Raw genomic sequence first — 48,618 nt, 5'->3', positions numbered from 1 at the left:
TCACAAGCATGTGTATATGATCAGGCATCGCATGTGCTTCGATAATTTCTACATCTTTCATATCACATAATCGTCTAAGTATTTTCCCTATGTCTTTTCGAAGTTGTCCATACACAACTTTTCTCCTATACTTAGGAGTAAATATTATATGATACTTACAATTCCATCTTGTATGTGATAAACTTTGGTCGTCTTTAGACATTCAATATGCCCCTTTCTTTTCTAAATAGCGGTTGGTAGCCATTATTTAGTATACAGAAAGGGGCATATTATCGCTAAAGCTACTTCATCCACACGCATAGCGTGTGGTTTATTTGTTTCGCACGTCTACGTGCTCAACCGACTGAAGTCACTAATTAAAAGGCATGCTTCCTGAAACAAAACATCAGGAAGCATGCCTTTTTATGTACCATCTCGATGGTTAATCTGGTTCGTTTTTATCTTTGTTTTTCTTGATCTCTCTATACGCCATATAAATATAATAAGCTGCAAACAGCACTGCTAATACTTGTAAGGCCCAGTTTACTTCTACCATAGTATTTGCGATAACTAAAAATATGAAAAGCATCGCTAATGTGTATATGATTTTTTGTTTGTTTTCATTCATAAAAATACTCCTAACACGATGTATTAGGAGTATTATCTCATATGTTAGCCTTATTCACCAATTGCTGCACTGTCTGCAATTATCGTTACATCAGGATGATTATTTAGAATAGAAGCCGGATTTTCTTCTGAAACTTCACCACTAAGTAGTGCTGATAAGGCTTCTTTCTTATTCTCACCATTGATTAAAATAAGAATTTTTCTCGCTTTCATAATTGACGCTAAGCCCATAGAAAATGCAGCCTTAGGTACATCATCAATATCATCAAAGAACCTCGAATTATCTTCAATCGTTTCTGGTGTTAATTCAACTTTATGTGTTAATGAATCAAATGAAGTGCCTGGTTCATTAAAAGCAATGTGACCATTACGTCCGATACCGAGTAGTTGAATGTCGATACCTTTCTCGTCAATCTTTCTCTCGTAACTTTCAACTTCTGCTGTTTCACTTTCTGCCATACCATTTAATAGATTAATATTTTCTTCCTTAATAGAAACATGATCAAAAAAGTTTTTATGCATATAATATGAATAACTTTGATCATGTGAGGCGTCTAGTCCAACATACTCATCTAAATTAAATGTTGTGATCTGATCTTGATCGACATCACTATCATTAAGTTTTTTAACAAGTGCTTGATACGTACCTTCTGGTGTTGAACCGGTTGCTAAACCGATAACTGGTGCTGACTTAGATTGGATTACATCCATCAAAATACCCGCAGCCTTATCGCTCATTTCTTCATATGAATTTACTTTTAAAACGTCCATAATGCCCTCCTAAGTATCTTGAAGATTTTCTATTAAGATATGAATTGCTTTTGTGATATCTTCTTGAGACCAACTTGCAGACCCAACTGCAATTCCAATTTCATGACTCGGTGGAACATGTACAAAACCTGCTGGAATGTCTAAGCCTTTCTGATTTAAATAATAAAGACTACTATACATTAAATTATTACAGAGATATGTCCCTGCTGAATTAGAAATTGTTGTTGGAATATTTGCATCTAAAAGTGCTTGTTCTAATCGCTTTAAAGGCAATTTAGAGAATAGCCCATCCGCACCATCTTTATAGATTCTTTCTCCGCTTGGTTTAAAACCTGAATTATCCTCACGACCATCTCTCGTATTGATTGCAATACGTTCAAGGTGGATGCTTTTAATACCATTAGCCAGTCCAAGTGAAACAATAGCATCAGGTTCTACATCTTCAATGTCTTTTTCGATTAAACTATTAATCTCACCAAAAACAACAGGATAAATTCTACCGACAATCTTATAACCACCAATTGTTTTACCTTCAAGGCTTTCAACAACAGACTGTGTTGGATTGGTTTTAAACTTTAAAAATGGTTCGTATCCTGTGAGAAGCAAAGTCTTCATAACATCATCCTTACCTAACTAGATTAAAGTCGTAATTAATTAAATTTTAGCATAAAAGCATTTAAACTGTCAGATTTTATTATAAAAACAGATCTATTTTGAAGTCTTATTCTGCCATTTCCTACTACGGATACGTAGGTAAGTGACCATTCTAAGTAGATATTCTAAAGGACCATATCTAAAGTGTTTCATATACCAAGTCGCAAGGATCAACTGAAGTACGTAGAAGAGTGTAAACAAGATAACCGTAAAGATTACAGTATTAGTACCAAACATGCCAATCCCATAGCCGTACATCACGAATGTGCCAAAGATACTTTGTAAGATATACATAGTTAGCGACAGTTTACCGATATTTTTCATACCGGTCATAATGATGTTATTCTCATATCTCTGGTATAAAAGTTTCATTAAGCTCATTAAACCAAACGCTAAAAATAGGCCAAAAACTAGGTTTAAGTTACTTGCTAATGTCTCATCATTTAGCCAGTAAATACTTGATTTCATTATGATACTTACTGGAATAAGCCAAATATATAGTGCACTATTCCAAAATTTTGCGCCATCCTTTTGGAACCAATCAGAACGGGACAGGTTGATACCAAACATAAAGCCAAGTGCTGGCATAAAAAGTCCTAAAATCATGAATAACCCTTTTGAATCCTTGAATTCACTCATCATTTCATTGTAAAAAGGATCTTCCATATTCTCTCTAGCATCGACAATTTCACCGTAAGTTCCAGTCTGATAGACCGTTAGTAATTCAGTCATATATTCATTTGTCTCCGCTTCACTAACCGTTGATGCTTCATCAATTTCACTAGATAGAAAACCACTCCCAAGCATTAACAATAGAATGACGATGATGATGCCGGATATAATTTTATAAAACCAAGAAGGTAAACCTATAAAAATAATGGATACTAACATGGCGAGTCCATATGCTAAAAGAATGTCCCCTTCCCAAATATATGTAGCATGAAGAAAACCAATTACTAAAATGCCAATTGCTCGACATAGAAGTTTAAACCTTTTCCATTTCATTTCCTTATTCTTCATGGATTCAAATAATTTATCCATGGAAAAACCAAACAGTATGGCAAAAATAGGCATGAAACTACCTTCAAATATCACCTTTACAGCCTTAAATAGAAACTCATTAATCGTGTTCAATTCATAAAATTCCATGTGGTCTTTTCCACTTAAACCAAATTGAAAAATAAGTAGATTAGCCATTAAGATTCCATACAAACTGAATCCTCTTATAACATCTGCACTTTCGATTCTTTTCACTTTATAATTCACCTCAAAACCATTGTATCCTTCAGACTTTAAGAGAAATTTAAACTTACCTTAAATGTGTCTTAATTTATTCTATAAAGGTGGTCAAGTAGAGCTTTTATTTTTACAATATAATTGAGGTGTCACTATGACTAATAAAATTTTAATCGTTGAAGACGATAATGATATTTTACAATTGATAACTTTAAGTTTATCGTCTCAAAATATAAATAATGTATACACTGCTAGCCACTTAGAAGAGGCAAAAGACTTAATCTTAAGACACAATTTTCAAGTCTTACTATTAGATTTAAATTTAAAATCAGAAAGTGGCTACCAGTTAATGAAATTCATCAATTTAAATATGACAAAAGTCATTATTGTCACTGCTAAAGATTCTGAAATTGATGTCTATAAAGGCTTTCAACAAGGTGCGATAGATTATGTCAAAAAACCATTTGACCCTATCGAACTTGCCTATAGAGTAAAAGTGCACTTAGAGCCAGTACATCATATGAAATATAAAGACCTAACAGTGGACACGTCGACAGCAGAGGTATTCAAGGCAGACATAAAAATTCATCTAACAACAAGAGAATACGATCTCTTAACCTGTTTTATGACAAACAATAATCAAATACTTACGAAAGAGCAACTCTACCTAAATGTTTGGGGTTATGACAAAGGTGTGGATGATAATACATTGATGGTGCACATTAGAACCTTGCGTAAAAAAATTGAAGATAGTCCAGAACAACCTGAATTAATTCAAACCGTTAGAGGGAAAGGATATATCTTCCGTGGTGATGTTAATGAATAGGCGTTTTGCTTTAATATTTTTAAAGTACATCATTACTTTTCTGATCTTGAGTTTACTTGTTGTGATCATAAGTCTTTTTCTTTTTGGTATAAACGTGAACTCATTGTTCTCTAATAACTCACCGGCTAAGATTGATAACTATGAATTAATTACTGAAATCAATGATGACGATGAAGATGGTTATATACTGTCTGATAATCTTAAATCATCTCTTAAAGAAGAAGGCTATACAGCTTTCATTATCGATGATGAAGCAAATACGATATATCCGAAGAGTAACCGTAATTTAAAATCGCTGATCATCGATAATATTACAACAACAATTGCCATCCCCTATAAAGAAAATGCACACTTTCTAATGATCAATGAGAATGATGACACAAATATCGATATCTCAAATGAAGATGAGGTCGATACTCTAATGCTGATTGATAGTCTGTATACGAAAAACTATAACGATTATAACTATCATATCATTGGTGATGAGCTACAGTTTTTTGAATCAGCAACGACTATGGACTATGCCTATGTTGATGAATTTACAGATACGGATATTACTGTCTTCAAATTAATAGGTATCCTGTTAATCGTTGTGCCTATTTTTATAATTCTCTTGGCAATTATCTTATCCATCATTATGACTCGAAGACTAAGTAAACCTTTGTTCTTCTATGTCGATTGGCTGACCCAACTATCTAATGGATTGTTATATAAACCGAGTGCTTCATATAACAGGAAAAAATCTAAGAAAATCTACAAGGAGCTTGATGAAGCTGTTGATTCTCTAAATGCTCAACTATTAGAAGATCGATTGTACCAAAATCAAATTGATTACTATAGAACGAAGTGGCTAAACCAAATTTCTCATGACTTAAAATCACCCTTAACTTCCATCTATGGCTATTCTAAAGTAATGCCTTATTTTCCAGATGACCAAAAGGAATATATCACTTTAATTTCTGATAAAGCCTTATATATGGAACAGCTGATTGATAGTTTAAATAGCACTTTTAAAGTCGAAACAAGTCAGATGGAACTAGACAAGGAATCCTTTTCACTAGCCCGTGCGCTTAAGGAAATCATTAAAACTGTCGGCTACAAAGATATCAATATAGATAACAATTTAGACGATGATGAATTCTATGGAAATAAGTTGTATGTAGAGCGTATGTTTATCAACCTGATTGAGAACAGCCTGGATCATAATGAAAAAAATCCGATCATTAACATTATTCTAGAAGATAATGAAGAAGGTATCGTCATCACTTATGAAGATAATGGTCAAGGTATAGACCAAAAAGATCTCAGTAAACTGATACAGAGTAAACAAACGACTAAGGAAGATAAAGACCAGCACGGTCTTGGCTTTTCAATTATTATGGATGCTGTAAATTTCCATAATGGCAGCTTTACAGCAGATCCAACTGAACATGGTGTAAAATTCATCATTAATTTCCGCTAAAAGTTTATACACGATAACACACAGTTAAATAGTCACTTTAATTGGCACAAAAATAACTTTTATATTATATACGAGAAACGGCATGTACATACTAAAAATATCTGTGCATGCCGTTTCAAATTTTATTTAGGTAAGAATCAGTCTACTTTTAGTATGGTCATCGTTCCAATATTATTTTCCTAAAAAGTAATAACATTTTAAGGTTTAGGCTGATTTTCTATTAGTTTCAATATTGATTTAAGACCTCTTTCAATTGTCATAAATCTCAATACCTCATCTCTGACAAAAGCAAAAATACTACTCTCATTAAACATCAACTTCGCAAGATTCCTAGAAGCAGATTGAGCTTTTTCAACCCGCGGTCGTTATATTTTTTCATAATTATTTAAGATGTTTTTAAATTATTATTAGATCAAAATCAAATAAATCTTCATATCCTTCAAAAGAAACAGATACTTTATTATTTTTTGATGTAAATCGCTCACTTTCGTATCGTACGTTAACATGCAACCATCATCAGTAAGTACCTCTATCAAGCGTCCACGAGAAATACCTCTGTAGGTACCGTATTTACTCATTAATTCATGTATGGAATTTTTGCGTAAAAGACTGCCTTGATGACTGTAAAAATTAAAGTTATTAATAGAAACACTTTTATTTAAATATGTTTCAGTTACTTTGAGTTCTGAAATTGCATTATCTACCATGGGCATCAAAGCTAACATATAACCAGAACTTTTATTACTTTTATTTCGTTCTATTAATACTGGGTTATTTCCTTGCTTTCTAAGCATTTGTGCCGCAGTTAATCCCGCTATACCTGCACCGACGATTAAGATTTTAAGTTCATCTTTTTTTGCTAACTGATATTGTTGATGGACAGATACATCATGTATCAAAAACTCTCCTCTTTTTATTTAAAATACTGTTACCTGACATATACAAATCTGTACCTACCTATCACTTAATTTCCTTTTTGTTAACATATGTAAACTTGAAAGTGCCACTTAAGTAGACGCTCTTGTACACTTGCCTGAATAATGCCTCAATTGAGAATTAAAAAAGTAAAACATCATATTAAAAAACCACTCACTTCAACCTTCTTTTGTTGAAGTGGGTGGTGTCTATCTATGGAAAAAGTTTTATCTATTCACTTCTCCAGTTTTTCTTTAAAAGTCCCATAATGTGAGAATTTTGGTATTCCCCTTTAGTATAAAAATGTTCTTGTAAGGTGCCTTCAATTTCAAAATTTTGATTTTTATATATGTGGATGGCTTTTTCATTTTCAACATCGACATATAAATATATTTTATGCAAATTTAAAATGTTAAATGCATAGTCTATTGCTTGTTTCATTGCCCTTTTGGCATATCCATTTCCAGCAAATTGTTCATCCACTATAATCTGAATTTCACAATTCCTATGAATAAAGTTTATTTCTACTAATTCTACAATGCCTACCTTCTCATTCTCATCTTCTATGATAAATCTCCTCTCGGATTCATCTAAGATATGCTTCTGGTAAAGCGATTTTAATTCGCCTAATGATTCATATGGTTCTTCAAACCAATATGCCATAGTAGAGTATCTGTTATTCAATGTATGAATAAAGTTTAAGTCAGTTTCTTCTAGTGCTCTTATTTTCATTTTTATTCTCCTTATATAGTCTTAATACTTATTCGTTCTTTGTTAATTAAAGTATAAAATTTGCTTAGTTACTTGTAAATACATGCAAAAAGCTTCTACTCAAAATGTAATTTTTGAGTAGAAGCTTTTTTTAATGCAAGTCTTTTAAATAAGGGAAACTACTTGGGTATTGATAATAGCCATCTAAATCAGAGTTAATTCCTGTTAACAATTCAGTATGGAAGATCGGAATTAATGGTTCTTCATCGATAATAATTTGTTGAGCGTCTTCATACATTTGTAGACGTGTTTCTTCATCTAGCTCAACACGGGCATTATCAAGCAGTTCATCAACTTCTGAGTTAGAGTAACGTGTTCTATTTCCTGCAGCTCCGATATTATCAGAGTGGAACATAGGATATAGACCATAGTCTGCATCTAAGGTTACTGTTCCCCAGCCACCCATGAACATTTCATGGTCACCGTTGGCAGTATATTCCTGATATGCTCCCGCTTCCATCAAGGAAATTTCTAGGTCTATATTTAATTCTTTTAGTACTTCTTGAATATACGTTGCAACATCTTGATGCGTTCTTGAGTTTAGTACAACTTCTGCTGAAAAACCATCTGGATAATCACTTTCTGCAAGATATTCTTTCGCCTGGTCAAGATCATATTCAATTGGGTCTAAGTTTTCACTATAGCCAAAAACAGTTGGGTTTAACGGTGTTTCTGCCACCTCGTGAATACCGACAAGAATATTTTCAATGATTGAGTTTTTATCAATAGCTGAAGCAATCGCAAGTCTCACATTTTCATCATTAAATGGTTCTTTTTCAGTATTAAATCCTAAGTAAGTCATATTCGCACTTGGACGTTGTTGCACTTCACTACCTTCATTAGAATCCACTTGTTCAACATCATTCGGGTCCATCGGATAGATGATGTCTGCTGTACCTGAAGTTAATTCAGCGATTCTTGACTGATCTTCTGGAACTGCTCTAAAAGTGATAGATTCAGGCTTAGCTAAATCTCCCCAATATTCTTCGTTACGAACTAAAGTAATTTCTTCGCCTTCTTTAATATCTTCAAATTTAAAGAAACCTGTGCCTACTGGTGTACGGTTTACTTCTGTTAAAGGATTACCGCCCTCTTCCATTTGAGCATAATCCGCATCAATAACTTCTTTACTAATCATGTGTCCACCTGGATGTGCTAAGTGAGCAGGTAAGGCAGCAAATGGTTGTTTCGTGTGAATTTGAACAGTGTAGTCATCTACAACTTCAACTTCATCAATTTCTGTAAACAAGAAAGATAATGGTGATGCAACTTCCTCATCACGTACACGGTCTAAGTTCGCTTTAACGACTTCTGCATTAAAATCACTACTATCATGGAATTTGATCCCTTCTCTGAGCTTAAATTCCCAAGTTGTATCTGAAATTTGCTCATAACTTTCAGCAAGTCCTGGTTCTAATTCCAAGTCTTGATTCAGTTTTACTAAAGTTTCATAAATGTTTGTCATAACATATAATGAATAGCCATCATTAGCAGCATGTGGGTCTAGAGAGTTTGGTAGCGACATGATACTGAAATCAATCGCTTCTCCAGTAGTCTCTTCACCTTCTCCCTCACCTTCTGTTAATTCCTCGTCAACCTCGCTATCAGATGTACAAGCAGCAAGTACGAGAACAAATAGAGCAATAATTGGTAATATGTACTTTTTCATTCTGACGCCTCCTAATATTAATCCCTATTATTATACTATGATTTTAAAATTTTTGCTATATCAATTTAACGATAAAAACCTTTCACATCTTTTTTGATGTGAAAGGTTTTTTATAATCCCCTAGTCCCAATATCCGTTCTATAGAATAGATCATCACCATGAAAGTCTACTTTTTTGAGATTATCGTAAGCTAAGTTTTTAGCTACTTCTAAATTCTCACCTCTAGCAGTGACCAACAAGACACGTCCACCGTTAGTTTCAAAAATATCATCATCGACTTGTTTTAGACCACTATTAAACACCTGATCATTAAGTTCAGTTGGTATCTTCACCTTTAATCCTTTAGTAGATGATTCAGGATAGCCTTTAGACGCTAAGATAACTCCAAGCATATAATCCTTAGAGAAGTTTAACTGATATTTCTCTTTCGCTTTAACCGCTTCTAGCACTTCAATTAAGTCTGAATCTAATAATGATAAAAGAATTTGAGCCTCTGGATCACCAAAACGTGCATTAAATTCAATGACCTTAATACCATCTTTAGTAATGATAGCGCCAAGGTACATAACACCAAAATACTTCAAACCTTCTTTAACCATCGCATCTGCCATAGGCTGAACAATAGTCTCTACCGCTTCTTCAATCACTGAATCACCCAAGTGATGGACTGGCGCATAGGCACCCATACCGCCTGTGTTAGGACCTTGATCATTATCATAGGCACGTTTATGATCTTGAGCAATAATATCAAAAGGTATAATATAATCTTCGTTGACTAGCACCATCAAACTAAATTCTTCACCTTCTAAAAATTCTTCAATTACGAGTCCTTCTTCTGAAGATTCATCAGAAATGTAGTCAAGCGCTTGAAGTGCCTCATCCATAGTCATAGCAACAAAGACACCTTTACCCGCAGCAAGGCCATCTTTTTTAAGTACTATAGGTGCTCCTTTATGTTCAATGTATGCCCTAGCTTCATCTTTATTATAGAAAACTTGGTAGTCTGCGGTTGGAATATCATATTTCTGCATAATCTTCTTAGCAAATTCCTTAGATGATTCAAGTTGAGCTTCTAATTTTCTTGGTCCAAAAACCTTAACTCCAGCTTCTTCTAAAACATCACTAAGACCAATATTAAGCGGAGCCTCTGGCCCGATAATTGCCCAAGTAATTTCAAGTGCTCTACATTTTTCTGAGATTTTTTCTGTATCAACGTCTGAGATTTCAGGGTAAATTTCAGCATACTGTTTCATACTATCATTCCCTGGGACGGCATGAATTTCATCAACATATTTTGACTCACTTAGCTTTTTTACAAGCGCATGTTCTCTACCGCCACTACCTACTACTAAGACCTTCATAAGACATCTCCTTAATGTTTGAAATGACGCATGCCTGTAAACACCATTGCCATACCATGCTCGTTGCAGAAATCTATGGACTCCTGGTCACGCTTAGAGCCACCTGGTTGTATAATTGCCTTAATCCCATGTTCATAGGCAAGTTCTACTGTATCTGGCATTGGCAAGAAGCCATCACTTGCGAGTACAACTTCTTCATCAGAATCAATTGAACGTTCTGCAGCAATCTTTAAGGCACCTACTCTATTCATCTGGCCTGCACCAATACCGGTTGTTTGTTTAGAATTCGCTAAGACAATTGCATTGGATTTCACATGTTTTGATACTTCCCAAGCAAGTGCCAGAGCTTTTAATTCAGCATTACTCGGTTGTTTTTCAGTCACAAACTCCAACTGACTCATGTCAAGTTTGCCTCGGTCTTTTGATTGCACTAAATATCCACCTGATACACTCACCATTTCTTCGCTTTGAACCTCATCTGTAAAATCCATTTTTAACAATCGAATATTCTTTTTGACTGTTAGTATTTCCATGGCTTCATGAGTATAGTTAGGTGCAATAATCACTTCTAAAAAGACCTTACTTAATTTTTCAGCAGTCTCTTGATCTACAGTTTTGTTCAAGGCAACTATGCCACCAAAGATAGACTGACTATCCGCATCAAAGGCATTTTGAAAGGCCTCCGCTAGATTTTTTCCAGTACCCACCCCACAAGGGTTCATATGCTTGACAGCAACTGCAGCAGGGTCATCAAATTTTCTTACCAAGCTAAGTGCACTATCAGCATCTCTTAAATTGTTATAGCTCAGAGCCTTACCATGTAAAATTTCAGCATTTAACAGTGTATTCTTATCATCACTTGTTTTAACTGAACGTGCAGTTTGATGTGGATTTTCACCATATCTTAAGATGTCTTCATTTTGAGAAAAATGGTTCACAATCGCTTGATCATAGTCATTGGTATGACGAAACACCTTAATCATAAGCGACTTTCTATAAGCTTCATCTAAATTATTATTTTGGATACGTTCAATGACTTCGTCATAATCAAACGGATCAACAACCGTCGTCACATGCTTAAAGTTTTTCGCTGCTGCTCTAAGCATAGTCGGTCCACCAATATCGATATTTTCAATTGCTTCGTCTTCAGTCACGTTAGCTTTCCTAACAGTTTCTTTAAACGGATATAAATTAACAACTACAAGGTCAATTGTCTCGATGTTATTTTCTTTTAGTTCTTCTAGATGCTTCGGATTATCTCGATCTGCCAAGATTCCACCATGAACTGCAGGATGTAAAGTTTTGACACGTCCATCCATGATTTCACTAAAATTAGTTAAGTCACTCACTGATTTAACTTCAATATTAGCATCCAATAAAGTCTGGTAAGTACCACCCGTGGAGTATAATTCATAGCCTTCTTTAACAAGTGATTTGGCAAAATCCTCTATACCTGTTTTATTTGAAACACTAAGTAAGGCTTTCATTCTTAAACGTCTCCTTTAAATAACTTTTTTAAAGTACTCGGATACAAGTCGTATTCAAGCAGATGTATTTTTTCTTCAAATATATCTAAACTGTCATTATCATCTATAATTATTGGCTCTTGAGCAATAATCTCACCAGTATCGACGCCACTATCTACATAATGAATCGTCACACCACTTACTTTCACTCCATAATTATAGGCATCATGAATTGCATTAGCACCCTTGAAAGCCGGCAGTAATGATGGATGAATATTGATTATTTTTCTATCATATTGTTCAACAAATGCTTCCGATAAAATTCTCATGAAACCGGCTAAAATTAAATAATCTGGTTCTTCAACAGTTATGGTTCCTTTTATTTTGTCCTCAAATTCTTCTTTTGATTGGTAGTCTTTTCTATTAATCACATGATATGGAACGTTTAGAAGTTTCGCTCTTTCAATCGCATAAGCATTAGCTTGATCAACAATTAGGCTTGAGACTTCCATGCCAATATCTTTTGATTTCAGGACAAGATTCTCAAAATTTGAACCGCCACCAGAGGCAAATATTACGACGCTTTTAGTCATTGATGACAAGTCCTTCTTGAGACGTAATTTCACCAATCATAGTCGCTTCATAATTTACTTCTTTTAATAAGCTAAGTGTCTCATCAACATCATCTTTATCCACAATCATAATAAAGCCAATGCCCATATTAAATACATTATATGCTTCCTTCTTATCTAAACCAGATATTTCAATTAACCAAGAGATAATTTTTGGTGTTTGAATATCTTTTGTATTAATATCAACACCTAGATGGTCTGGGATTGCTCTTGGGATATTTTCATAGAAGCCGCCACCAGTGATATGGCTCATTGCTTTAATGTTAATTTTATCCTTAACTTTTTTGACTGCTTTCGTGTAAATTCTTGTTGGCTCAATTAATAGGTCCAGCAGCTTATCTCCATCAAGTTCATCATTAACATCAATATTATGATCTACTAAAATCTTTCTGACTAAACTGTAGCCATTCGAATGAATACCGCTTGAAGTTAAACCAATAACCTTATCGCCACTTTTAACAGTCGAACCATCAATATACTGCTCTTTTTCAACAGCACCAACGGCAAAGCCAGCTAAATCATACTCTCCTTTTGCATACATTTCACCCATTTCAGCGGTTTCCCCACCAATCAAGGCGCAATCTGATTGTTTACAGCCTTCTGAAATCCCCTTTACAACTTCAGCAACATGTTCCGGAACCACCTTATTGACGGCAATATAGTCTAGAAAGTAAAGTGGTTCTGCACCAGTCGTAATAATATCGTTGACACACATGGCCACGGCATCTATTCCTATCGTGTCATGACGATTATGATCGATCGCAAGCTTTAATTTCGTGCCTACTCCATCTGTACCTGAAACCAAGACAGGCTGTTGTAAATTCAACGTCGACAAATCAAAGACAGCACCAAAGCCACCGATTCCACCAATGACTTCGGGTCTTAGTGTCTTTCTAACATGTCTTTTCATTTGTTCAACCGCTTCATAACCAGCTTCAATATCTACACCAGCATTTTTATATTGTTTCGACATGATTAAACCCCTTTCTTTTTAGCATCTTTTTCTTGAGGCATTAAACCATCTAAGTTTTCAATCGGGTATTGTCCTGTAAAACAAGCATCACATTGTCCTCTAGATCCGAATTTATAATAGACCTCGTGCATTTTATCGACAGATAAGTAGGTCAGTGAATCAGCACCAATTTCTTCACATACTTCAGTTGTTGACTTCGATGAAGCAATTATTTCCGCATGTGTAGAGACATCAATACCGTAAAAACAAGGATTCTTTAATGGTGGTGATGACACACCCATATGCACCTCTTTTGCACCAGCATCTTTTAAAGCCTTCACAATATACTTACTCGTTGTACCCCGGACAATGGAATCATCGATAACAATGACACGTTTCCCTTCCACAATATCCCTCACTGGTGAAAGCTTCATTCTGACCGCTCGTTCTCGAGCCTCTTGACCTGATGCAATAAAAGTACGACCAACATAACGATTCTTCAAGAGTCCCTGCTCACTCGGTATAGCACTGTAATCACTGAATCCTTTTGCAGCGGCCAAGCTTGAGTCCGGCACACCGATGACGATATCGGCATCCACTGTCATCTCTTTTGCTAAGGCTTCACCGAGTGCTTTACGAATTGTATAGGTTGACGTGCCTCTAAACTCAGAATCTGCACGGGCAAAATAAATATATTCCATGGAACATAAATTCGGATTTTCGTAATCTGAATAACGATCAAAGTCGATGCCCTTATCATTAATAGTAATCAGTTCACCAGGCTCGATATCTCTGATGTAAGTTGCCCCGATTGCACTAAAGGCACAGGTCTCACTCGCAACACAGTATGCCCCGTCGACCTCACCTAACATCAGCGGTCTCACCCCGTGATCATCTAAGGCAACTGTGAGTTCATCCTCATGTAAAATCACGTAGGCAAAGGCCCCTTTTAATTGCTGTAATGCTGTCTTAATTCTCGCCTTTCTAGAAGGACCTTTAGCACGTCTTAAGAGATGGGCGAAAACTTCAGAATCTGAAGATGTCTGAAAGATTGCCCCTTCGTCTTCTAATGCTTTTCTTAGTTGAATAGCATTCACTAGATTTCCGTTATGTGCAAGCCCGAGATCCCCGATATGACTTTTAAAAAGAAAGGGTTGGACGTTGGAAAGTTCACTACCCCCTGTTGTTGCGTAACGGACGTGACCAATAGCACAAGGAAAGTTTCTTAAAGATTCTAATTGGGTCTTAGACAAGGCTTCAGTTAAGAGGCCCATGCCACGAGCACCAAATAGATATTCTTTATTTGAAGCAACGATTCCTGCCCCTTCTTGCCCACGATGCTGAAGACTGTGTAAGGCAATATAAGTCAATTCCGTTGCTTCTTTATGGCCCCAAATTCCAAAAACTCCACATTCTTCATTTAGTCCACGGAGTTCATACATGTCGGGATTGCCCCTTCCCATTCAGCTTTTATTTCTTTTACTTTTTTCTTTATTTCAAAATCTTGTGCGGTAACTTTAAATGTTTCACCCACTAGCCTACCGATTTCAACAGCATCTTCTATATCTAGACCACCTTTAGCAACAACCAGGTAGTTTGATCCACCTTCACTAAAAAGTAAGTCTGGAGGAATATCCATATTCACATCTACACCAAGTTGATAAAAACTTGAAAGTTGTGCGATTTTAGTAATCAAGCCGCCTCGGCCGAGTGGTGCAATTTTGTTTATTTCACCTTTTACAAGTTTTTCTTTTAGGTACATTCCTCTTTTATATTCCACACCTAAATCAATATATCTTGTAGTTTTACGAATTGTATTCTCTAATATTTTTTCTATTTGGCTTCCTGCAAAAGAAGGAGTGAGTTCTCCAACAAGATAAAGCACATCTCCTTCACTCACTTTTAAATCTTTCATGAAGTTTACATCTTCTATTAAGCCGACCATTCCAACCACTGGTGTTGGTAAAATCGATCCTTGGCTATTCTCGTTATAGAGGCTAACATTTCCTGATACAACAGGCGTTGATAATGCTTTACAAGCCTCTGCCATACCTTTGGTTGATTCACTTAATTGATTGTAGATTAATGGTTTGACAGGTGAACCGTAGTTCAGACAATCCGTCATCGCAAGTGGTGTTGCACCAGTAGCTATAATATTTCTAAAGGTTTGTGCGACGACTTCCTTACCACCGTTGTAAGGGTCGCTATAAACATAGCGGCTCTTTCCATCGATTGCCATAGAGATTGCTTTGTTGGTCCCTTCAACACGGACTACCCCAGGTCCGAAGCCAGATTGTTGTACCGTATTCGCACCTACTTGACTGTCGTACTGATCAAAGATAAACGACTTATCGCCGTGAGTTGGATGGCTAATCAACTTCATAAATACATCTTCTAGATCTTCATTTGAGTAGTCTTCACGCGCTTCATCCTGTTCACTTTCTTGACCTTCTAAAATATACTCTGGTGCTTCTTCTGAAAGTGGTAAGACTGGAATGTCCGCGTAGAGTTCATCAAGAAAGTAAAGTAGTAAACGTTTTGAATCCGTCACTTCCCCTATAACAGCTGAGTCTAGCTCATGTTCATCAAACAATTTAAGGAACTTATCTTCTGAACCATCTTCCACAACAAGAAGCATTCGTTCTTGAGTTTCTGAAAGCATCATTTCGTATGGTGAAATACCTGCTTCACGAACAGGGACCCTATCTAAATATAGCGTCATGCCTGATTGACCTTTAGCGGCCATTTCAGAGCTTGAAGAAGTTAATCCTGCTGCACCCATATCTTGAATACCGACGAGTTCTGGCATTTCAATTGCAGCTAATGTTGCTTCCATTAACTTCTTCCCTGTAAATGGATCACCAATTTGAACAGATGGTCGTTTTGCATCCGCTTCTTCATCTAGTTCTTCAGATGCAAATGTCGCACCGTGAATGCCATCGCGTCCTGTCTTTAGTCCAACATAGATGACTTTATTTCCCTTGCCTGTTGCAGTGCCTTTTTGGATTTTATCGTGTTCAATAATACCGACACACATAGCGTTCACAAGTGGATTGCCGTCATATGACGGATCGAATTCAACCTCCCCTGAAACTGTCGGAATCCCAATGCAGTTACCGTAACCTCCAATTCCTTTAACGACACCTCTTAATAGACGGCGATTATTGGCTTTAGTTAGTTCACCGAATCTAAGTGAATTCAATAGCCCAATCGGACGTGCACCGATGGATACGATGTCACGAATGATACCACCGACACCCGTAGCAGCCCCTTGATAAGGCTCAACAGCTGATGGGTGATTGTGTGATTCTACTTTAAATACGACAGCTTGGTTGTCACCGATATCGACAACTCCTGCACCCTCACCAGGCCCCATTAAAACGTGTTCGCCTGTTGTTGGGAACTGTTTTAAAAATGGTTTCGAATGCTTATAAGAGCAATGTTCACTCCACATGACAGAAAAAATTCCGATTTCAGTATAGTTAGGCTCTCTCGATAAAATTTCAACAACTTTCTTGTATTCATCATCAGTCAGACCCATTTCCTGATACAGTTTTTGTTCTCTGATATCCTTACTAGTCGGCTCAATAAATCTCATCTTAATTGCCCTCCCAATTTGTTAGACTCTCAAAAACTCTAAAACCATCTTTACTACCGAGTAAAAGATCAATGGCACGTTCTGGGTGCGGCATCATACCACACACATTTCCATCTTCATTAACAAGGCCAGCAATGTCGTTTCTTGAGCCATTCGGGTTGTCATTGTAAGTTAAGATAATTTGCTTATTTTTAACGAGTTGATCGTATATGTCATCTGAGCAATAGTAGTGGCCTTCACCATGTGCGATTGGAAAGATAACATCTTCTCCATCGTTATAAAGTTCTGTATATTTCGTTTGATTGTTAACGATTTTTAAAGATTCATTTCTAGAGACAAAACTATGGTTGTCGTTATGTATAAGTGCACCGGGTAAAAGCCCAATCTCAGTTAAAATTTGGAAGCCATTACAGATGCCAAGAACAGGCTTACCTCTTGCAGCTAGTTTTTTAATCTCAACAGTCACTGGGGCCACACTTGCCATAGCTCCAGACCGTAAGTAATCCCCAAATGAAAATCCACCAGGTATTAAAACGCCATCATAGTTAGTTAAATCAGTTTCTCTATAATCCACGTAATCTGCTTTAGCACCACTTTTTACAACGGCATTGTATAAATCACGGTCACAGTTTGACCCTGGAAAACGAATAACTGCAAACTTCATTTATACTGTCTCCTCGTCTAAGATTTTATATTCGTAAGTTTCAATGACTGTATTGGTAAATAATTTTTCAGAGAGTTGACGGACGATCTCTTCAATCTTCTTATGATCAGTTTCATCAATATCAAAGTACAATACTTTACCTACTCTAATATTCTCAACCTGACCCGTACCGAGTTCCTTAACCGCTCTATCTAAAGCTTCGCCTTGAGTATCTAACACTTGGGGTTGTAAAGTTATAATAAGTTCAATTTTTTTCATTTTTAATTTCCTCCAACTTGTTATAAAAAATATTATATGTCTCAATTAATGATCCGGTATTATTTCTGTAAACATCCTTATCTAAGTTTTTATTAGTGGTTTTATCCCATAATCTACAGGTGTCTGGTGAAATCTCGTCCGCTAATAGAATGTTACCTTGGTCGTCTCGACCGAACTCAATTTTAAAATCGACAAGCTTTAAATTCATTTCATCCATAAGATGTGTCAGTGCTGAATTAATTTTAAGTGCTTGATTCTTCAGTTCTGATAATTCATCTGATGTCGCAATTTTAAGATGATGAATATGATCTTCTGTAACGAGTGGATCTTTTAAATCGTCTTCTTTTAAGTAAAACTCAACTAGAGGTGTGTCAAAAACATGACCTTCTTTAAATCCCAGTCTTTTAACAATATTGCCAGCAGCAATATTTCTAACAACGACTTCTAGTGGAATAATCGTGACCTTTTTTACAAGCTGACTAGTTTCTCCAGTCTCTTCTATAAAATGAGATTTAATATCGTGTGCTTTCAGATGTTTGAAAATACTGGCTGAAATTAAGTTATTTAAGCGCCCTTTACCTGGTACAAAGTCATGTTTTTCGCCATTACCCGCTGTAACCTCATCTTTATACTCTATTAAAAGAACTTCCGACTCAGCTGTTGTGTATACTGATTTTGCCTTACCTTCATACAATAACGACATATTTTCACTCCTTTTCAAAGTCTGTTTTTAAAGTCTTAAGTGATGCTTCGATATCGTTTGTTAATAGAGTGACATGTCCCATTTTACGAGCTGGCAGACTTTTACTTTTTCCGTACAAATGAACATTCCAATGTGGATAATAAAATAAATCACCTTCTAAGCGATCTAAATCTTGACCAAGTAAGTTCATCATAATTGCATCTTGATGCTGATAAACTTCAGGCATCGGTGCACCAGTAATGGCTAAGATATGGGCATCAAATTGTGAGATATTACAAGATTCAATTGAATGATGTCCAGAATTATGTGGTCTTGGCGCAATTTCATTGACATAAAGTTCACCGTCTTTAGAAATGAAATACTCAATCGTAAAGACACCAACAAAATGGAGATGTGTCATTATTTTTTCCGCTTCGCTTTTAGCCTGTTCAAAGTAATCAAATCTAGACGGTGCAATGGTTCTGTACAAAATTTGATCTCTATGTAAATTCTCCTGCAGTGGGAAATAGATACATTTGGAGTCTGTATTTCTTGCGATGGTGAGCGAGACTTCCGCTTCTAGGTCAATGTATTTCTCTGCAATAAAATCAACTTGGTCAAAAGGAATCTCTTCACTTTCTAAGGCTGCTTGACTGTTTAAGTAATACTGACCTTTACCGTCGTAACCGCCCGTTTTTGTTTTAACGATTAAGGGATAGCCATGTGTATTTGCAAAAGCTTCAATTTCCGATTTACTCTGAACATTTTCAAAAGGTACAACCTTAGCACCCGTTGCTTTAATAGCATCTTTTTCAGAACTTCTATTCTGAAGCGTGAGCACTGTTTCAGCACCTTGTGGAACATAAAAGTTATCTGTTAGTGAGTGAAGAATATGAGCATCAATATTTTCAAATTCATAAGTCACCACATCAGACAAACTCGCTAATTTTTCCATCGCTTCTTGATCACTAAAATCTGCCTGTATAAAGGTGTGGCATGTTGAGCTTGCAGGGGCATCTGGAGAGGGATCTAGAACAATTACCTTATAGCCCATTCTTAAAGCACTTTGTGCAAGCATCTTACCAAGTTGACCGCCACCTATAATACCGATGGAGCTGCCAGGATATAGACGTTTACTTAAGGTCATTTTGCATAGCCTCCACTTTTTCTTCCAAGGATTTTTGATAAGCTTCTAACTTTTCGTATATTTCTTTAGAATTTACAGCTAAAATTCGTGCAGCAAGAATCGCAGCATTTTTAGCCCCCGCATCACCAATCGCTTGTGTGGCAACAGGTATGCCCGCCGGCATCTGCACTATAGATAATAGAGAATCCATACCGCTTAGTGCCTTAGATTGAATAGGCACCCCGATTACAGGCACGTGAGTCGAAGATGCAACCATGCCAGGAAGATGTGCAGCACCCCCAGCACCCGCAATGATGATATCAATACCATTAGACTTTGCTTCCTTAGCATAATCCAACATCATTTCTGGAGTACGATGCGCGCTAACTACTTTCTTCTCATACTTAATTCCAAAGTAATCAAGCAAGTCAGCACTATGTTTCATCGTTTCCCAGTCTGATGAACTTCCCATAATTATTCCGACAGTCATTTCAATAACACTCCTAATTTAACGAACATTGTTTATATTTATAATTATAATGTGCGTATTTTAAATGTCAACAATTGATTATTTTATTTTAATGTACGTTTTTTAAGTAATTTTTACTGAGATTGCTGCTATGATGAGCTTAGTTTATTTTTGAAGCCCATCCATTCAAAACAAAAAAAGACTCAAAAACCTCGATTAAGAGATTCTTGAGTCTATATGAAACTTAGTTTTTGTATTCTTCATTATTAATATCTGTAATGAACATGTGACCTGGTGCATGTGAAATCAAAATCTCAGGTTTTGCATTTAACACCACATTCTGAGGTGTCACACCACACGCCCAAAATACGGGCACTTCGTTTTCGGCAATATCAATCGGATCACCGTAGTCAGGCTGATTGATATCTTTAATACCAATCATTTCTGGATCTCCTGCATGTACGGGTCCGCCGTGCATGCTAGGGAATTCGTTCGTGATTCTGATGACATCATCTACGACTGACTGTTTAAATGGTCTCATAGATACCACTGTTTCCCCGTGGAAAATTCCAGCAGGTTCTGTATTTATATTTGTCTTATACATAGCAACGTTAACACCTTGGTCTATATGTTTAATCGGAATACCTTCATCTAAAATTGCCTGTTCGAAAGTAAAACTACAACCGATCAAAAAAGTGACAAGATCATCTGACCAGTAAGGTCTAATATCATCTACTGTATCTACAAGCTCACCGTCTCTATAAATATTATAGAGCGGGACATCTGTTCGAATGTCTGAGTTTTTAGCGTAGCGACTGACAAACTCACCTGCTTCTAACACTTCAATAATCGGTACAGGTTTATGGTTTCTCATAGCAAATAAGAGAAAATCAAAGGGATATTTTTTAGGTAAGATAGCCAAGTTTGCTTGGACTTTATCACCAGAAATTCCTGAAGTCGGCCCTGTATGTTCACCAGTTCTAATACGCTGTCTAATTTCTTCTGTATTCATTTAATCACCTATCTATTCCAAAGATCCGCGAGTCCTTGTAGCGACATAAATCCTGCAATCAAGGTTACAATGACTGCAATGATACCGAATATGATCATCCAAGTCGGGTGATGATAGTTACCGACAATGCTCTTCTTACGTGAAGCCAATAGAATCGCACCCAGTGTTATTGGTAAAATTAAACCGTTAAATGAACCTGCAAGAATAAGTAATGTGACTGGTCTTCCAACGAATAGGAAAATAAGTGTCGATGTAAGGATGAAGACCACAATTACAATATTATTATACTTATCGAAAACCTTATTAAACGAGCGCATGAAGCTTGCACTTGTATAAGCCGCTCCAATAACTGAAGATAATGCTGCTGCTAGGAGCACAACACCAAAGATCTTCATACCGATATCACCTAAAGCAAATTGGAAAACGGATGCTGGAGGGTTTTCAGAATCTAATACTGCACCTTGAGCTAAGACACCAAGTACTGCTAAGAATAACAGCACGCGCATTAAACCTGTTGTTAAAATACCCCAGTTTGCTGCGTGACTCACAAAGCGTAGGTTTCTCTCACCAGTCATTCCCGCTTCGATTAAACGGTGGGCACCAGCGAAAGTGATATAACCACCAACTGTTCCCCCAACCAGCGTGATAATTGGTAAGAGCATCGCAATAGGCTCTTCTGGTAAAATTACGCGTTTCGCTGCTTCTGCAACAGGCGGTTCTGAAATAATCATGACGTAGGCAATGATACCTATCATGAGCACCCCGAGTATTTGTGTCACGATATCCATGACCGCACGTCCATTTTTTACTAAGAAAATAATAATTGCAAAAATACCTGTAATTGCTGCTCCAATTCTAACATCCCATCCAAAAATGGCATTAAAACCGAGCCCTGCACCCGCGACGTTACCAATATTAAATGCTAAGCCACCGATAACAATTAATACGGCAACAACCGAACCAAGTCCTGGTAATACCTCATTGGCGACATCTTGTCCACGTTTTCCACTAACTGATAAAACTCTCCAAATATTTAACTGTGCACCAATATCAATCACAATTGACGCAACAATTGCAAATGCGAAACTTGCCATAAATTGTTGGGTAAACACTGTTGTTTGCGTTAAAAATGCAGGCCCAATTGATGATGTTGCCATCAAGAACACTGCACCAAATAATAACCTGCGCTGAGCAGCAGTTATCTTAGGTTTATTCTCCATAATTTCACCTCTTCTTACATCGTATCGATAGTAACACCTTTCTCCTGTAATTGTTTTCTTATCTCTTTAACAAATTCTAATGCTTTGGCACCATCACCATGGACACAGATACTATCTGCTTTAATATCTATGTCTTTGCCATTGATGCTTTCAACCTTACCTTCAGTAATCATGCGTAGCACCCTAGAGACTGCGCTTTCACTATCTGTAATCATTGCACCTTCTTTTGAACGTGACACTAATGTACCGTCATCCTTGTAGGCTCTGTCTGCAAATACCTCATGCACAACATTTAAACCAAGCTTTTCTCCACTTTTCACTAGGTTATTATTCGCTAAGCCCATTAATTTTAAATTAGGATTAAAGTCATTAACTGCACCAGCAATCACATCAGCGAGGTGTGCATCTGTAAACGTTGCATTGTAAAGCGCGCCGTGAGGTTTCACATGATTTAGTTCCATGCCATAAGTCTTCGCTAAACCATCCAGTGCAGATAATTGATAAAGTACCAAGGCATGCACTTCATCGTCAGATAATTTCATAAATCGACGACCAAAGCCCATCAAATCTAAATAACCAGGATGGGCTCCAATTCCAGTTGTCCCAGATTCTTTAATGCGTTTAATTGTCTCAATCATCACACTCGGATCTCCTGCATGAAAGCCACAAGCGACGTTAGCAGATGAAATCAAAGGAATAATTTCAGCGTCATTGCCGATCTTGTAATTACCATAACTTTCACCTAAATCAGCATTTAAATCTATTGTTAACTCAGACATGTGAATCCTCCTTAATCAATGATGTTCTCCTTATGAATAAATTTAATATCGTAGTCGTTGGCATGCACTTTCGGATGTCCAGCCAAGAAATACTGTAAATTCAAATTTGTTTTAATTGGTTCAATTACTGTTTCACCTAAGACTAACTTCAACTTATCTAGAGCATCAGTACGATTATTTGCAGTTACAATTATTTTTGCAATCATCGAATCGTAAAAAGGTGGAATCACATAACCCGAATAGATGTGACTGTCCACTCTGACATTCCGACCCATGCCATAGTGAAGTTTTTCGATTTTACCAGGCGAAGGCAAGAAATTGTTAGCCGGGTCTTCTGCATTAATTCGTGCTTCAATAGCGTGACCAGACAACTGCACTTCATCTTGAGTAAAACCAATTTCTCCATCGAATGCCACGTTAATCTGTGACTTAATGATATCGATGCCTGTCACCGCTTCAGATACGGTATGTTCCACTTGAACTCTCGTATTCATCTCAATGAAGTAAAAACGCTTCTCTTCTGGTACATATAAGTATTCAATCGTTCCAGCTCCACGGTATTTCAGTTTTGCGATTGCTTGACGTGTAGTTTCCGTAATGTCAGCTCGCTCTTTTTCACTTAATATTGTCGCTGGCGCCTCTTCTAGAAGCTTCTGATTATTTCTTTGAATCGAGCAATCTCTTTCAAATAAATGCACCGCTTCACCTTTACCATCACCGATAACCTGAATTTCAATGTGTCTCGCTTTTGGAATATATTTTTCAACATATAACCGGTCATCATTAAAAGAACTTTTAGCTTCCTTCTTCGCTTGATTGTACAATTTATCGACATCATCATCATTAAAAGCAAAACGCATGCCTTTACCGCCACCGCCGGATACGGCCTTGATTACAATTGGGTATGTCACTTCGTTAGCAATAGCTTTTACCGACTCAATCGAATCTACGACACCCTCACTACCCGGTATGACAGGCACTCCAGCCTCATCCATTGTCTGACGAGCCATCGCCTTATCACCCATTTTTTCCATCGTCGACGCATCAGGCCCAATGAAAATGAACCCCGCTTCCTCAGCACGTTTTGCGAATTCAGGTGTTTCCGATAAAAACCCGTAACCAGGATGAATCGCATCTGATTCACTGACCGTCGCAGCTTGTAAAATACGGTCAATGTTCAAGTAGCTATCAGCACTCTTTGGTCCACCGATGCAATATGCTTCGTCTGCCAAGGCAACATGCAAGCTATCTCGGTCACCGTCTGAGTAAATCGCGACACTCTTAATATTCATTTCTTTTAAAGTTCTTATAATACGAACTGCAATTTCTCCGCGGTTAGCAATTAACACTTTTCTCATAACTCATGCTCCTTCTGGACGTAAGCGAATCAACACATCACCAAATTCAACAGTATCTCCATTGGATACTAAAATTTCTTCAACGGTACCAGCAACATCACTTTTCACGTCATTAAATACTTTCATTGCTTCTATAAAGCCAACTTGATCACCTTTTTGTACTGTATCACCAACAGCAACAAATGTTTCCTCGCTGTTCTCATCTTTGTTAATGAAAAATGTGCCAAGTTGCGACGCTTTGATTTCTAGTAAATCAGAACTTTCTTCATTTGCACTCGTGTCAGTTGAAGCAGATGTGCTAGTTGCACTAACCACACCATTACTCATATTTCTTTCTAGATGAATAGAAGTACTTTCATCTGAAAAACTTAAAACTGATAAATCTTCCTCTTTTAAGAGTTTCACTAATTTCTTTATATCTTTATAATTCATGACTTATCCTCCAATTAATTTCGACACGCTATTGGCATCTGTTCTTCTTACTGCTTCAAAATCTTTTGATGGTACTAAATCGACCTTGTTTTGTAACTGCTCTAAACTTTCCTTGTAGAGCGCACTTGCACTTTCGATGCTAATCTCTTTAAAACGAATTTTATCCCCAGGTTGCTTCTGAGCAATTTTGGGTAGATCGACTTTAGCAACGGTGGCAATTTTAGTGTATCCACCTGCTGTTTGTCTGTCTGCTAGAAGAATGATCGGCTGTCCATTTTTAGGGATTTGAATGCTACCAAATTGGGTCGGTGCACTTAAAATATCGTGCCCATTATCCGATTTGATAGCTGGACCTTCTAACCTCGCACCCATACGGTCCGTATCTTTAGAAACCGTATACTCAGATGACTTAAACAAATTTTGGTATTCGGTATTAAAGCGTTCACTTTCTTGGCCGAGTATGACACGTATTTCTTCAACTTCATGCGTCTCTATTGCTTCATCTACTTCTAACAAAGGAATGTCAGCATGACCGCCAATAGTTTTTAGGATATCACCTGATTGAAGGACTCGTCCCTTGTATCCACCAATTCCACTTCTCGTATGTGTCGCATAACTACCAAGTTCACTAGGTAAATCTAATCCACCTGTAAAAGCGACATAAGTTCTAACGCCACTTTCCACACTACCAAAAACGACTTGGTCTCCTTTATCCAAGTCGATAATCGTACCAATTCTGTACGGCTGATTATTTACTGTTAGGTTCATCGAGGCGCCGGCAGTTGCGATTGTTGTTTTCTTAAGTACAGTAAATTGTATACCTTGGAAAGTCATCTCTATAGTCGCTTTTGTAAAATCGTTACCAACTAAAGCATTTGCTAGACAGTAACTTCTATAATCCATAGCGCCTGCTGGAGAAAAACCATAAGACTCATAGCCTCTTCTACCTAAATCTTGCACTGTTGTAAACAGTCCTGGCTCAGTAATCTTAATCGTCATTTGCTTCACCTCTGTCGATAACTTTAACTTCGTACGCCCCATCATAATAGGCCTGTTCTAACCGATAATATTCGTCTTCATCAATCGCCTTATAGACAATACGATCCCCTGCTTCATACAATATAGCGTGATCTCGGTTTTTATCGTAGAGGGGAATTGGGGTACGTCCCAATAAGTTCCAGCCTCCTGGTGAAGTAAATGGATACATTCCTGTCTGTTGCCCACCAATACCAACAGAACCTGCTGGAATACGTGTTCTAGGTGAATCCAATCGATCTTTATAAAGCCTTTTGTCTAGGCCACCTAAATAAGGAAAGCCCGGCATAAAACCGAGCATATATACTAAATACTCTTTGTTGCTATGTAGTTCTATGACGTCAGTTTCAGACAATCCAGATTTTTCAAATTTTTTGATATCAGGACCAAATTTACCGCCATAACACACAGGTATCTCAACGACCTTATAACTTGATGGTGTGGTCGATAATTCTTCTTGCTTCATTTCTTCTAAGGCTGATTTCATCGCCTTAACATCCGCTCGTAAAACATCAAAATAAATAATTAAACTGGTATAGGATATAACAATATCCAGAACCCCTTCAAAATCTAGCTCAACAAATTTTTCTTTTAGCTGCACAAGCTGAGTATTGATGGTCTCGTCAATATCTTGACCAAACGTAACTGTTAAAGCATCCTCTGCATACTGCTGAACTCTCATAGTACAATTATTCCCCCGCTTCTAAACGTCCTACAATGTCATTGAATTGTTTCTTAACTCTAGGAATCTTTAAGGCATAAAGTGCAAAACTTACTGGAGAATCCGTAATAAGTTTCGTCGAAATGGTTAACTCAGAGCGACCTTCAACCGGTACAATATTAACCATTGTCCATAATCTACCCGCTGGGACGTATGATTCAAACTCAAGTCGACGATTATCTGTGTAAAATATTACTTCTGTATTAATATTAGCCTCATTGTATACTAATATTCCCTCTGTTCCGACTGATCTTTGATTTGTAACGTCTGAATTATAAGTAATTGCTGTTAGTTTTTGTACTCTGTCAATGATTTCTTGATCGTCTTTTAGAACGCTAAACACGTACTCTGGAGATTGTTCAATCTCTTTATGGTAAAAATACAACTGTAGCTGAAGTTCCAAATCGCTCACCTTTTTCTGAATAATTTAATTTTTCTTTTAAATGTAACCGCATACAGTTATGATTATAAACAACCAGCTGATTTCTTTCAATATTAGAACATTCTCAAATCAGCTGTATTATTGATAATTTAGAGGTGAAGAATATGGATACGATATCAACTGATAAACTGATCACACTAGATGATGTTAGGGAACTGTACACTTCTGGTGGTGGTGATTTATATAGTGATTATAATAAACTCAGAGCAGACATTATAAACTCAGATTTTGTCATTACACTACGACAAAAAGGTAAACTTGTTGCCCTTATGAGGTCGAATGGCGATGGTACAAATAATCAATACATATCCGAAATCATTCTCCATGCCGCATTACCTAACCAGGGATTTGGTTCAAAGCTAATTGATAAATATTTAGAATGTACCCATGAAGTCAGTAAGATTTATATACTTTCCCACGTTTACTATCGCACAACGTTTTCGAAAACTTGGCTACAGTATAAAGGCTTCAGCATCATTGCTGAAAATGAGAACGTCATTGTCTATTTGTACGATCGTCATTTAAAGTACTAAATGACATAAAAATCGTCCGCAAACGTTTGCGGACGATTTTTTATACATTTATTTTAAAATAATATGCGTCTAAATTAAGTAGTTACCTAATACACTGTTTACATCATGCACCACAACGAAGGCTTGATCATCATTCGCTTTAATTAGACGTTTTAGTCTATTGAGCTGTGATTTGTTGATGACTACAAACAGAATGTCTTTATCTTCTTTAGAATAGTATCCACGACCATCTAAAATCGTCACTCCACGGTTGATTTTTGTATTGATTAAGTTCGCCACAACATCCGGTTTTTGAGAAATAATCGTAACTGCTTTTTTCGGATTCATACCTTCTATAATGAAGTCCATCACTTTTGTTGCTACATATAAAGCGATTACTGTTAACAAGACTTGCTCAATGCTCATCACAGTTAAACCAATCGTGATAACAATTAAATCAAAGAACAGTAAGGCATAAGATACGTTGACATCTAAAAACTTATTCGCCATCTTGGCTAAGATTGTCGTACCTGCCGTTGTAGACCCGACACGAATAATCAACCCAATTCCTGTCCCTATAAAGAGCCCACCAAAGACAGTATTGATCAGTATTTCATCAGTTTGAATTTGCCAGGTTTCTGTTATCCAAAGTGCGAGGGAGGTCATTGGTATGGTAAAAATCGTGTAATACATGGCACGTTTACCTAAAAACTTAAAACCAATAATCAAAATCACAAAGTTCATAATTAAGTTTGTTAGGGCTGTCGGTAGACCAAATGCGTAGTATAAAATAATAGAAATACCAATAAATCCACCTTCACCTAAATTACCGGCAATCATAAAACTATTTACACCTATGGAAAATAAAAACGAACCGACAATAATGGTTAATACATTAATTAAAGTTTGCACGGTGAACTTTGAATTCAAAGATAAACGAATTTTTTCAAACTGAATATTTTTCAAAGTGTTTCTAAGTTTCATACCTTCTCCCCCTTCTGCTACTATACTTTTACTATGTTATAGCAACTCACCCGACTTTTCAACGCAACAAAAAAGCCGCCAAGGGCGGCTATTTGAATCTTTATACAATTTTTTTAAGGATTTTCCCATCCTTGGCAACAACTTTAATTCGGTCATTATCTTTAAGAAGTCCAATATCTTCAAGTGGATTACCGTCTGTCAGAATAAAGTCAGCAATGTATCCTTCTTGAACAAGTCCAAGATTTTCTATTTCCATACATTCTGCTGCATTTTTTGTCGAAATAACAATTGCGTCCATCGGAGTGGCTCCAGCTTCAACCATCAGCTCAAGCTCTCTTAAGTTCGTACCATGTTTGAACACACCTGCGTCTGTACCCATAGCAATATTCACCCCTGCATCATAAGCTTTTTTAAAGCTTGCTCTATGGGCATCCATTACTTCCTTAGACTTTTTAAGTCCAACTTCTGAAATACCTAACTCATCTGCGAACTCAATAACTGATACTGGTGCAAGTAATGTTGGTACGAGATACGTGCCTTTTTCTTTCATCTTTTCAATCACTTCATCATCTAAATAAATACCATGTTCAATAGAATGAATACCTGCTTCAACACAGTTTTTAATTCCTTCTAAACCTTGAGCATGCGCCATAACTTTGACACCATTTCTAAACTTTGCTTCTTCAACAATGACCTTTAGTTCTTCTAGAGAATACTGAGTAAATTTAGGGTGATCTGTTGGACTTGATACGCCTCCAGTTGCCATGACTTTGATGACATCTGCTCCAGCTCTTAGCATTTCTCTTGTACGTTTTCTTACTTCTTCCACTCCATCTGCAATACCGTCCGGCATACCTTCATAAGGTCTTACCAAACTTAAATCAATACCAGAATAGTTTAATCCATCACCATGACCACCTGTAATAGATAAGGCATTAATAGACACTTGCATGCGTGGCCCACGAACCAGCCCATCATTGATTGCTTGTTTAAAACCAAGCGGACTGCCTAGGGCGTCTCTAACTGTTGTCACTCCCGCATCAATTGTTCTTTCAGCATATTGTATCGCTTCATAGAAACTATAAGAAAATGGTGTAGCGACACGTTCTGCTAATGGTTTAAATTCAGTAGATAAATGCACATGAGCATCGATCATTCCAGGCAACATATACTTTCCTTGACCGTCGATAAGCGTCGCATCAGTTTCTGTGTATTCTTTTGTAATGTGTGTGAATTTCCCATCTTCTATCACAACGTTTACGTTTTTTTGTACATCTGAACCCGATCCATCAATTAGATTAATATTTTTTACGATAGTTTTTGACATTAATAAAATCTCCTTTTTATAGCATTCCCATTACAAATGTTGCAATAACAACAGATGCGATGGTGACCGTGACAAACCCACCGATTAACATTGGGGTTACAATTTCCGAAAACACGCGTTGTTGATCCACTGTGTTATCTGTAGTACTTCTAGACACTTCTTCACAAATGATATAGTCTCCAGGAAATCCAACAAGAGCTGTTAAAGCAACAGGCATACCCTTAAATGGGTGCCAACCAACAGCCTTAGATGCAATAAATCCACCAAGCGCAAGTCCACCGACACCGGTTACTAAGATTAATAATACGGGTGGTATATTATTTACGACATCTTGTGGTGTGATTCCACCCATTGTACCAATTACCACAAAAATCAGAGCAACCATCATGAAACTAAATGAATTTGATTTTTGTAGGACAGCTTGTGGAAATAACTTTGCATTCAACATCAATATACCAAAGATTAAACTGAACAAGGTGTAATGAATACCTGTGTATTCACTTAATATTGTTGCAATCGCAGCTAAGAGGAATATTGTGAATAAAAGAATGATATTGTTCTTAAAGATATTAAATCTTACAGGCTGATCTTCTTCTTCAAGACTATCTATTTCAGCTTTTGTTGCTGTTGTATTTTTAACAAAATTTCCAGCATAACGTTTTAAAAAGAACGAAATTAATGGCATACCAATTGGAGTTTGTATGGCTGCAATTAAGACAGGAATAACAATGATAGCCGTCATGCCAATTTCATTAAGTTTTTCTGTTGTAATTAGGAGTGCAACCACCCCACCTGAAATCGGCCCAATACCACTCGCCGCTGTTTCAAAGTCAAATACTAAAGGTACGATAGTCAAAACGAGTATGAGCGCACCCAGTACACCACTTATGGAGATTACAACCGCTCGCCATTGCTTTTTTAAAGTACTGATTGGCATTAAAGTTCCCATATGTATAATTAATGGCCCAATTAAAATGGCACCTAGTGCTGGTAATGTTGAAAGTTCTAAAATATTTTCAGGAAAAACACCTATCCATGTTAATACTAAATAACCGACCATGGCTGTCATTAACATCGGTATTCTTGCTCTAGTGTAAATTGAAATTAATTCACCGACTGCAAGTAGTGCAAACAACATAACAGTGGCAACTATAGGCTGTTCAATCATAAAATATCCTCCAAGCTTGAGTAGTAGCTTATTGTTCGAATTATACGACAATTCAAATAATATGCAATATGATTACGTTTTCATTGGAAAAATACTCTTAAAATGAAAAAAAGCACCTTGGCAAGGGAGGTTGAGCCAAGGTGCTGCTATTAAATTATTCTGCAGGTTGTCCCGGTTCAAAGGCCGGATCTAGATGTGCTTTATCTTCTAGTTCTTTTAAAAATTCATAGACTTCTGGCGACGTAAACGCCTTGTTTAAAGCTTGAATTTTATCAGAATCTAACTGCCCTTCTCTGACAACGACTTGACTTGCATATGTGTTATCACTATCTTCTTCTAAGAAAACCGCATCATCAGGCGTTAGGCCAAGCGGCTCAATATAGGCGGGATAAGAAAATACAAGTGGTACGCCGTCTTCATAGGATTCTTTGAGGTTGAGTACTTCAACTTGTGTAAATTCCAGTTCATAAGGGTTCTCAACTACATCTTCAACTGTTGCCTCTAATCCTGCTTCTTCATCAAGTTTGATTAGGTCTTGATCTGCCAACATTAATAGTGCTCGTGTGGCATTGGTTGGGTCACTTGGGATCGCAACCTCGTCACCTTCCTGAACTTCTTCAACTGACTCATAGACAGGTGAATAGAAGCCAACAATTGCATTGTAAATTTCTTCAGTAGCGACTAAGTCTGCCCCATTCTCTCTATTGAACTGTTCCATATATAGTTCATGTTGAGCAAAACTCGCATCCGCTTCATCATTAAACACTGCCTCATTAAACTGAATATTATCCGCAACTTCCATTAACTCAATTGTGTAAGGTTCTTCTACAGCTTCGGCTGCAACTTCAACAATATCTGTCATAGGAGGTGTTTGGGAAGCAACTACAATATGCGTGTCTTCGGTGTCCGCCGTGTCCTCATCATTGCCACAGCCTGCTATTAAGAACATAGATGATAAGAACATTATAGAGAGTTTCTTCACTTTACTCGTCTCCTTCAAATGCCGGTTCTAGGTGAGCCTTATCTTTTAAATCATCTAAGAAATCATAGACTTCTTGTGAAGTGAATGCTTCATTTAAGGCTTTAATCTTTTCTGAATCCGCTTGACCTTCACGTGCAACGACTTGGATTGCAAATGTATTGTCACTGTCATCTTCTAATAACACTGCATCCTCAGGTGTAAGACCCAGTGGCTCTATGTATGTCGGATAGTTAAATACGAGTGGAATACCGTCTTCATATGACGCGGATAAGTTTAACAAATCAACATGAGTAAATTTTAAATTCTTCGGGTTTTCTGTAATATCATCAACTGTCGCTTCAAAATCCACCCCATCTTCTAAGGTGATTAATCCCTCACTGTCTAAGATCATCAAAGCTCTCGCTTCATTTGTTGGATCACTCGGAATCGCTACTTCATCGCCTGCTTTCACTTCATCAATGGAACTGTATACAGGTGAGTAAAATCCAACAATCGCGTTGTATATTTCCTCCATCGCAACTAAGTCTGCATCGTTTTCATTGTTAAACTGTTCCATAAAAGGTTTGTGCTGTGCAAAACTCGCATCCGCTTCATCATTAAACACTGCTTCGTTATACTGTATGTTATCTGATACTTCCATCAACTCAACTGTATACGGTTCTTCAATGACATCAGCAACAATCTCTACAACATCTGTCATCGGTGGTGTCTGTGATGCAACAACAATATGTGTATCTTCCGCTTCTGATGTTTCTTTCGCTGTTTCTTCATCACTACATGCACTCAAGACCAGCAAGGTTGATGCGAAAACTGTAAACCACTTTAACTTCTTCATTTACAAAACCCCTTTATCTTTTATCTAATTTTTTAGCAAGTTTAAGACCTAACCACTGCGCAATTTGTACAAATATAATAATTATAACAATGGCTGTATACATAATATCTGTTTCATAACGCTGATATCCATAACGTATTGCAAAGTCTCCAATACCTCCACCACCGACAACACCCATGATTGTCGAATAAGAGATAAAACTCACAAATGCTGTGGTAAATCCTACAACGAGTGAACTTCTCGCTTCTACAAACAGAAATCTGTAGACTAGTTGAGGTATCGACGCACCCATAGCTTCTGCAGTTTCAAGCACACCTTTAGGGACGTCTAATAAGGACTGCTGAACAAACCTTGCGTATAAGGCAATTGCCACCACCATTAACGGAAATGACGCTGCAACAGGATCTCCAGTCGCCCTACCATAGACTTCTCTTATGAGTGGTTGCATGGCGATGACCAATAAGAGAAACGGAAATGAACGAATGATATTCACCAGTGCATTGGTGACCCAATAAATCACCTTATTTTCTAAGGGTTGTTTCTCATCTGTTAGAAACAACAAAGTACCCAAAGGTAAGCCGAGCAAAATTGCAGCGATCATTGCAAAAGCCATCATAATCCCTGTTTCATTTAAACTAGTAATCATATTAGGGAAATACTCAACAACACGCTCAAAATACAAGATGAATGCATCAACCATGGCTGAGCACCTCCAAAATTCTGTCGTAGTATGACAGTTTTGAAACAGTATGTTTTGATGATTCAATGTCCAGTGTGTTTAGTACTTTTCCATCTTCTAGGACAACTGTACGATCACAAAGCTGTTTAATGACATTTAATTCATGTGTAACTATAACTATTGTCATGCCATAGACCTTGTGCGCTTGTTTTAAAACCTCCACAATTTCATCTGTGGTCTTATCATCTAAGGCACTAGTCGGTTCATCGCATAGTAAAAGTTTTGGTTTGGTAATTAATGCTCTCGCTATACCAACTCTTTGTTTTTGTCCCCCTGATAACTGTCCAGGGTAGTTATCTTTCTTGTCTAGTAAGCCTGTAAACTTCAATACCTCTTCGACATCTAGAGCATCTTTATATGTATGTAACTTGAGTGGTAATGTGATGTTTTCTAGTACTGTCTTATTGTTTAATAGATTAAATTGCTGAAAGACCATACTGATGTCTTTTTTATACATACGAAGCTGCTCGCCCTTTAATTTTGATGGATTTTCCCCCTGAACTGTTACAGTCCCATCGTCAGGTGTCTCTAGCGCATTAATCATTCTAAGTAGCGTCGATTTACCTGAACCACTCGCGCCAATAATGCCAAACTTTTCTTGCTCATTTATGGAAATAGAAACATCCTCCAAGGCCTTGAACATACCATTTTGGCCATGAAATGACTTAGTAATATTGTGTAATTCAATCATCTTTACACTCCTTGATAAACTAGCGATACGAACTGTTATAATATAAGTGGAACAGAATCTATCTGTTCTAATCTGTTTAATTAGGATTGTAAACAATACTACATCAGTTGTAAAGGGGTATTTTAATGAAAGCTGCCATGCCGCTTATATCATTTAATGGAACAGCATTTTCAGCCATAGAATATTATAAGGAAATATTTAGAGATTTAGAGATTTTACAGTTTTTAAACTATGAAAATTCATCTAAAGTGCAACAGGCTGTCATAAGTATTGGAGATTTAAATATTGTAGTTAGAGATGCAGAGATTCCAACAGGTACAAGGTTTAATCCTGAAGTTTCTTTATATTTAGAGTGTGAAAGTTTGGAGGAGATCGAACTTTTATATAGAAAGTTAAAAAAGAATGGTGCCATACACGTACCACTTGATGATTATAATTTGAGTAAACGCTATGCAATAGTACAAGATCAGTTCGGCTTGTACTGGCAATTAAATTTAAGCTAAAAAAAGCCATTCCTCTCTCTACAGGAATGGCTAAAATTTATTTAATTAACTGAATTATAGTGATAAAGCACTGATTAATTTGTTTAAGAAAGGACGCTTAACTTCTTTATCTGATTTGTTGTCTTTTAAAATTGCATTATTATACGCCATCTCTTTAAATTCTTTCATACGAACTTCTGCAGTAATCTTATCTGAGATTATCATTTCTTTCCCTCCCTATTTATAAAAATTTCATTAGAGTATTTTTCTGTACCTCTTTATGTATCTTTATAATACTATATATACCAAGGGATTTCAAAGATTATGTGATGTTATATTCAAAGTAAATATATTGACAATTATTAGTTAATTCAGGAATGTAAGTATTAATTTAAAGTGAAATTTCACCATATTACACACATACAATAAAACATACAATAAAATGTATTTTTATACTAATTGTTTTCGCTTTCATACATTAAATAATTATTACACCGCTTACATAAAAAAATACAAAAATAAGAGGAAGCGAAATTTTCGCTTCCTATTTCCTCATATTTTTTAATATAGCTACGTTTAAAACATGGGGTGCTTTATGTTTTTTTGATTCATCTAAATGATCTAATAGACCGGCAATCTCTTCAAGTACTTTATCCTTTTGTTTTTTCTTAAATCTCACTAGCCAAGATGATGTACCTAAACGTGCAATCCATTCTTGATCTGTGAATTTCACCTTATACTCTTTTTTGAAAAATTCTTCAATTGAAAACTTACCGTGCTTCCAGTCGCTAAACCACTCTACTGGAAACCCATTAATCATCTGTAGAGAATCTTCTTTTGAACCCGCAGGGTGTAGTTCCTCATTTTTAGAATGTTTTTTTACAATCTTCATTGAGTCTTTCATCATTTTATTTGAAACTGTAAAGCCAATGTCACCGACAATTAATAGGCCACCTGGTTTCAGTATGCGGCTGATTTCTGCTGTTGCCTTATCACTATCAAACCAATGCCAGGCTCTCATGACAAATACCAAATCATAAGTATCTGACTTCAAATTTGTTTCTTCTGCTGTCCCTTGAGTAAAATTAATACGGTCATTATTACCAACGTATTCCTTACCTAGTTCAATAAAGGCGTCCGAAGGTTCTACTGCATCCACGATTGAACCGTAATCACTTAAAACCTTACTTACAAAACCAGGACCTGCACCAATATCAGCGACAATTGCACCGGATAATTCAATGCCACGACGTTCTAACTCTTCATAAAACATGTTCGGAATATCATTTCGATGCTGCAAGTATTCCTCAGCGTAATTATGAAAATTCGTCTTCATTATAAGGATTCTCCTCCCAATAAACTACTTTATTTATATTATCAAGCTATTTTACTCCCTTGTCCACCTTGAGGTTTGTTAGAATTTAAGAATAACAGTTTTATAGGAGGAAATCTATGACACGTTTACTGTCTTCATTAGTCTTAATGGCAATAGCTGTCTTCGGCATAAATTGGATTATTGAAACATTCTTACCTTCGATACCAGACAATTATGCTTTACCAATAAGTGTTTTACTTGGTATAACGATTGGATTCTTTATCTATATTCAAATTGATAATAGAATTGGGTAGTTTTTAATGAAATTTTATTTAAAGTAGGGTATAATATATAAATTGATTTTTTATATAAAGGGGAGACAACATGTCAGAAACCGTACAATCTAAACCGGATTATAGACTTATTATTATCTTGTTATCCGGTGCATTTATTTCGTTTTTATCGAACACATTTCTTAACGTCGCCCTACCCGCTATCAAAAATGATTTCGGCGTATCCACTTCTGCAGTCCAATGGGTATCTACCGCTTACATGCTCGTTTCTGGAATCATTATTCCTACAACAGCTTACTTAATGCAAAAATTTAGTGCGAAATCCTTATTCTTAGCTGCTATGGGCTTATTCTTAATCGGAACGATTGTTTCTGGCTTCGCACCTGCTTTTATCGTCTTAATTATTGGTCGTATGATTCAAGCGTCAGGTTCAGCGATGCTGATGCCACTCTTGATGAACATTATGATCGTAAGCTTCCCGCCTAACCAACGCGGGACAGCTATGGGGCTTTTCAGTCTCGTTATGTTCTTTGCCCCAGCAATTGGGCCAACCGTATCAGGTATAGTCGTAGAACGTTACAGCTGGCATATGTTGTTCTTTATGATGATTCCAATTTTAGTGATTGTGTTAGGGGTTGGATTCTGGAAGTTACCGAAGATTAAACAGCATAAAGAAGCACATATTGATATACCTTCTATTATTCTATCTACAATTGGTTTTGGCGGCGTGCTTTACGGACTAAGTTCTGCTGGTGAATATGGACTTGCAGATACAAGAGTCCTCATTCCATTGTTCATCGGGCTTGCTGGTGTAACAACCTACGTACTTCGTCAGATGAAACTCGAACACCCAATGTTAGACTTTAGAGTCTATAAATACCCGATGTACACGATTGCATCGATCATTATCGGAGCAGCAAACATGGCACTTTTTGCGGGTATGATTCTCATTCCAATTTTCATGCAAGATATACAAGGCTTAAGTCCTTTAGATACAGGATTATTGATGCTTCCTGGTGCTTTAATTATGGGCTTCATGAGCCCTGTTTCAGGTAAGCTATTTGATATGTATGGTCCAAAAAATATGGCGGTTATTGGCTTAACCATTGCGGTAGTCACAACCTTCTTCTTAAGTCGACTAGAAATTGATACACCATTCTCTTATCTATTAACAATTTACATGGTTCGTGCACTCGGGATGACACTCGTAAACACTCCAGTTATGACGAATGGCATGAATTCACTACCGCCTCACTTAACACCACATGGGTCATCATTAAATAGTATGTTGAACCAGGTGAGTGGTTCGATTGGTATAGCCCTACTCATTACAGTTATGCAAACCTATACCAACTTACAGTTAAGAGGAATGGACAATCCAACTGAGACAATGATTAATCAAGCAACCTTAGATGGTATTAACTTAGCCTTCTTAGTCGGCACAGGCTTCTTATTCATTGGTTTAGTTTCAGCTTTCTTCTTAAAACGTATCGTCCCAGGCGATGTCATTGGCCAATCCTTTAATAAGGCAAGACCAATCGATGATGAAGTTAAAAAATTGAATAAGTAATGTAAAAGGATTACTGTGAATTCACAGTAATCCTTTTTCTTATGTTCTTCCTTATTTTGCATTTAATTCTATAATCTTAATAATAGTCTGTGTCGCCTTTTCCATATCGTCTATGGATGCAAATTCGAATTTACCATGGAAGTTCTCTCCACCGGTGAAGAGGTTCGGTGTTGGCAGTCCTTTATATGATAATTGAGAACCGTCTGTACCGCCTCTAACAGGTTCTATAACCGCTTCAATACCTAAGTCTGCCATAGCTTGTTTAGCAAGTTCAACTGGTGTCATATCTTTTTCAATAATTTCTTTCATGTTGTAATACTGATCATTTAATTCTAATTGAATATCTGCTTCTGGGTATTTATCGATAAATGAATCGACTACTTTTTGAACATGTGATTTACGTTCTTTAAAGGCGCCTTGATCAAAGTCTCTAATAATCATATTGAATTCAGCATTTTCAACATCACCTACTAAGTTTGTCACATGGTAAAAACCTTCATAACCTGATGTATGTTCAGGTGTGTCATGCACATCAAATGATGCAACGATTTCTGACATAATACGTGCGGCATTCACCATTGTGTCCTTAGCCGTACCCGGATGGACGCTGTTACCCGTAACCTTAACTTTTGCGCCTGCTGCATTGAAGCTTTCATACTGCAGCTCACCTAAAGGACCACCGTCCACCGTATAGGCAAAATCAGCCTTAAATTTATCTACATCAAAGTCATGGGGTCCACGCCCAATTTCTTCGTCAGGTGTGAAGCCAATCCTCACATCACCGTGTTTAATTTCAGGGTGCTCAATTAGATACTCAATGGCAGTCATAATTTCCGTTACACCCGCTTTGTTATCTGCACCAAGTAAGGTCGTGCCATCTGTTGTCATCAATGTATGACCCTTATAGCCGTTTAAATTTGGAAACTGTTCTGGTGTTAAGACGACATTTAAATCTTTATTTAAGACAATATTTCCACCGTCATAGTCGATAACTTGTGGTTTTACATTTGTTCCTGTAAAATCCGTCGCAGTATCTACATGTGCTAAAAATCCAAGCGTTCTTAAGCCCTCTGTATTTTTCGGTAAGGTCGCAAACAAATAACCTTTGCCATCTAAGTCAACATCAGTAAGTCCAAGTTCTTTTAGCTCTTTTGCTAAGACTTTTAATAAGTCCCACTGTTTACTTGTCGATGGTACTGTCTCACTGTTGGCATCAGATTGAGTATCAATTTTTACATATCTAGTTAATCTTTCTATTAATGCACTTTTCACTATAAAACCCCCAAAATTTTATAATTTACTTATATCACTATAGCCATAGATCGATTCGTTAATGTCTACTCCGTCTATAGTAATGATTTCTTCACCGAGTATTTCTCCACCCATATGTTTATAAAAACCTACAGTCGGGTTTTCAGTCAATACTGCAACCGTCATCTTTTTAAATCCACGTTCAGATAGATTCCGAGCAGCAGTTTCAAAAAGTTCACGTCCAATACCTTGACCTTGGACATGTTGATAGGAGTAAATCGCGTAAAGTTCTCCGTCATAATCGGGATAGGTATCCTTATCACGGTTCTCTCCAGCGATTACAAAACCGACAACTTCACCGTCTAACTCAGCTACAAACATCGGCTGAGTATCTGCTGCCGATTGCCAAACCTTTTCTCTTTTTTTCACATCTAGACTGTTAAGGTATGAATCCGGCACAATACCTTTATAGGTAGTATGCCAACTTTCAACTTGAACTTTCGCAATGGCCATGGCATCCTCTACTTTGGCTAAACGTATTTCCACGGTGCGTCCTCCTATGAAAAATCTGTTTTTAAGGCTTTATTTCTTTGGCTTCTATCAATCGATAAGCGGACTAATTCATCAAGTAAGTTGCTATATGGAATACCTGAGACTTCCAACAATTTAGGATACATAGAAATACTCGTGAATCCTGGTAAGGTATTTACTTCGTTGACAATGATTTCACCATCGTTGGTTAAAAAGACATCCACTCTTGCCATACCTTCACAGTCAAGCGCTCTAAAAGTCTCTTTAGCGATTGTCTGAATTTGTTTAGTCTGGCCTTCAGTGAGTTCACTCGGAATGTTCAACACTGCACCGTCATCATCTAAGTACTTTGATTCATAAGAATAAAATTCAGTCTGTGACACGATTTCACCAGGTACTGAGACGAATAAGTCTTCTGCACCAAGGACTGATACTTCGATTTCTCTACCATCAATGCCTTTTTCGATCATCACTTTAGTATCGAACAAGAATGCTAAATCCAAGGCAGTTGTAAATTCTTCTTTACTCGTGACCTTAGATACACCAACTGAAGACCCCTGATTCACAGGTTTGATAAACATCGGTAATCCAAGAATTTCATAAGTAGACTCGAAACTTACTTGGTCCTTATCGAAATAGTTTACCGTTATTCCTTTAGCAGTCTGAATATTTGCAAGATTTAAAAGACGCTTTGTCATATCCTTGTCCATGCATACCGCAGAACTTCTAATACCACATCCTGCATAAGGCACACCTGCTAACTCTAAGAGCCCTTGGATGCTTCCGTCTTCACCAGCTGTACCGTGTAAAATCGGTAAAACTGAATCAAATTCGATTAATTCACTCGCTGTTCTTAAACCGGTTGCAGGTGAGACAAATACTTCTTCTGCCTCTTTGTCACTTACCATTTTAATTTCCTGATTATCATTTAACAGGCGCCATTGTCCATCTTTACTTATATAGATTAAACTGATGTTATATTTATTTTTATCTAGCGCATCTAACACACTCTTAGCTGAGCGCATTGATACCTCGTGTTCTGTCGACTTACCACCGTAAATAATTCCTAAATTAATTTTTGACATGCTAATTCCTCAAATCTCTTAAGACTTTTAAATAAATTTTTTATACTACGATACTTAATTTTACACTAAGAATCTCCATAAGTTAATCATAAGCCAGTACCTTGTATATTTACTCTATTACAGAAATTTTTTAGTGGTATAATCAAGTTGCTCTAACTATTTTATAAGGATGGGAACAGGATGAAGAAATTCTTTTCATACTATGCACCTTACAAAGTCTTGTTCACTGTAGATTTTCTCTCCGCGGTTATTGTCGGCCTTTTGGAGCTATTATTTCCACTTATCGTTAGCACCTTTATTGACGAACTCCTACCGACCGGTAACTGGCAATGGATCCTACTCGCTGCAGCTGGACTTGTAGTGGTGTATTTATTTAATACATTTATGCAATTTATTGTTACATATTGGGGTCATATGCTCGGGACAAATATCGAAAGAGATATTCGTAATGACCTATACGCACATATACAACGCTTATCGTTTCGCTTTTTTGACAATACTAAGACTGGAAAATTACTAACCCGCCTCACTAATGACCTCATGAATATTGGTGAAATGGCTCACCATGGGCCCGAGGACTTATTTATTGCCGTAATGACGCTACTCGGTGCTTTTGGTATTATGTATTACATTCATCCAGAGCTTGCTATAATTTCATTTATCATTGTGCCACTCATACTTGTTATAGCTATTTACTTTAACAAGAAAATGACAGTCGCATTTAGAGAACTATTTGGACGTGTCTCAGATTTCAACCATATGATTGGTGATAAAATCGGTGGTATTCGACTTGTTCAAGCCTTTGCTAAAGAAGATGAAGCGTTAAAAGAATTCAAAAAGATTAATGACCGTTTTAGGGAGACTAAACTTAAGGCCTATAAAATTATGTCTTTTAATAACTCAAGCACCTATATGTTAATGCGTCTCGTTAATGTGTTTATCTTAATTGCTGGTGCTTATTATGTAACAATTGGGGAATTATCTTACGGTGATTTCGCAGCATTTATCTTAATATCCAATGTCCTCTTTAAACCGCTTGAAAAAATTAATGCAGTTATCGAGCTTTACCCGAACGGTATCGCAGGTTTTAAGCATTTCTTAGATACTATGAATGAGAAAAGTGATGTTACTGAGAGGGAAGATGCTATAACACTGACAGATGTTAAAGGAAATATTTCATATGAAAATGTCAGTTTTAAATACGAAGAGAAAAATGTCTTAACAGATATTACTTTTGATATAAAAGTAGGTGAAACCATCGCTTTTGTCGGACCATCTGGTGCGGGTAAAACAACTTTAAGTTCACTCTTACCCCGCTTCTACGATGTGTCTGCAGGAAAGATTACTATCGATGGTCACGATATTAGAGATCTAACCCTGTCTTCTTTAAGGGAAAATATCGGCACAGTGCAACAAGATGTGTCCTTATTCGCAGGTACTCTAAGAGAAAACGTGGCTTACGGTAAGGAAAACGCGACTGACGATGAAATCTATGATGCTCTAGCAAAGGCACAATTAAAAGAACTCATTGATTCCTACCCTCAAGGTTTGAATACGGTTGTCGGTGAACGTGGTGTGAAACTGTCGGGTGGACAAAAACAAAGAATTGCCATTGCACGCATGTTCTTAAAGAACCCACCTATTCTCGTCTTAGATGAAGCCACAAGTGCCTTAGATACTGCAACTGAGTTATACATACAAGAAGCATTGAACCGTCTAGCCGTCGGCCGAACGACCTTAGTCATTGCCCATAGACTGGCAACAATTAAAAATGCTGACCGGATCATGGTCGTGACCAAAGATGGTATTTCTGAGACTGGTACTCATGAAGAGTTATTAAATTTAGAAGGTGGAATATATAAATCGCTGCACCAGGCACAATTTAGTACAATTTAAATTGACAATAATTTTTTAAATTGTTAGAATAATGAACATATAAATTGAGATGAGTGGTTTTATGTTAAATCAAGTAAATATCAGTCAATCAAATACGTACTTTTTCAGCCGTTTTAGATAGGCCTGTATCCACCCCATTACGGATATAGGCATACCTAATCTGTAATGGCTGATTTAATGTCGTGTTAAAAACCAGCCATTAGTAAATCTAATCGGTTGGTCATATATGAAGTTACAATTTCAACCGGTTGGATTCTAGATGAATTCAGCCGGTTTTTTATTATTATTAAGGAGTGTTTCTCATGAAGATTGGTTATCAAGGTGTGCCCGGAAGTTATAGTACTTTAGCTTGTAAGAAATTTGCCGTTGATGCGGAGTATGAGGCAGTCGGATATATGACATTTAAAGTACTCGTTGAAGCTTTATTAAACGACGAAGTCGACTACATCGCCTTGCCTGTTGAAAATTCAACAAGTGGTCCCATTACCCGCACCATTGATTTAATGAAATATTTAGATGTAAAAGCTGTCGAGGAAATTTATATTAAAATTGACCATGCTTTAATATCTAAAAATCCAATTACTCTCGATGAAGTAACAGAAGTATATTCTCATCCAGAGGCTTTAGAACAATGTTATACCTACTTAAGTCAATATCCTAAAATAAAGGTTAAGGAATTTAGTGATACAGCAGGTGCTGTACATATGGTAAAAGAATCAGAGAAGGAAACTATTGCCAGCATCGCAGGTCGTCATGCTGCAGAACTCTATAATATGAATGTCATCCGTGAAAATATTAGTGATAACCCATTAAATACAACCCGGTTTTTAATCTTTACTAAAGCCCTACCTAAAAAAGTATTACATGGTAAAACATCGCTTTATGTAGAATCTGACCACAGTACAGGTTCTCTGAGTCATATTCTTGAAATTTTCACAGCACATGATATCAATCTGGTCTATTTGATGAGTCGACCCATTCAAAACAGACCATTCTCCTATGGGTTTTTTATCGATATAGAAAATGGTTTGAATCGAGAAAATTTCGATAGAGCATTAGAAGCTTTAAAACTTAAAACATCATATGTAAATATATTGGGATCCTATAATAAAGGTGAGATTCCAGAATATAAAGGAGTGATTCAAAATGAAGAAGATACTAACGAGTAGTAAGCACCTATTTACAAGAATCGCCATTGGCTTCGTTATCGGAATCTTACTCGGCTTATTTTTACCACAGTTTTCATTAGATATTAAATTTATTGGTGATATTTACTTAAATATTATTAAAGCCATGATTATCCCGATTATTTTTGTTGCTGTTTCAACAGGGATTATTAATATCGGAAGTGGCAAAGACTTAGGAAGAATTGGTTTTAAAAGCATCATAGTCTTTGTCTGTATGTTTGTCTTCACAGCCGGTATCGGTCTTGTGATTTCATACCTTGTTCGACCAGGTCTAAGAATCGATATCGAAGCGACGGGTTATGACGGTGAGGTGACTTCACCTAGTGCTGAGGATTTCTTCATGAATATCATTCCTGAAAATTTATTTATGGCACTAAGTGAAGGTGACATTCTAGCAACAATTCTATTTACAGTTATTTTTTCAGTTGCCATTGTCGCTGTTGGTAAAGAAGCAGAACCTGTTAAAAACTTCATCAAAAGTAATATTTAAAGTCTTAAACTATATTATGGAACTGACACCCATTGGGGTTATTTCTCTGATGGCCTATGCTGTTGCAGAATACGGTCCCGGAATTTTCTCAGCTCTAGGATTATATATTGTGACTGCTTACGTTGCATGTATCATTGCATTTATTATTGTTATGTTAATTCCAGTTTGGTTATATACAGGACTCACTCCAATTGCCTTTCTTAAAGGTATTTACAAAGTATGGTTAGTTTCATTAGCAACAACAAGTTCAGCAGTGACCCTGCCAACGACAATTCGAGTGACCTCAAATGATTTTAAGGTGAGTGATTCGATTACAAACTTTGTTGTACCACTCGGTACGACGATTAATATGGCGGGCGGTGCCATATCCTTTAGTTTACTCGCTGTATTCGTTTCTGACTTTTACGATATCTCTTTAGGCGTCGGTCAAATTATTTACCTAATTTTCATCGCGACTTTAATTAATATGGCTGCTCCAGGTATCCCAGGTGGCGGTATCGTACTAGGCGCATCCTTCCTATCTCTACTTGGTCTGCCTATAGAATTAATGGGTCCAATCGCTGCAATCTATAGAATATTAGATATGGCTTATACTACTATGAATATTACAGGAGACTCTGCTGCAGCTGTTCTTATTGGGGAGTCTGAAAAACGTAGGTAATGAAAAAAGCGTGAACTCGAATCTAAATCGACTTCGCGATAAATGATGAAAAAAATCGACGTAAAACCTTAACCCCAAGGTCTTTACGTCGATTTTTTAAAGATTTACTTAGATTTTACGATGATATCTCTTTCATCGATATCATGAACTTCGCTTTTTAGGTAGTACTTACCTTTAGTCACATAGGCAATAATAATCGTTAGAACTGCTGCGAGCGCAGCTGCGAAAAATGCTGCTGTACTTTGTAAAAATCCACCCATATAGCCAAGTGCTGCGATTGTACCTAATAAACTAGAAATCAAGAGCGCACCTACACCAACAGGGTTCCATTTAAACAAGTATTCCTGACGTTCTTCATAGTAATTCGGCCCGATCTTCATCAGCCATTTGACAGCAACAAAGTCCGTTACAAGGATCGCTGCCCAAGACATTAAGAATACACCTTGGAATGTTAAAGCTGTATCTAAGTGGTCTACAATACCTGCGAGCATAAGAAACATAGCAGTCAGACCCGCTACAACTACCCAGAATCTTCTACCTGGAGTAAATTTAACAACATTTTCAAAGAAGTTAGATAGTGATAACGAACTACTATAAATGTTCGTCACATTAATACGCACCTGAGTCAGAATTGTAAATAATGCACCACCGATACCGAGTAAGTGAACGATATAAACGCCTGGATTTGGTTCGCTTAAACGGACACCAAACCAGATACCGAGTCCACCCATCACACCGTAACAGAATATTTGCGGGATAAAACCAATTGCAATTGATCCACCTTTAATGTGCCCAGGTTTTAAGAATCTTGCGTAGTCTGAGGCAATTAAGGCTGTTAAGCCAATAATACCATGCTGCATACCAATACATAATAAGAGTGCTGTTCCACCAATTTGAACGCCTTCAGGCATATATGTCCAGAATGCACCGTCATATTGTGATGGTGTAAAGAATGACACAACAATGGCTGTAATTAAAAATATAAAGAATATAGGTAAAGACCATTTTTGGAGTTTATCCAGTTGTTTGATACCAAACCAGTTTAGAGGTATAACGAGTAATCCAAAAAATACAATGAGAATCCAAACAGGGATTACAGGAAAGAATTCATGTACTGCGTAAACAAGAATCATGCCTTCTAAGGCACAGTACATAATAAAGTTAGAAGCGTAAATTAAAGATGTCAGTGAAGCACCTATGTATCCAAATCCTCCACCACGTGACATTAAGTTGACGTTCATACCAGAACGTGCGGATAGGTATGCGATAACTGAACCCATAACACCTGCAACAATAATTGCATATAAGGCAGAAATCATCGCGTTGATTGCGCCGAACTGTAGTGCCATAACACTACCTATTTGAAAATAGAAGATTGCTGTTGCGATACCAAATGTAATATTGGTAATACTCAACCAGCCCATTTTTCTTTCATTGAAAGGTACCTTTGATAAGGAGTGATCGCTTTCTTCTGTTTGTACATTCTGATCTGTTGTATTCACAGACCCCATACTTACCATCTCCATTCATCTGAAATTTTAGTTTATCACTTTTCAGAAACTTATATAATGTACCTTAAAAATGCCAATAAATCAACTCCGGATGTGAAATAAGTAACTTCTCTGTGAAATTTCATTCATATTTACTATGAAATAATCCTTAAACTTTATAGAAATAATATTTCATTTATTTGTGAAAAGTTAATAAATAAAGGCGTTTTTGACATTAAAAAAACGTAAGACCCTTATATAAAAGGCTCTCACGTCTTATCACTTTCTTAATAATTCGTATCTGTTGAATAATCGTTTGAGGAATTCCAAATTAAGTATTCCTCCACTCCATTGTCGTTTAGAGCTTGAATTTGTGCTTCGACTTCTGCTGGTCCATATTCAAGATAATTTCCAAGTCCTAAATAAGATGCTGTAAAGTCTTGAATCCAAGGTCTTGATTTTGGTGGATCATCTAAGGCACCTAAGACCTCGTTTTCAACCTTCATATAATCATCAATGACGCCATAAGGTTCGGTATCAGGAGTATCATAGCCAAATGCACCTGCACCCCAGTGAGAAGGGTAAATCATCGATGAAATTACATCAACATTATTAGATATTTGCGAGAAGTTTTGACCGATACCAGGTGCTTCTCTTTGTGTCGCTGCATAACCAAACACATCTACTGATACTTCAACTCCATAGGGTTCTAAGCGTTCTTTTGCATAGGCAACAAAGTCTGTTACAGCACTGACACGTTGCTGGACTTCATCCTCTTCTGAGTCCGCATAATCACCAAAACTATACTGCAGTTCTGATGACATCGTTTCAAATGCTTCTGGGAATCTCACATAGTCAAATTGTATCTCTTTAAAGCCTAGCTTAGCAGCTTCAATGGCAATATCAACATTATAATCCCATACTTCTTTTAAGAATGGATTTACAAAGCTTTCTCCACTTCCGTTTTGCCAAACTGAGCCCTCGGAATTTACAAATGATAAGTCTGGTCTATCTTGAGCGAGACGTGAATCCTTAAATACAACAATTCGACCAATAGGATATATATCATTCTCTTCCATTTGTTGCATTAAGTTTTCACCATCTACATAGTTCTGCATAAAGCGTTTGCTTTCTTCACCCTCAGTGTCTAATTCCATCATGATATCTCCAATATCTTCTTTTACATCAAGTACCATAGAATTAAGTTCTGTATTGTTAATAAGATCAATAAGTGATTGCATACGATCTCCACCTGCAGAATATGCAGTAACATAGACGCCTTTAACCCCATCTTCTGGGTATGGAATATCAACGCCCGATTCAAAACCGAAAGCAGAAGTACTTCCCTCTTTTAGTGAGTATAAGGGCCCCTCATTTATATTCATAGTTGGTGATTCACTGTCTGTTTGCTCAGTTTCTTCACCTTCTGAATCTGCTTCTTCCTCTTGATCATTGCTTTCTTCTGTATTTTGATCTTCTGTATTTTCCTCATTCGTTGCAACATCTTCTTCAGAAGCATTTTCAGCATTAATCGCTATTCCTAAAAGTATAAATAAGACGACGAGTATACTACCAACTAAAATTAAGAAATTCCGAGTACTCATTGATCCACCCCACCTTCAACTTGAATTGTTTTCGGATCAACTAAAGTATAGCCTTTATCTCTTAGACCCGTAACGATGTCAGGCAGTGCTTCTTTAGTCCACTGTCTGTCATGCATAAGTAAATTGGCACCATCATTAAGCACTTCTGTGTTTGTCATAATCTCCGCTAATGCAGAAGGTTCTTGATATTCAGGTTCCCAGTCATAACCATAGGTCCAGTTCATTACCGTCATCCCTTCATCCTTAGCAACCTCTATTGAAGTGTCATTGTTTACTCCAAATGGTGCTCTGAAGAATTTTGGACGCTCACCAATTACCGCTTCAACTAAGTCATTTGTGTCCACAATCTCTAACTCAGTATTCTCTGGAGACATTTCACCTAAATTCGGGTGGTTATAAGTATGATTC

50 protein-coding genes and 1 pseudogene (1 of these 51 cut by a window edge) are annotated in these 48,618 nt (G+C 36.9%); 9 read left to right on the top strand and 42 right to left on the bottom strand.

Features of this window, described 5'->3' with window-relative positions; genetic code table 11:
• From tnpA to H624_RS0106155, 5 genes are all read right to left on the bottom strand, one after another.
• Window positions 1–202: IS200/IS605 family transposase (gene tnpA / locus H624_RS0106175; RefSeq protein WP_026866812.1), on the bottom strand; the 202-nt coding region annotated here is incomplete at its 3' end.
• A gap of 219 nt (window positions 203–421) precedes the next feature.
• Window positions 422–607, bottom strand: coding sequence for a hypothetical protein (locus H624_RS0106170; RefSeq protein WP_026866811.1), 186 nt, complete (start codon window positions 605–607; stop codon window positions 422–424).
• A 50-nt stretch (window positions 608–657) separates the two neighbouring features.
• Window positions 658–1,377: a glucosamine-6-phosphate deaminase gene (gene nagB / locus H624_RS0106165; RefSeq protein ID WP_026866810.1), complete on the bottom strand. Its 720-nt coding sequence runs from the start codon at window positions 1,375–1,377 to the stop codon at window positions 658–660.
• A gap of 9 nt (window positions 1,378–1,386) precedes the next feature.
• Entirely contained in the window at window positions 1,387–1,992 is a 606-nt protein-coding gene (locus H624_RS0106160; RefSeq protein WP_026866809.1) for a pyroglutamyl-peptidase I, read from the bottom strand.
• 93 nt (window positions 1,993–2,085) lie between these two features.
• Window positions 2,086–3,285 (bottom strand): DUF418 domain-containing protein, encoded by a 1,200-nt coding sequence (locus tag H624_RS0106155; RefSeq protein ID WP_026866808.1) that lies wholly within the window; start codon window positions 3,283–3,285, stop codon window positions 2,086–2,088.
• Window positions 3,286–3,421: 136 nt separating this feature from the next.
• Here H624_RS0106155 and H624_RS0106150 point away from each other — a divergent pair, with 136 nt between their 5' ends.
• Together H624_RS0106150 and H624_RS0106145 are read left to right on the top strand one after the other, a co-directional pair.
• Window positions 3,422–4,093 carry a response regulator transcription factor gene (locus H624_RS0106150; protein WP_026866807.1) on the top strand — a complete coding sequence of 224 codons (672 nt, stop codon included), beginning with the start codon at window positions 3,422–3,424 and terminating at the stop codon, window positions 4,091–4,093.
• Window positions 4,086–5,555, top strand: coding sequence for a sensor histidine kinase (locus H624_RS0106145; protein WP_026866806.1), 1,470 nt, complete (start codon window positions 4,086–4,088; stop codon window positions 5,553–5,555). Before H624_RS0106150 ends, H624_RS0106145 begins: the two co-directional genes overlap by 8 nt.
• Window positions 5,556–5,962: 407 nt before the next feature.
• Here the strand turns inward: H624_RS0106145 and H624_RS0106140 are convergent, their stop codons facing one another.
• The 22 genes from H624_RS0106140 to H624_RS0106035 all read right to left on the bottom strand — a co-directional run bounded on the left by H624_RS0106140 (window position 5,963) and on the right by H624_RS0106035 (window position 27,087).
• Entirely contained in the window at window positions 5,963–6,454 is a 492-nt protein-coding gene (locus H624_RS0106140; protein ID WP_026866805.1) for an FAD-dependent oxidoreductase, read from the bottom strand.
• A 247-nt stretch (window positions 6,455–6,701) separates the two neighbouring features.
• The gene (locus H624_RS0106135) at window positions 6,702–7,202 is read right to left on the bottom strand and encodes a GNAT family N-acetyltransferase (RefSeq protein ID WP_026866804.1); all 501 of its coding nucleotides are present in this window, start codon (window positions 7,200–7,202) and stop codon (window positions 6,702–6,704) included.
• Window positions 7,203–7,332: 130 nt separating this feature from the next.
• A complete protein-coding gene (locus tag H624_RS0106130) occupies window positions 7,333–8,910 on the bottom strand; it encodes a glutathione ABC transporter substrate-binding protein (protein WP_026866803.1) in 1,578 nt (525 codons plus the stop codon).
• Between the two features lie 110 nt (window positions 8,911–9,020).
• Complete coding sequence (gene purD, locus H624_RS0106125) at window positions 9,021–10,271, bottom strand: phosphoribosylamine--glycine ligase (protein ID WP_026866802.1); 1,251 nt, start codon at window positions 10,269–10,271, stop codon at window positions 9,021–9,023.
• Window positions 10,272–10,282: 11 nt separating this feature from the next.
• Window positions 10,283–11,758 carry a bifunctional phosphoribosylaminoimidazolecarboxamide formyltransferase/IMP cyclohydrolase gene (gene purH, locus H624_RS0106120; protein ID WP_026866801.1) on the bottom strand — a complete coding sequence of 492 codons (1,476 nt, stop codon included), beginning with the start codon at window positions 11,756–11,758 and terminating at the stop codon, window positions 10,283–10,285.
• 2 nt (window positions 11,759–11,760) lie between these two features.
• On the bottom strand, window positions 11,761–12,330 hold the full coding sequence (gene purN / locus H624_RS0106115) for a phosphoribosylglycinamide formyltransferase (RefSeq protein WP_026866800.1): 570 nt from the start codon (window positions 12,328–12,330) through the stop codon (window positions 11,761–11,763).
• Entirely contained in the window at window positions 12,323–13,342 is a 1,020-nt protein-coding gene (purM, locus tag H624_RS0106110; protein WP_026866799.1) for a phosphoribosylformylglycinamidine cyclo-ligase, read from the bottom strand. The genes purN and purM overlap by 8 nt, the downstream gene beginning before the upstream one ends.
• 2 nt (window positions 13,343–13,344) lie before the next feature.
• Complete coding sequence (gene purF, locus H624_RS0106105) at window positions 13,345–14,763, bottom strand: amidophosphoribosyltransferase (protein WP_026866798.1); 1,419 nt, start codon at window positions 14,761–14,763, stop codon at window positions 13,345–13,347.
• A complete protein-coding gene (gene purL / locus H624_RS0106100) occupies window positions 14,742–16,919 on the bottom strand; it encodes a phosphoribosylformylglycinamidine synthase subunit PurL (RefSeq protein WP_035856246.1) in 2,178 nt (725 codons plus the stop codon). Before purL ends, purF begins: the two co-directional genes overlap by 22 nt.
• A 1-nt stretch (window position 16,920) precedes the next feature.
• On the bottom strand, window positions 16,921–17,583 hold the full coding sequence (purQ, locus tag H624_RS0106095) for a phosphoribosylformylglycinamidine synthase subunit PurQ (protein ID WP_026866796.1): 663 nt from the start codon (window positions 17,581–17,583) through the stop codon (window positions 16,921–16,923).
• Window positions 17,584–17,841 carry a phosphoribosylformylglycinamidine synthase subunit PurS gene (purS, locus tag H624_RS0106090; protein WP_026866795.1) on the bottom strand — a complete coding sequence of 86 codons (258 nt, stop codon included), beginning with the start codon at window positions 17,839–17,841 and terminating at the stop codon, window positions 17,584–17,586.
• Window positions 17,828–18,544, bottom strand: a complete 717-nt coding sequence (gene purC, locus H624_RS0106085; protein ID WP_026866794.1) for a phosphoribosylaminoimidazolesuccinocarboxamide synthase — start codon at window positions 18,542–18,544, stop codon at window positions 17,828–17,830. The genes purS and purC overlap by 14 nt, the downstream gene beginning before the upstream one ends.
• A gap of 4 nt (window positions 18,545–18,548) precedes the next feature.
• Complete coding sequence (gene purK / locus H624_RS0106080; RefSeq protein WP_026866793.1) at window positions 18,549–19,670, bottom strand: 5-(carboxyamino)imidazole ribonucleotide synthase; 1,122 nt, start codon at window positions 19,668–19,670, stop codon at window positions 18,549–18,551.
• Entirely contained in the window at window positions 19,657–20,139 is a 483-nt protein-coding gene (purE, locus tag H624_RS0106075; protein WP_026866792.1) for a 5-(carboxyamino)imidazole ribonucleotide mutase, read from the bottom strand. The genes purK and purE overlap by 14 nt, the downstream gene beginning before the upstream one ends.
• 223 nt (window positions 20,140–20,362) lie before the next feature.
• Complete coding sequence (locus H624_RS0106070) at window positions 20,363–21,130, bottom strand: putative hydro-lyase (RefSeq protein WP_026866791.1); 768 nt, start codon at window positions 21,128–21,130, stop codon at window positions 20,363–20,365.
• Between the two features lie 8 nt (window positions 21,131–21,138).
• Window positions 21,139–22,350 carry an NRAMP family divalent metal transporter gene (locus H624_RS0106065; protein ID WP_026866790.1) on the bottom strand — a complete coding sequence of 404 codons (1,212 nt, stop codon included), beginning with the start codon at window positions 22,348–22,350 and terminating at the stop codon, window positions 21,139–21,141.
• 14 nt (window positions 22,351–22,364) lie between these two features.
• Window positions 22,365–23,129 carry a LamB/YcsF family protein gene (locus tag H624_RS0106060; protein WP_035856243.1) on the bottom strand — a complete coding sequence of 255 codons (765 nt, stop codon included), beginning with the start codon at window positions 23,127–23,129 and terminating at the stop codon, window positions 22,365–22,367.
• An 11-nt stretch (window positions 23,130–23,140) separates the two neighbouring features.
• Window positions 23,141–24,487 (bottom strand): acetyl-CoA carboxylase biotin carboxylase subunit, encoded by a 1,347-nt coding sequence (locus H624_RS0106055; protein ID WP_026866788.1) that lies wholly within the window; start codon window positions 24,485–24,487, stop codon window positions 23,141–23,143.
• Window positions 24,488–24,490: 3 nt separating this feature from the next.
• Window positions 24,491–24,919: an acetyl-CoA carboxylase biotin carboxyl carrier protein gene (locus H624_RS0106050; protein ID WP_026866787.1), complete on the bottom strand. Its 429-nt coding sequence runs from the start codon at window positions 24,917–24,919 to the stop codon at window positions 24,491–24,493.
• Between the two features lie 3 nt (window positions 24,920–24,922).
• Entirely contained in the window at window positions 24,923–25,963 is a 1,041-nt protein-coding gene (locus H624_RS0106045) for a 5-oxoprolinase subunit C family protein (RefSeq protein WP_156889152.1), read from the bottom strand.
• Window positions 25,908–26,636, bottom strand: a complete 729-nt coding sequence (gene pxpB, locus H624_RS0106040) for a 5-oxoprolinase subunit PxpB (RefSeq protein ID WP_026866785.1) — start codon at window positions 26,634–26,636, stop codon at window positions 25,908–25,910. Before pxpB ends, H624_RS0106045 begins: the two co-directional genes overlap by 56 nt.
• 7 nt (window positions 26,637–26,643) lie before the next feature.
• Complete coding sequence (locus tag H624_RS0106035; protein ID WP_211220890.1) at window positions 26,644–27,087, bottom strand: hypothetical protein; 444 nt, start codon at window positions 27,085–27,087, stop codon at window positions 26,644–26,646.
• A gap of 134 nt (window positions 27,088–27,221) precedes the next feature.
• Here H624_RS0106035 and H624_RS0106030 point away from each other — a divergent pair, with 134 nt between their 5' ends.
• Window positions 27,222–27,650, top strand: coding sequence for an N-acetyltransferase (locus H624_RS0106030; protein WP_026866783.1), 429 nt, complete (start codon window positions 27,222–27,224; stop codon window positions 27,648–27,650).
• A 69-nt stretch (window positions 27,651–27,719) separates the two neighbouring features.
• Here H624_RS0106030 and H624_RS0106025 read toward each other — a convergent pair whose 3' ends face one another.
• From H624_RS0106025 to H624_RS0105995, 7 genes are all read right to left on the bottom strand, one after another.
• Window positions 27,720–28,613: a YitT family protein gene (locus H624_RS0106025; protein ID WP_084145747.1), complete on the bottom strand. Its 894-nt coding sequence runs from the start codon at window positions 28,611–28,613 to the stop codon at window positions 27,720–27,722.
• A 100-nt stretch (window positions 28,614–28,713) separates the two neighbouring features.
• Window positions 28,714–29,940, bottom strand: a complete 1,227-nt coding sequence (locus tag H624_RS0106020; RefSeq protein ID WP_026866781.1) for a metal-dependent hydrolase family protein — start codon at window positions 29,938–29,940, stop codon at window positions 28,714–28,716.
• Between the two features lie 16 nt (window positions 29,941–29,956).
• Window positions 29,957–31,108 (bottom strand): hypothetical protein, encoded by a 1,152-nt coding sequence (locus H624_RS0106015; protein ID WP_026866780.1) that lies wholly within the window; start codon window positions 31,106–31,108, stop codon window positions 29,957–29,959.
• A gap of 154 nt (window positions 31,109–31,262) precedes the next feature.
• On the bottom strand, window positions 31,263–32,090 hold the full coding sequence (locus H624_RS0106010; protein WP_026866779.1) for a MetQ/NlpA family ABC transporter substrate-binding protein: 828 nt from the start codon (window positions 32,088–32,090) through the stop codon (window positions 31,263–31,265).
• A 1-nt stretch (window position 32,091) separates the two neighbouring features.
• On the bottom strand, window positions 32,092–32,925 hold the full coding sequence (locus H624_RS0106005; protein WP_026866778.1) for a MetQ/NlpA family ABC transporter substrate-binding protein: 834 nt from the start codon (window positions 32,923–32,925) through the stop codon (window positions 32,092–32,094).
• 13 nt (window positions 32,926–32,938) lie between these two features.
• Window positions 32,939–33,625: a methionine ABC transporter permease gene (locus H624_RS0106000; RefSeq protein WP_026866777.1), complete on the bottom strand. Its 687-nt coding sequence runs from the start codon at window positions 33,623–33,625 to the stop codon at window positions 32,939–32,941.
• Complete coding sequence (locus H624_RS0105995) at window positions 33,618–34,355, bottom strand: methionine ABC transporter ATP-binding protein (protein ID WP_026866776.1); 738 nt, start codon at window positions 34,353–34,355, stop codon at window positions 33,618–33,620. The genes H624_RS0106000 and H624_RS0105995 overlap by 8 nt, the downstream gene beginning before the upstream one ends.
• A gap of 125 nt (window positions 34,356–34,480) precedes the next feature.
• On the opposite strand from H624_RS0105995, the gene H624_RS0105990 reads away from it, so the two are divergent.
• Window positions 34,481–34,858 carry a VOC family protein gene (locus H624_RS0105990; RefSeq protein ID WP_026866775.1) on the top strand — a complete coding sequence of 126 codons (378 nt, stop codon included), beginning with the start codon at window positions 34,481–34,483 and terminating at the stop codon, window positions 34,856–34,858.
• A gap of 54 nt (window positions 34,859–34,912) precedes the next feature.
• Here H624_RS0105990 and H624_RS12590 read toward each other — a convergent pair whose 3' ends face one another.
• The gene (locus tag H624_RS12590) at window positions 34,913–35,062 is read right to left on the bottom strand and encodes a hypothetical protein (protein ID WP_156889151.1); all 150 of its coding nucleotides are present in this window, start codon (window positions 35,060–35,062) and stop codon (window positions 34,913–34,915) included.
• A 319-nt stretch (window positions 35,063–35,381) separates the two neighbouring features.
• Window positions 35,382–36,173 (bottom strand): class I SAM-dependent methyltransferase, encoded by a 792-nt coding sequence (locus tag H624_RS0105980; protein ID WP_026866774.1) that lies wholly within the window; start codon window positions 36,171–36,173, stop codon window positions 35,382–35,384.
• 116 nt (window positions 36,174–36,289) lie between these two features.
• Here H624_RS0105980 and H624_RS12690 point away from each other — a divergent pair, with 116 nt between their 5' ends.
• Complete coding sequence (locus H624_RS12690; protein WP_166627069.1) at window positions 36,290–36,466, top strand: hypothetical protein; 177 nt, start codon at window positions 36,290–36,292, stop codon at window positions 36,464–36,466.
• 70 nt (window positions 36,467–36,536) lie between these two features.
• Window positions 36,537–38,015, top strand: coding sequence for an MDR family MFS transporter (locus H624_RS0105970; protein WP_026866773.1), 1,479 nt, complete (start codon window positions 36,537–36,539; stop codon window positions 38,013–38,015).
• Window positions 38,016–38,066: 51 nt separating this feature from the next.
• Here the strand turns inward: H624_RS0105970 and pepT are convergent, their stop codons facing one another.
• The 3 genes from pepT to H624_RS0105955 are packed head-to-tail and all read right to left on the bottom strand — an operon-like array spanning window position 38,067 to window position 40,882.
• Complete coding sequence (gene pepT / locus H624_RS0105965; RefSeq protein WP_026866772.1) at window positions 38,067–39,287, bottom strand: peptidase T; 1,221 nt, start codon at window positions 39,285–39,287, stop codon at window positions 38,067–38,069.
• 18 nt (window positions 39,288–39,305) lie between these two features.
• Entirely contained in the window at window positions 39,306–39,812 is a 507-nt protein-coding gene (locus H624_RS0105960; protein WP_026866771.1) for a GNAT family N-acetyltransferase, read from the bottom strand.
• Between the two features lie 11 nt (window positions 39,813–39,823).
• Window positions 39,824–40,882, bottom strand: a complete 1,059-nt coding sequence (locus tag H624_RS0105955) for a D-alanine--D-alanine ligase family protein (RefSeq protein WP_026866770.1) — start codon at window positions 40,880–40,882, stop codon at window positions 39,824–39,826.
• Between the two features lie 180 nt (window positions 40,883–41,062).
• On the opposite strand from H624_RS0105955, the gene H624_RS0105950 reads away from it, so the two are divergent.
• The 3 genes and pseudogenes from H624_RS0105950 to H624_RS12940 all read left to right on the top strand — a co-directional run bounded on the left by H624_RS0105950 (window position 41,063) and on the right by H624_RS12940 (window position 45,116).
• Entirely contained in the window at window positions 41,063–42,778 is a 1,716-nt protein-coding gene (locus H624_RS0105950) for an ABC transporter ATP-binding protein (protein WP_026866769.1), read from the top strand.
• Between the two features lie 302 nt (window positions 42,779–43,080).
• A complete protein-coding gene (locus H624_RS0105945; RefSeq protein WP_026866768.1) occupies window positions 43,081–43,947 on the top strand; it encodes a prephenate dehydratase in 867 nt (288 codons plus the stop codon).
• Window positions 43,925–45,116 (top strand): annotated as a pseudogene (locus tag H624_RS12940) (dicarboxylate/amino acid:cation symporter). The gene H624_RS0105945 and the pseudogene H624_RS12940 overlap by 23 nt, the downstream one beginning before the upstream one ends.
• Before the next feature lie 104 nt (window positions 45,117–45,220).
• Here the strand turns inward: H624_RS12940 and H624_RS0105935 are convergent.
• The 3 genes from H624_RS0105935 to H624_RS12855 form a co-directional block, all read right to left on the bottom strand.
• Window positions 45,221–46,627: a purine-cytosine permease family protein gene (locus H624_RS0105935; protein WP_026866767.1), complete on the bottom strand. Its 1,407-nt coding sequence runs from the start codon at window positions 46,625–46,627 to the stop codon at window positions 45,221–45,223.
• A gap of 266 nt (window positions 46,628–46,893) precedes the next feature.
• A complete protein-coding gene (locus tag H624_RS0105930; protein WP_051220499.1) occupies window positions 46,894–48,210 on the bottom strand; it encodes a putative glycoside hydrolase in 1,317 nt (438 codons plus the stop codon).
• Window positions 48,207–48,618, bottom strand: the end of a protein-coding gene (locus tag H624_RS12855; protein ID WP_084145745.1) for a polysaccharide deacetylase family protein. The gene runs 884 nt beyond the window's last position; the window shows 412 of its 1,296 coding nt (coding positions 885–1,296); its start codon lies off the right edge, out of view; the stop codon is at window positions 48,207–48,209. Before H624_RS12855 ends, H624_RS0105930 begins: the two co-directional genes overlap by 4 nt.

The sequence above is a fragment of the Jeotgalicoccus marinus DSM 19772 genome (assembly GCF_000425825.1).
GTDB lineage: Bacteria > Bacillota > Bacilli > Staphylococcales > Salinicoccaceae > Jeotgalicoccus > Jeotgalicoccus marinus.
This window is presented reverse-complemented; position numbering and strand designations above follow the sequence as displayed.

Excerpts from the sequence above, each read along its gene's own strand:
- H624_RS0106150 (WP_026866807.1), top strand. The coding sequence starts at position 3,422 with ATGACTAATAAAATTTTAATCGTTGAAGACGATAATGATATTTTACAA.
- purN (WP_026866800.1), bottom strand. The coding sequence starts at position 12,330 with ATGACTAAAAGCGTCGTAATATTTGCCTCTGGTGGCGGTTCAAATTTT.
- purS (WP_026866795.1), bottom strand. The coding sequence starts at position 17,841 with ATGAAAAAAATTGAACTTATTATAACTTTACAACCCCAAGTGTTAGAT.
- purK (WP_026866793.1), bottom strand. The coding sequence starts at position 19,670 with ATGACCTTAAGTAAACGTCTATATCCTGGCAGCTCCATCGGTATTATA.
- H624_RS0106015 (WP_026866780.1), bottom strand. The coding sequence starts at position 31,108 with ATGATTGAACAGCCTATAGTTGCCACTGTTATGTTGTTTGCACTACTT.
- H624_RS0106025 (WP_084145747.1), bottom strand. The coding sequence starts at position 28,613 with ATGAAACTTAGAAACACTTTGAAAAATATTCAGTTTGAAAAAATTCGT.
- H624_RS0105955 (WP_026866770.1), bottom strand. The coding sequence starts at position 40,882 with ATGTCAAAAATTAATTTAGGAATTATTTACGGTGGTAAGTCGACAGAA.
- H624_RS0106055 (WP_026866788.1), bottom strand. The coding sequence starts at position 24,487 with ATGAGAAAAGTGTTAATTGCTAACCGCGGAGAAATTGCAGTTCGTATT.
- H624_RS0106145 (WP_026866806.1), top strand. The coding sequence starts at position 4,086 with ATGAATAGGCGTTTTGCTTTAATATTTTTAAAGTACATCATTACTTTT.
- H624_RS12590 (WP_156889151.1), bottom strand. The coding sequence starts at position 35,062 with ATGATAATCTCAGATAAGATTACTGCAGAAGTTCGTATGAAAGAATTT.
- H624_RS0106060 (WP_035856243.1), bottom strand. The coding sequence starts at position 23,129 with ATGTCTGAGTTAACAATAGATTTAAATGCTGATTTAGGTGAAAGTTAT.
- H624_RS0105935 (WP_026866767.1), bottom strand. The coding sequence starts at position 46,627 with ATGGGGTCTGTGAATACAACAGATCAGAATGTACAAACAGAAGAAAGC.
- H624_RS0106050 (WP_026866787.1), bottom strand. The coding sequence starts at position 24,919 with ATGAATTATAAAGATATAAAGAAATTAGTGAAACTCTTAAAAGAGGAA.
- H624_RS0105995 (WP_026866776.1), bottom strand. The coding sequence starts at position 34,355 with ATGATTGAATTACACAATATTACTAAGTCATTTCATGGCCAAAATGGT.
- H624_RS0106000 (WP_026866777.1), bottom strand. The coding sequence starts at position 33,625 with ATGGTTGATGCATTCATCTTGTATTTTGAGCGTGTTGTTGAGTATTTC.
- pxpB (WP_026866785.1), bottom strand. The coding sequence starts at position 26,636 with ATGAGAGTTCAGCAGTATGCAGAGGATGCTTTAACAGTTACGTTTGGT.
- H624_RS0105970 (WP_026866773.1), top strand. The coding sequence starts at position 36,537 with ATGTCAGAAACCGTACAATCTAAACCGGATTATAGACTTATTATTATC.
- H624_RS0106170 (WP_026866811.1), bottom strand. The coding sequence starts at position 607 with ATGAATGAAAACAAACAAAAAATCATATACACATTAGCGATGCTTTTC.
- H624_RS0106135 (WP_026866804.1), bottom strand. The coding sequence starts at position 7,202 with ATGAAAATAAGAGCACTAGAAGAAACTGACTTAAACTTTATTCATACA.
- H624_RS0106160 (WP_026866809.1), bottom strand. The coding sequence starts at position 1,992 with ATGAAGACTTTGCTTCTCACAGGATACGAACCATTTTTAAAGTTTAAA.
- purQ (WP_026866796.1), bottom strand. The coding sequence starts at position 17,583 with ATGAAGTTTGCAGTTATTCGTTTTCCAGGGTCAAACTGTGACCGTGAT.
- purH (WP_026866801.1), bottom strand. The coding sequence starts at position 11,758 with ATGAAAGCCTTACTTAGTGTTTCAAATAAAACAGGTATAGAGGATTTT.
- H624_RS0105930 (WP_051220499.1), bottom strand. The coding sequence starts at position 48,210 with ATGAGTACTCGGAATTTCTTAATTTTAGTTGGTAGTATACTCGTCGTC.
- purD (WP_026866802.1), bottom strand. The coding sequence starts at position 10,271 with ATGAAGGTCTTAGTAGTAGGTAGTGGCGGTAGAGAACATGCGCTTGTA.
- H624_RS0106020 (WP_026866781.1), bottom strand. The coding sequence starts at position 29,940 with ATGTCAAAAACTATCGTAAAAAATATTAATCTAATTGATGGATCGGGT.
- nagB (WP_026866810.1), bottom strand. The coding sequence starts at position 1,377 with ATGGACGTTTTAAAAGTAAATTCATATGAAGAAATGAGCGATAAGGCT.
- H624_RS12690 (WP_166627069.1), top strand. The coding sequence starts at position 36,290 with ATGACACGTTTACTGTCTTCATTAGTCTTAATGGCAATAGCTGTCTTC.
- purE (WP_026866792.1), bottom strand. The coding sequence starts at position 20,139 with ATGACTGTCGGAATAATTATGGGAAGTTCATCAGACTGGGAAACGATG.
- purF (WP_026866798.1), bottom strand. The coding sequence starts at position 14,763 with ATGTATGAACTCCGTGGACTAAATGAAGAATGTGGAGTTTTTGGAATT.
- H624_RS0105945 (WP_026866768.1), top strand. The coding sequence starts at position 43,081 with ATGAAGATTGGTTATCAAGGTGTGCCCGGAAGTTATAGTACTTTAGCT.
- H624_RS0106070 (WP_026866791.1), bottom strand. The coding sequence starts at position 21,130 with ATGAATACAGAAGAAATTAGACAGCGTATTAGAACTGGTGAACATACA.
- H624_RS0105990 (WP_026866775.1), top strand. The coding sequence starts at position 34,481 with ATGAAAGCTGCCATGCCGCTTATATCATTTAATGGAACAGCATTTTCA.
- H624_RS0106130 (WP_026866803.1), bottom strand. The coding sequence starts at position 8,910 with ATGAAAAAGTACATATTACCAATTATTGCTCTATTTGTTCTCGTACTT.
- purC (WP_026866794.1), bottom strand. The coding sequence starts at position 18,544 with ATGTCGTTATTGTATGAAGGTAAGGCAAAATCAGTATACACAACAGCT.
- H624_RS0106030 (WP_026866783.1), top strand. The coding sequence starts at position 27,222 with ATGGATACGATATCAACTGATAAACTGATCACACTAGATGATGTTAGG.
- H624_RS0106065 (WP_026866790.1), bottom strand. The coding sequence starts at position 22,350 with ATGGAGAATAAACCTAAGATAACTGCTGCTCAGCGCAGGTTATTATTT.
- H624_RS0106005 (WP_026866778.1), bottom strand. The coding sequence starts at position 32,925 with ATGAAGAAGTTAAAGTGGTTTACAGTTTTCGCATCAACCTTGCTGGTC.
- purM (WP_026866799.1), bottom strand. The coding sequence starts at position 13,342 with ATGTCGAAACAATATAAAAATGCTGGTGTAGATATTGAAGCTGGTTAT.
- purL (WP_035856246.1), bottom strand. The coding sequence starts at position 16,919 with ATGAGATTTATTGAGCCGACTAGTAAGGATATCAGAGAACAAAAACTG.
- H624_RS0106045 (WP_156889152.1), bottom strand. The coding sequence starts at position 25,963 with ATGATGGGGCGTACGAAGTTAAAGTTATCGACAGAGGTGAAGCAAATG.
- H624_RS0105980 (WP_026866774.1), bottom strand. The coding sequence starts at position 36,173 with ATGAAGACGAATTTTCATAATTACGCTGAGGAATACTTGCAGCATCGA.
- H624_RS0105950 (WP_026866769.1), top strand. The coding sequence starts at position 41,063 with ATGAAGAAATTCTTTTCATACTATGCACCTTACAAAGTCTTGTTCACT.